General features: G+C 73.1%; 45 protein-coding genes, 2 pseudogenes and 1 riboswitch (1 of these 48 running past the window's edge). Of the genes and pseudogenes, 37 read left to right on the top strand and 10 right to left on the bottom strand.

Annotation, left to right across the window (positions count from 1 at the left end; genetic code table 11):
- On the bottom strand, positions 1–474 hold the 5' portion of the coding sequence (locus KSNIM_RS14260; RefSeq protein WP_263103593.1) for an ABC transporter ATP-binding protein. Its footprint begins 1,359 nt before the window's first position; 474 of the gene's 1,833 nt are visible here — the first part of the coding sequence; its start codon is at positions 472–474; the stop codon falls past the left edge of the window.
- Positions 471–2,267: an ABC transporter ATP-binding protein gene (locus tag KSNIM_RS14255; RefSeq protein WP_263103592.1), complete on the bottom strand. Its 1,797-nt coding sequence runs from the start codon at positions 2,265–2,267 to the stop codon at positions 471–473. Before KSNIM_RS14255 ends, KSNIM_RS14260 begins: the two co-directional genes overlap by 4 nt.
- A gap of 257 nt (positions 2,268–2,524) precedes the next feature.
- Between KSNIM_RS14255 and KSNIM_RS14250 the strand changes: the two genes are divergently transcribed.
- On the top strand, positions 2,525–3,946 hold the full coding sequence (locus tag KSNIM_RS14250; protein ID WP_263103591.1) for a family 2B encapsulin nanocompartment shell protein: 1,422 nt from the start codon (positions 2,525–2,527) through the stop codon (positions 3,944–3,946).
- A gap of 34 nt (positions 3,947–3,980) precedes the next feature.
- Here the strand turns inward: KSNIM_RS14250 and glgX are convergent, their stop codons facing one another.
- Positions 3,981–6,227 carry a glycogen debranching protein GlgX gene (gene glgX, locus KSNIM_RS14245; protein WP_263103590.1) on the bottom strand — a complete coding sequence of 749 codons (2,247 nt, stop codon included), beginning with the start codon at positions 6,225–6,227 and terminating at the stop codon, positions 3,981–3,983.
- Between the two features lie 247 nt (positions 6,228–6,474).
- On the opposite strand from glgX, the gene KSNIM_RS14240 reads away from it, so the two are divergent.
- From KSNIM_RS14240 to KSNIM_RS14225, 4 genes are all read left to right on the top strand, one after another.
- The gene (locus KSNIM_RS14240) at positions 6,475–7,683 is read left to right on the top strand and encodes an Ig-like domain-containing protein (RefSeq protein ID WP_263103589.1); all 1,209 of its coding nucleotides are present in this window, start codon (positions 6,475–6,477) and stop codon (positions 7,681–7,683) included.
- Positions 7,684–7,879: 196 nt separating this feature from the next.
- The gene (locus tag KSNIM_RS14235; RefSeq protein WP_263103588.1) at positions 7,880–9,169 is read left to right on the top strand and encodes an Ig-like domain-containing protein; all 1,290 of its coding nucleotides are present in this window, start codon (positions 7,880–7,882) and stop codon (positions 9,167–9,169) included.
- A gap of 189 nt (positions 9,170–9,358) precedes the next feature.
- The gene (locus tag KSNIM_RS14230; RefSeq protein ID WP_263103587.1) at positions 9,359–10,561 is read left to right on the top strand and encodes an Ig-like domain-containing protein; all 1,203 of its coding nucleotides are present in this window, start codon (positions 9,359–9,361) and stop codon (positions 10,559–10,561) included.
- Between the two features lie 80 nt (positions 10,562–10,641).
- Positions 10,642–11,202 carry an ATP-binding protein gene (locus tag KSNIM_RS14225; protein ID WP_411543865.1) on the top strand — a complete coding sequence of 187 codons (561 nt, stop codon included), beginning with the start codon at positions 10,642–10,644 and terminating at the stop codon, positions 11,200–11,202.
- Between the two features lie 329 nt (positions 11,203–11,531).
- Here the strand turns inward: KSNIM_RS14225 and KSNIM_RS14220 are convergent, their stop codons facing one another.
- The 4 genes from KSNIM_RS14220 to gcvT form a co-directional block, all read right to left on the bottom strand.
- Positions 11,532–12,914 (bottom strand): L-serine ammonia-lyase, encoded by a 1,383-nt coding sequence (locus KSNIM_RS14220; RefSeq protein WP_263103585.1) that lies wholly within the window; start codon positions 12,912–12,914, stop codon positions 11,532–11,534.
- Between the two features lie 179 nt (positions 12,915–13,093).
- Entirely contained in the window at positions 13,094–14,362 is a 1,269-nt protein-coding gene (glyA, locus tag KSNIM_RS14215) for a serine hydroxymethyltransferase (protein WP_263103584.1), read from the bottom strand.
- 77 nt (positions 14,363–14,439) lie between these two features.
- Complete coding sequence (gene gcvH, locus KSNIM_RS14210) at positions 14,440–14,814, bottom strand: glycine cleavage system protein GcvH (RefSeq protein ID WP_263103583.1); 375 nt, start codon at positions 14,812–14,814, stop codon at positions 14,440–14,442.
- 93 nt (positions 14,815–14,907) lie between these two features.
- On the bottom strand, positions 14,908–16,026 hold the full coding sequence (gene gcvT / locus KSNIM_RS14205) for a glycine cleavage system aminomethyltransferase GcvT (protein ID WP_263103582.1): 1,119 nt from the start codon (positions 16,024–16,026) through the stop codon (positions 14,908–14,910).
- Between the two features lie 186 nt (positions 16,027–16,212).
- Positions 16,213–16,315: riboswitch (glycine riboswitch) on the bottom strand.
- 116 nt (positions 16,316–16,431) lie between these two features.
- Here gcvT and KSNIM_RS14200 point away from each other — a divergent pair.
- The 7 genes from KSNIM_RS14200 to KSNIM_RS14170 all read left to right on the top strand — a co-directional run bounded on the left by KSNIM_RS14200 (position 16,432) and on the right by KSNIM_RS14170 (position 25,031).
- The gene (locus tag KSNIM_RS14200; RefSeq protein ID WP_263103581.1) at positions 16,432–17,226 is read left to right on the top strand and encodes an enhanced serine sensitivity protein SseB; all 795 of its coding nucleotides are present in this window, start codon (positions 16,432–16,434) and stop codon (positions 17,224–17,226) included.
- 177 nt (positions 17,227–17,403) lie between these two features.
- Positions 17,404–18,291: an enhanced serine sensitivity protein SseB C-terminal domain-containing protein gene (locus KSNIM_RS14195; protein WP_263103580.1), complete on the top strand. Its 888-nt coding sequence runs from the start codon at positions 17,404–17,406 to the stop codon at positions 18,289–18,291.
- Positions 18,292–18,876: 585 nt separating this feature from the next.
- A complete protein-coding gene (locus tag KSNIM_RS14190; RefSeq protein ID WP_263103579.1) occupies positions 18,877–19,863 on the top strand; it encodes an ABC transporter permease in 987 nt (328 codons plus the stop codon).
- A gap of 98 nt (positions 19,864–19,961) precedes the next feature.
- Complete coding sequence (locus KSNIM_RS14185; protein ID WP_263103578.1) at positions 19,962–21,731, top strand: ABC transporter substrate-binding protein; 1,770 nt, start codon at positions 19,962–19,964, stop codon at positions 21,729–21,731.
- A 117-nt stretch (positions 21,732–21,848) separates the two neighbouring features.
- Entirely contained in the window at positions 21,849–22,847 is a 999-nt protein-coding gene (locus KSNIM_RS14180; RefSeq protein WP_263103577.1) for an ABC transporter permease, read from the top strand.
- Positions 22,844–23,905, top strand: a complete 1,062-nt coding sequence (locus tag KSNIM_RS14175) for an ABC transporter ATP-binding protein (RefSeq protein ID WP_263103576.1) — start codon at positions 22,844–22,846, stop codon at positions 23,903–23,905. Before KSNIM_RS14180 ends, KSNIM_RS14175 begins: the two co-directional genes overlap by 4 nt.
- 34 nt (positions 23,906–23,939) lie before the next feature.
- The gene (locus tag KSNIM_RS14170) at positions 23,940–25,031 is read left to right on the top strand and encodes an ABC transporter ATP-binding protein (RefSeq protein WP_263103575.1); all 1,092 of its coding nucleotides are present in this window, start codon (positions 23,940–23,942) and stop codon (positions 25,029–25,031) included.
- 45 nt (positions 25,032–25,076) lie between these two features.
- Here KSNIM_RS14170 and KSNIM_RS14165 read toward each other — a convergent pair whose 3' ends face one another.
- Together KSNIM_RS14165 and KSNIM_RS14160 are read right to left on the bottom strand one after the other, a co-directional pair.
- Positions 25,077–25,484 (bottom strand): SRPBCC family protein, encoded by a 408-nt coding sequence (locus KSNIM_RS14165; RefSeq protein WP_263103574.1) that lies wholly within the window; start codon positions 25,482–25,484, stop codon positions 25,077–25,079.
- Positions 25,484–26,086 (bottom strand): CGNR zinc finger domain-containing protein, encoded by a 603-nt coding sequence (locus KSNIM_RS14160; protein WP_263103573.1) that lies wholly within the window; start codon positions 26,084–26,086, stop codon positions 25,484–25,486. The genes KSNIM_RS14165 and KSNIM_RS14160 overlap by 1 nt, the downstream gene beginning before the upstream one ends.
- Positions 26,087–26,107: 21 nt before the next feature.
- On the opposite strand from KSNIM_RS14160, the gene KSNIM_RS14155 reads away from it, so the two are divergent.
- The 4 genes from KSNIM_RS14155 (at position 26,108) to KSNIM_RS14140 (ending at position 29,222) form a co-directional block, all read left to right on the top strand.
- Positions 26,108–26,557, top strand: a complete 450-nt coding sequence (locus tag KSNIM_RS14155; RefSeq protein WP_263103572.1) for a VOC family protein — start codon at positions 26,108–26,110, stop codon at positions 26,555–26,557.
- Positions 26,554–27,366 carry a class I SAM-dependent methyltransferase gene (locus KSNIM_RS14150; RefSeq protein WP_263103571.1) on the top strand — a complete coding sequence of 271 codons (813 nt, stop codon included), beginning with the start codon at positions 26,554–26,556 and terminating at the stop codon, positions 27,364–27,366. Before KSNIM_RS14155 ends, KSNIM_RS14150 begins: the two co-directional genes overlap by 4 nt.
- A gap of 140 nt (positions 27,367–27,506) precedes the next feature.
- Positions 27,507–28,286: a ferritin-like domain-containing protein gene (locus KSNIM_RS14145; protein WP_263103570.1), complete on the top strand. Its 780-nt coding sequence runs from the start codon at positions 27,507–27,509 to the stop codon at positions 28,284–28,286.
- 276 nt (positions 28,287–28,562) lie between these two features.
- Positions 28,563–29,222 carry a trimeric intracellular cation channel family protein gene (locus KSNIM_RS14140; RefSeq protein ID WP_263103569.1) on the top strand — a complete coding sequence of 220 codons (660 nt, stop codon included), beginning with the start codon at positions 28,563–28,565 and terminating at the stop codon, positions 29,220–29,222.
- On the opposite strand, the gene KSNIM_RS14135 is transcribed toward KSNIM_RS14140, so the two are convergent.
- On the bottom strand, positions 29,158–29,973 hold the full coding sequence (locus KSNIM_RS14135) for an IclR family transcriptional regulator (RefSeq protein ID WP_263103568.1): 816 nt from the start codon (positions 29,971–29,973) through the stop codon (positions 29,158–29,160). The genes KSNIM_RS14140 and KSNIM_RS14135 overlap by 65 nt on opposite strands.
- A 134-nt stretch (positions 29,974–30,107) precedes the next feature.
- On the opposite strand from KSNIM_RS14135, the gene KSNIM_RS14130 reads away from it, so the two are divergent.
- The 21 genes and pseudogenes from KSNIM_RS14130 to KSNIM_RS14030 form a co-directional block, all read left to right on the top strand.
- On the top strand, positions 30,108–31,289 hold the full coding sequence (locus KSNIM_RS14130) for a cysteine desulfurase family protein (protein WP_263103567.1): 1,182 nt from the start codon (positions 30,108–30,110) through the stop codon (positions 31,287–31,289).
- A 212-nt stretch (positions 31,290–31,501) separates the two neighbouring features.
- Complete coding sequence (gene mnmA / locus KSNIM_RS14125; RefSeq protein WP_263103566.1) at positions 31,502–32,629, top strand: tRNA 2-thiouridine(34) synthase MnmA; 1,128 nt, start codon at positions 31,502–31,504, stop codon at positions 32,627–32,629.
- Between the two features lie 106 nt (positions 32,630–32,735).
- Positions 32,736–33,263 (top strand): TIGR00730 family Rossman fold protein, encoded by a 528-nt coding sequence (locus tag KSNIM_RS14120; protein ID WP_263103565.1) that lies wholly within the window; start codon positions 32,736–32,738, stop codon positions 33,261–33,263.
- A 15-nt stretch (positions 33,264–33,278) separates the two neighbouring features.
- Positions 33,279–33,968 carry an SDR family oxidoreductase gene (locus KSNIM_RS14115; protein ID WP_263103564.1) on the top strand — a complete coding sequence of 230 codons (690 nt, stop codon included), beginning with the start codon at positions 33,279–33,281 and terminating at the stop codon, positions 33,966–33,968.
- A 59-nt stretch (positions 33,969–34,027) separates the two neighbouring features.
- On the top strand, positions 34,028–35,038 hold the full coding sequence (locus KSNIM_RS14110) for a methionine synthase (protein ID WP_263103563.1): 1,011 nt from the start codon (positions 34,028–34,030) through the stop codon (positions 35,036–35,038).
- Between the two features lie 18 nt (positions 35,039–35,056).
- The gene (gene ligA, locus KSNIM_RS14105) at positions 35,057–37,345 is read left to right on the top strand and encodes an NAD-dependent DNA ligase LigA (RefSeq protein WP_263103562.1); all 2,289 of its coding nucleotides are present in this window, start codon (positions 35,057–35,059) and stop codon (positions 37,343–37,345) included.
- A 357-nt stretch (positions 37,346–37,702) separates the two neighbouring features.
- Positions 37,703–39,358, top strand: a pseudogene (locus KSNIM_RS14100) (putative bifunctional diguanylate cyclase/phosphodiesterase); the annotation flags it as partial.
- 183 nt (positions 39,359–39,541) lie between these two features.
- Entirely contained in the window at positions 39,542–40,381 is an 840-nt protein-coding gene (locus KSNIM_RS14095) for a hypothetical protein (protein WP_263103560.1), read from the top strand.
- 174 nt (positions 40,382–40,555) lie between these two features.
- On the top strand, positions 40,556–40,852 hold the full coding sequence (gene gatC / locus KSNIM_RS14090; protein WP_033820075.1) for an Asp-tRNA(Asn)/Glu-tRNA(Gln) amidotransferase subunit GatC: 297 nt from the start codon (positions 40,556–40,558) through the stop codon (positions 40,850–40,852).
- Positions 40,853–40,855: 3 nt separating this feature from the next.
- Positions 40,856–42,349, top strand: coding sequence for an Asp-tRNA(Asn)/Glu-tRNA(Gln) amidotransferase subunit GatA (gatA, locus tag KSNIM_RS14085; RefSeq protein ID WP_263103559.1), 1,494 nt, complete (start codon positions 40,856–40,858; stop codon positions 42,347–42,349).
- Positions 42,346–42,585 (top strand): hypothetical protein, encoded by a 240-nt coding sequence (locus KSNIM_RS14080; RefSeq protein ID WP_263103558.1) that lies wholly within the window; start codon positions 42,346–42,348, stop codon positions 42,583–42,585. Before gatA ends, KSNIM_RS14080 begins: the two co-directional genes overlap by 4 nt.
- A 31-nt stretch (positions 42,586–42,616) precedes the next feature.
- On the top strand, positions 42,617–44,119 hold the full coding sequence (gene gatB, locus KSNIM_RS14075) for an Asp-tRNA(Asn)/Glu-tRNA(Gln) amidotransferase subunit GatB (protein ID WP_263103557.1): 1,503 nt from the start codon (positions 42,617–42,619) through the stop codon (positions 44,117–44,119).
- Positions 44,120–44,346: 227 nt separating this feature from the next.
- Entirely contained in the window at positions 44,347–44,538 is a 192-nt protein-coding gene (locus KSNIM_RS14070; protein WP_263103556.1) for a hypothetical protein, read from the top strand.
- 119 nt (positions 44,539–44,657) lie between these two features.
- On the top strand, positions 44,658–47,696 hold the full coding sequence (locus tag KSNIM_RS14065) for a helix-turn-helix transcriptional regulator (protein ID WP_263103555.1): 3,039 nt from the start codon (positions 44,658–44,660) through the stop codon (positions 47,694–47,696).
- A 551-nt stretch (positions 47,697–48,247) separates the two neighbouring features.
- Positions 48,248–51,160, top strand: coding sequence for a putative bifunctional diguanylate cyclase/phosphodiesterase (locus KSNIM_RS14060; RefSeq protein WP_263107952.1), 2,913 nt, complete (start codon positions 48,248–48,250; stop codon positions 51,158–51,160).
- Between the two features lie 295 nt (positions 51,161–51,455).
- Positions 51,456–53,309: an acetolactate synthase large subunit gene (locus tag KSNIM_RS14055; RefSeq protein ID WP_263103554.1), complete on the top strand. Its 1,854-nt coding sequence runs from the start codon at positions 51,456–51,458 to the stop codon at positions 53,307–53,309.
- Between the two features lie 36 nt (positions 53,310–53,345).
- Positions 53,346–53,870, top strand: a complete 525-nt coding sequence (gene ilvN / locus KSNIM_RS14050) for an acetolactate synthase small subunit (RefSeq protein ID WP_263107951.1) — start codon at positions 53,346–53,348, stop codon at positions 53,868–53,870.
- Between the two features lie 128 nt (positions 53,871–53,998).
- On the top strand, positions 53,999–54,997 hold the full coding sequence (ilvC, locus tag KSNIM_RS14045) for a ketol-acid reductoisomerase (RefSeq protein ID WP_263103553.1): 999 nt from the start codon (positions 53,999–54,001) through the stop codon (positions 54,995–54,997).
- A gap of 216 nt (positions 54,998–55,213) precedes the next feature.
- Positions 55,214–56,794 carry a phosphoglycerate dehydrogenase gene (gene serA, locus KSNIM_RS14040; protein ID WP_263103552.1) on the top strand — a complete coding sequence of 527 codons (1,581 nt, stop codon included), beginning with the start codon at positions 55,214–55,216 and terminating at the stop codon, positions 56,792–56,794.
- A gap of 303 nt (positions 56,795–57,097) precedes the next feature.
- Entirely contained in the window at positions 57,098–57,259 is a 162-nt protein-coding gene (locus KSNIM_RS14035; protein WP_263103551.1) for a hypothetical protein, read from the top strand.
- Positions 57,260–57,444: 185 nt separating this feature from the next.
- Positions 57,445–57,671: pseudogene (locus KSNIM_RS14030) on the top strand (export associated protein); the annotation flags it as partial.

Genomic DNA, 57,671 nt, shown 5'->3' with positions numbered 1-57,671 from the left:
CAACGCGTCCACGTCGCTGGTGGCGCGGGAGATGATCCGGCCGGAGGTGTAGCGCTCGTGGAAGTCCAGGCTGAGCCGCTGGGCGTGCCGGAAGATCCGGCCGCGCAGGTCCAGCAGCACGTCCTGGTTGATCCGGGCGGAGAAGCGGATGAAGGCGCGCTGCAGCACGGTGCTGAGCGCGGCGCAGCCCAGGTAGGCCGCGATCACCGCGATCAGCGGTCCGCTGTCGTGGTCCCGCAGGGCCGGGATGCCGCGGTCCATCGCGAAGGCCACCAGCAGCGGCCCGGTCTGCAGGGCGGCCTGCTGGACGAGGATCACCAGCATGGCCAGGGCGATCCGGCCGCGGTGCGGGCCGAGCAGTTCGCCGAGCAGCCGGCGGGCGGCGCCCGCGGGGACGGGGATGTCCTCGTCCTCGGCGGGCGCCGGGAGTTCCTCGGCCAGCTCCTCGGCGGCGTCGACCGCGGTGGTGCTCATCGGGTGCTGATCCCTTCCGGTACGGGGGCGGCCTCGCCCGTCATCAGCTCCCGGTAGACGGCGGAGCTCTGCAGCAGTTCGTGGTGGGTGCCCACGGCGGCGATCCTGCCCTCGTGCAGCACGGCCACCCGGTCGGCCAGCATGACCGTGCTCGGGCGGTGCGCGACGACCAGCGCGGTGGTGCCGTCGAGGACGCGCCGCAGCGCCTGCTCGACCAGCGCCTCGGTGTGCACGTCGAGGGCGGAGAGCGGGTCGTCCAGCACCAGGAAGCGCGGGTCGCCGACGACGGCGCGGGCGAGCGCGAGGCGCTGGCGCTGGCCGCCGGAGAGGCTGAGGCCCTGCTCGCCGACCTGGGTCGCGGTGCCGGCCGGCAGCCGGTCGACGAAGTCCGCCTGGGCGGTGTCGAGGGCGGCGGCCAGCCGGTCGGGACCTGCCGCCGGTGCGCCCATCAGGACGTTCTCGGCGACCGAGGCGGAGAACAGCGTCGGCTCCTCGAAGGCCACGGCGACCAGTTCGCGCAGCTCGGCCCGGGGGATCGTGCGGATGTCCCGGCCGTCCAGCGCGACGGTGCCGCCGGTGGCCTCGTACAGCCGCGGCAGCAGGGCGGTGAGGGTGGTCTTGCCGCTGCCGGTCGCACCGACCAGGGCCATCGTCTCGCCGGGCCGGACGTGCAGGTCGATGCCGCACAGCAGGTCGGGGCTGTCCGCGGGGGCGTCCGGGTAGCGGAAGCGCACCCCGGACAGCCGGATGCCCCGCTCGCCGTCGGCGGGGCCGGGCCCGTCCTGCCCGGTGTCGGCGGGCTCGGGCTCGTCCATCACCTCGTAGAAGCGGTCGGTGGCGGTGGCGGCCTCGTTGGCGTACGCGACCAGCCAGCCCAGCGACTCGACCGGCCAGCGCAGGGCCAGCGCGGTGGAGAGGAAGGCCACCAGGGTGCCCGCCGACATCTCGTCGTGGGCGACCAGGACGGCGCCGAGCGCCAGGGCCGCGCCGAGCGCGAGCTCCGGCAGGCCGACGATGACCGCCCAGAGGTTGGCCAGCATCCCCGCCTTGCCGAGCTCGGTCTCGCGCAGCGAGCGGGACTGCTCGGCGAAGCGCTCGGCCATGGTGCGGTGCCGGCCGAAGGCCTTGAGGATGCGGATGCCGAGCACCGACTCCTCGACCACCGTGGCGAGGTCGCCGTTCTGGTCCTGCGCCCGGCGGGCGGCACCGGAGTACCGCTGCTCGAAGTGGTGCGTCAGCCAGGTCAGCGGACCCATCGGGATCAGCGCGATCAGCGCGAGCCGCCAGTCCAGGGTGAACATCAGGCCGGTGCCGACGAGGAAGACCGTGCAGTTGACGATCAGGAAGACCAGCGGGAAGGCCAGGAACAGCCGCATGGTGAACATGTCGGAGGTGGCCCGGCTGAGCAACTGACCGGAGGGCCACCGGTCGTGGAAGGAGACCGGCAGCCGCTGCAGCTTGGCGTACAGGTCGCCGCGCATGGCGGCCTCGACCCGGGCCAGCGGGCGGGCCACGACCACCCGGCGCACCCCGAACAGGCCCGCCTCGGCGAGGCCGAGCAGCAGGAGCAGGCCGGCGAGCGGCCAGAGCGCGGCCATGTCGTGGTCGGCGATCGGGCCGTCGACGATCCGGCGGAGCACCACCGGCACGGCGAGCACGCTGACGGAGGCGGTGAGCGCGGCGGCGACCGAGCCGGCGATCCGCCATCGGGCGACCCGGGCGTACGGCCACAGGCGCAGCAGCGAGCGCACGGTGGACCGTCGGGGGCCGTCGGGGGCTTGGTTCGTGGACATCGCGGCCGAGGGTAGGCGTTGCCCGGTCATTTCTCATCCGGTTTTTCGCACCTGACGTCGGGTTCCGGCCGGACCGTCCGAGGTCGCGCGCAGCGCAGGAGGTGCCCGGGGGGCGTGCGGCCATTCGAGTGCATCCGTGGCACCCGGGCACCGCGCGCGCCTCGGCCGTCCGGGTGCGGCCGTGCGATGTGATCCGTGTGCGGAGAGTGGCCGCCGACCTGCCATGGCGGCCTCCCACGACGTTCGAGAGGTGTCCCATGACGGTCGAGACACAGCCCGCGCCGCAGCCGGCCGGCGCACAGGACCGGATCCAGCTCAGCCTCAGCACGGCGGCGGCGCGCAACCTCGCCACCACCACCAAGTCGCAACCGCAGATGCAGGAGATCAGCTCGCGGTGGCTGCTCAAGGCACTGCCGTGGGTCCGGGTGTCCGGCGGCACCTACCGGGTCAACCGGCGGCTGAGCTACGCCGTCGGCGACGGCCGGCTGACCTTCGTGAAGACCGGTTCCCGGGTCCAGGTCGTCCCCGCGGAGCTCGGCGAGCTGCCGCTGCTGCGCGGCTTCGACGAGCCGCTGGCGCTCGGCGCCCTCGCCGGCCGCTTCGTCCAGCAGGAGTTCGAGCCCGGCCAGGTGATCGTCGAGCGCGGCCGCCCGGCCGACCACGTCTACCTGATCGCGCACGGCAAGGTGGAGCAGATCGGCGCCGGCAAGTACGGCGAGGAGACCGTCCTCGGCGTGCTGGCCGACGGCGCGTCCTTCGGCGGCCACGTGCTCGGCGGGCTCGACGGAGACTGGGACTTCACCGCCAAGGCGGCGACCGCGGTCACCGTGCTGGCCCTGCCCCACCAGGCGTACCAGCTGGTCGCCGCGGAGTACCAGCAGCTGCGCGACCACGTCCAGGGCCTCTCCGGCAACGGGCACCGGCCGCAGAACAGCCACGGCGAGGCCGCGATCGAGATGTCCGCCGGCCACACCGGCGAGCACGAGCTGCCGGCCACCTTCGTCGACTACGAACTCGCCCCGCGCGAGTACGAGCTGAGCGTCGCGCAGACGGTGCTGCGGGTGCACTCCCGGGTCGCCGACCTCTACAACAAGCCGATGAACCAGACCGAGCAGCAGCTGCGGCTGACCATCGAGGCCCTGCGCGAGCGCCAGGAGCACGAGCTGGTCAACAACCCGGAGTTCGGGCTGCTCAGCAACGCCGACTACGACCAGCGGATCCAGACCCACTCCGGGCCGCCCACCCCGGACGACCTGGACGAGCTGCTCAGCATGCGGCGGCAGACCACCCACCTGTTCGCCCACCCGCGGGCGATCGCCGCGTTCGGCCGCGAGTGCAACCGGCGCGGCCTGTACTTCGGCACCGTCGAGGTCGGCGGCCACCACCTGCCGGCCTGGCGCGGCGTGCCGATCCTGCCCTGCGGCAAGATCCCCGTCACCGGCGGCCACACCACCTCGATCGTCGCGATGCGCGTCGGCGAGGCGGAGCAGGGCGTGATCGGCCTCAACCAGACCGGCCTGCCCGACGAGTACGAGCCCGGCCTCAACGTCCGCTTCATGGGCATCGACGACAAGGCCGTCATCTCCTACCTGGTCAGCACCTACTACTCGGCCGCCGTGCTCGTCCCCGACGCGCTCGGGCTGCTGGAGAACGTCGAGGTCAACCGGCCGCTCGGCTGAGCCACGGGGCCCGACCGCCCGGGCCGGTCCGCGGTCAGGCCGGGGCGGGCGCCCGCAGCAGCTGCAGCGAGCGCCCGCCCAGCAGCACGCTGCCCGGCGCCGGGTGGTGCGGCCCCGGCCCGTCCGCCGGCGCTGCGGTGTCGACGACCGTCTCGTAGGAGTCCGCCCACGGCGCGCCGGGCAGCGCGAAGACGACCGGTTCGGCGCCGGCGTTCACCAGCAGCAGGAAGCTGTCGTCGGCGAGCGGCCGGCCCTGCTGGTCCCGCTCGGACATCGCGCTGCCGGAGAGCAGCATGCCGAGCACGGCGGTCGGCGCGAACCAGTCCGCCTCGGTCATCTGCTCGCCTCGCGGGGTGAACCAGGCGAGGTCGCGCTGGCCGCCGGGCACCGTCTCCCGTCCGGAGAAGAACGCCCGCTGGCGCAGCACCGGGTGGGCGCGGCGCAGCCGGACCAGTCGGGAGACGAGGTCGGTGAGCGAGGCCCACTCCGGGTCGTCCAGCAGCGACCAGTCCATCCAGCCGGTCTCGTTGTCCTGGCAGTAGGCGTTGTTGTTGCCCTGCTGGGTGCGGCCGAGCTCGTCGCCGGCGGTGAGCATCGGCACGCCGCCGGAGAGCAGCAGGGTGGCGAGCAGGTTGGCCAGCTGACGGCGGCGCAGGGTGCGCACGGCCGGGTCGTCGGTCTCGCCCTCCACGCCGTGGTTCCAGGACCGGTTGTCGTCGGTGCCGTCGCGGTTCTGCTCGCCGTTGGCCTCGTTGTGCTTGCGGTTGTAGGAGACCAGGTCGCGCAGGGTGAAGCCGTCGTGCGCGGTGATGAAGTTGACCGAGGCGTAGGGGCGGCGGCCGCCGCGCTGGTAGAGGTCGGAGGAGCCGGAGAGGCGGTAGCCGAGCTCCCGGACGTCGGGTCTGGCACCGCGCCAGAAGTCGCGGACGGTGTCCCGGTACTTGTCGTTCCACTCGGCCCACAGCGGCGGGAAGCCGCCGACCTGGTAGCCGCCCGGGCCGACGTCCCACGGTTCGGCGATCAGCTTGACCCGACTGAGCACCGGGTCCTGGGAGACCGCGGCGAGGAAGGGGTGGTGCATCTCCACCCCGTCGTGGCCGCGGGCGAGCGCGGCGGCCAGGTCGAAGCGGAAGCCGTCGACGCCCATCTCGCCGACCCAGTACCGCAGCGAGTCGGTGATCAGCCGGACGACGTGCGGCTGGCGGGTGTCGAGGGTGTTGCCGCAGCCGGTGTAGTCGGCGTAGCCGCGGCGGCTGCGGTCGAGCCGGTAGTAGCCGCCGTTGTCGATGCCGCGCAGCGACAGCGCCGGGCCCATCACGCCGGCCTCGGCGGTGTGGTTGTAGACGACGTCGAGGATCACCTCGATGCCGGCCGCGTGCAGCGCCCGCACCATCCGCTTGAACTCGCCGACCTGGCCGCCGCGGCTGCCGGAGGCGGAGTAGCCGGCGTGCGGGGCGAAGTAGCCGAGCGTGTTGTAGCCCCAGTAGTTGGTCAGGCCGCGGGCCTGCAGGTGGTCCTCGCTGACGTGGTGGTGGACGGGCAGCAGCTCCACCGCGGTGACGCCGAGCCGGGTCAGGTGGGCGATCGCCGCCGGGTGGGCGAGGCCCGCGTAGGTGCCGCGCAGCTGGGGCGGCACGTCCGGGTGGCGCATGGTGAAGCCGCGCACGTGCACCTCGTACAGCACCGTCCCGGCCCACGGGGTCTTCGGTCGCTGGTCGTCGTACCAGTCGTCGTCGTCGTGGACGACCACCGCCCTCGGCACGTAGGGCGCCGAGTCGCGGTTGTCGCGCACGGTGTCCGCGACGTCCGGCTCGGGCCAGCCGCGCACCGCGCTGCAGGTCGCGTCGTGACTGGTGAAGTGCCCGTCGATCGCCCGGGCGTACGGGTCGAGCAGCAGCTTGGCCGGGTTCCAGCGGGCGCCCGTCCACGGGTCCCAGCGGCCGTGCACCCGGTACCCGTAGCGGGTGCCGGGCAGTACGCCCGGCAGGTAGCCGTGCCAGGTCTGGAAGGTCTGCTCGGTGAGCCGGTGCCGGGTCTCGGTGCCGTCCTCGGCGAACAGGCACAGGTCGACGGCCTCCGCGCCGGCCGCCCAGAGCGCGAAGTTGGTGCCGCACGTGCCGTCCGGGGCGGTGCGGAAGCGGGCGCCGAGCGGCTGCCAGCTGCCCGGCCAGGGCTCGGCGGAGGGCGCCGGCTGCGCGGCGGCGGAACGTTCCGGCCCGGACGCGGGTGGGCGGCCGGTCTCCCGGCGCGTGCTCCGTGCCAGCTCCTGCCACGCCGTCATCGCCGCACCCTCCCTGCGCGGGGGTCCCGTACCCGCCCTCCAGTTGTTCCCTGATCCCGTGCAGGTGTCACGTGGCCGATCGTGTTGTGACGCTGGGTGAACGGGACGGCGTCCGCCGGGTGGCGCGCCGGCTCGTGTCCGGCGCCCTGCGGCCTCGTTTGACCGGGTGCCGGGCGCCCCGGGCGTGACGGCGCACGGCGGGACGGGCAGCGGCGGGACGGGCAGCGGTGTACGGGAAAGGGGCAGCATGCTCGCGGTGGCACGGCGTTGGGCGGTGGCGGCGGCCGCCGGGCTCCTCGCGCTGCCGGCGGGGTGCACCGGCGGACCGGCCGCGGGCGGGGACGGCGGACCGGCCGGCCGGCCGCGGATCTCCCGCGCGGCGATCGCCGTGCTGCCCGCGGACGGCGCCCAGGAGGTGCACTCCGACGCCGAGGTGTCCGTGACCGTCGCCGACGGGCGGCTGCTGTCGGTGCGGCTGCGGGACGACCGCGGGGTGGCCGTACCCGGCCGGACGGCTCCCGACGGCACCCGGTGGACCCCGGAGGAGCCGCTCACCCCGGCCACCCCGTACACCGTCGACGCGGTCGCCCAGGACGCGGACGGACTGCGCGCCGACCACCACTCCGCCTTCGTGACGGCCGGTCCGGCGCACACCGTGGCCGCCTTCGTCACCCCGGAGGACGGTGCCCTGGTCGGTGTGGGGATGCCGGTCTCGCTGCGGTTCACCCGGCCGGTCGCGGACCGTCCGGCGGCGGAGCGGGCCGTCGAGGTGGCCGCCGACCCGCCGGTGCCGCTCGCCGCGCACTGGTTCGGCAACCGGCGGCTGGACGTCCGGCCCGAGTCGTACTGGGCGCCGGGCACCCGGGTGACCGTCACCCTGCGGCTGAAGGACGTGGAGCTGGCGCCGGGCGAGTTCGGCACCCAGACCAAGGAGGTGGCGTTCACCGTCGGCCGGGCTCGGGTGTCCACCGTCGACCTGGCGAGCAGCACGCTGACGGTGCGCGAGGACGGGGCGCCGGTGCGCACCCTGAAGATCACCGCGGGTGGCCCCCAGCACCCCACCTACCGCGGCGTCATGGTCGTCTCGGAGAAGTTCGAGGAGACCCGGATGAACGCCCGGACGGTCGGCCTCGGCGACGAGTACGACATCAAGGACGTCCCGCACGCGATGCGGCTGACCGACTCCGGCACCTTCGTGCACGGCAACTACTGGGCCGACGACGAGGTGTTCGGCACCGCCAACACCAGCCACGGCTGCATCGGGATCGCCGATCGGCAGGGCGGCGACGCGGACTCGCCGGCCGGCTGGTTCTTCGAGCACACCCTGGTCGGCGACGTGCTGGAGGTGCGCGGTGACACCGGCGCGGTCGTCCAGCCGTCCAACGGCCTGAACGGCTGGAACCTGCCCTGGGCGGCCTGGCTGAAGGGCAGTGCGCTGGGCGCCGCACCGCGCTGACCTGCGCCGGGGATTCACCGAACCGGCACCCCCCACCCGCGGAAGATTCACTCATCTGCGGCGGTTATCCTGGCGTGCCGCGCGGACCGGGGACCGTTCCGCGCCGACGGCGTGCGGAAGACGTCCGGCTCCCGGTGAAACCGACCCGGGCGTGGATGCGTGTATCCAGCGTGGATACCGGGAGGGGAGCAACCGAGTGAAGCCGGTTCAGGCGGCCGAGGCCGCGATAGTCAGAGGTGCGGCCGGCGCCGGCCGCACCGGTCGTACCGCCCGCACCGCGGCCGTCGCGCTGGCCATGGGCGGCGTGCTGCTGTTCACCGCCGCCTGCAACGACGGCGGCTCGGGCGGCTCCGGGGGTTCGGGCGGGGCGAGCGCGAACGCGGCCGGCACGGGCGGCGGAGGTGGCGGCTCCACCACGCAGGCCGCCCCCAAGGCGTCCGCCGCGGTGCTCACCGTCAGCGCCAAGGACGGCGCCACCGACGTCCAGCCGAACGGCCTGACCGTGACGGTGGCGAGCGGCAAGCTCACCTCCGTCGAGGTGAAGGACAAGAACGACAAGGCGGTCGCCGGCACCATCGCCACCGACGGCCTCAGCTGGAAGCCGAGCGCGCCGCTCGCGGTCGGCATGGCCTACACCGTCAACGCGCAGGCCAAGGACGACGCCGGCCTGCCCGCCGCGATCTCCTCCGGCTTCACCACGCTGACCCCGGCGAAGAAGGTCGCGACCAACGACAACATCGCCGACAACGGCACCTACGGCGTCGGCATGATCGTCTCGGTGGCGTTCAGCAAGCCGGTCAAGAACAAGGACGCCGTCGTCAACGGCATCACCGTCGAGGCCAGCGACGGCACCACCGTGAAGGGCCACTGGTTCGGCGCGCAGCGACTGGACTTCCGCCCGGCGGAGTACTGGAAGCCCGGCACCAAGGTGACCGTCAAGTACCGGCTGAAGAGCGTCGAGGTCTCCCCGGGCGTCTACGGCGACGTGGACCGCGACGAGCCGTTCACCATCGGCCGCTACCAGGTCAGCACCGTCGACGCGGCCAAGCACATGATGACGGTGGCGAACGGCGGCGGCGCCACCAAGAGCATCCCGATCACCGCGGGCAACGACCAGAACCCGTCCTGGAACGGCACCATGGTCATCTCCAGCAAGGAGAAGGTGACCCGGATGAACTCGGCCACCGTGGCCAACGTCAAGGGCGACGAGTACGACGTCCCGGACGTGCCGCACGCGATGCGCCTCACCACCACGGGCACCTACGTGCACGGCAACTACTGGGGCAACGCCTTCGGCAAGTCGAACGCCAGCCACGGCTGCATCGGCCTGAAGGACGTCAGGGGCGGCAGCGAGTCCTCCTCGGCCGGCACCTTCTTCAACAGCTCGCTGGTCGGCGACGTGGTGAAGATCGTCAACGCCAAGGGCCGCACGGTCTCCCCGGACAACGGCCTCAGCGGCTGGACGCTCCCCTGGAGCAACTGGTAGGCCGCACCCCACTGCCCGGCGCCCGGCGGTTCCCGCGACGGCCCGGCCGCTCCCCGTGAGCGGCCGGGCCGTTGCAGGTTCGTGACCGGATCGTCGCGCTGCGGGCCGCAACCCCGGCCCCGCTCGGAGCGTGTATTCGGTGGGTACCGCGCCGGGGAGCGCGCGGCAGGTTCGGAGGGGGGGCCGGCAATGGGGTCGGTGCGCAGAGGTCTGACGGCGGGGCTGCTCGGGGGAGCACTGGTACTGACGGCCGCGGCCTGCGGTCCGTCCGGGTCGCCGGGAGGTGCGGCGTCCGCCGCGGGGACGACGGCCGCCCGGCCGCGGCCCACCGTCCCGGCCGCGGTCGTGGCCATCGAGCCGAAGAGCGGCGCCACCGACGTCAAGCCGTCCGGGGCGCTCAAGGTCACCGCGACCGGAGGGAAGCTGACCGCCGTCAAGGTCACCGGCAAGGACGGCCGGGAGGTGACCGGTGCGCTCGCCGCCGACGGCCTCAGCTGGACGCCCGCCGCCGCGCTCGCCGTCTCCGAGCAGTACACGGTGACGGCACGGGCCACCGATCCGAACGGCCTCGTGACGACCGCGGAGAGCGGCTTCACCACGCTCACCCCGGCCAAGAAGAACGGCTCCTACGTCAACGTCGACGACGGGCAGACCTACGGCGTCGGCATGATCGTGTCGCTGCGCTTCCGCAAGGCGGTGCAGAACCGCGCCGAGGCGGAGCGGGCGGTGGTCTTCGAGACCTCCGACGGCACCGCGGTGAAGCCGCACTGGTTCGGCGACGACCGGGTCGACTTCCGCCCGGCGGAGTACTGGAAGCCGGGCACCAAGGTGACGGTGAGGTACCGGTTGAAGAGCGCCGAGCTGGCCCCCGGCGTGTACGGCGACACCGACGGCGAGGACCACGTCACCATCGGCCGCTCCCGGGTGAGCACGGCGGACGTCGCCACCCACCGGATGACCGTGGTGGAGAACGGGCAGACCGTGGACACCGTGAAGTTCACCGCCGGCAAGGCCGGTTTCGACAGCTTCAACGGCGCGATGGTCATCGAGGAGATGGCCCGCAAGACGCGGATGTCCTCCAACGGCGTCAGCGGCATCCGGGCCGGCGACGAGTACGACCTGGACGACGTGCCGCACGCCATGCGGCTGACCGACACCGGCACCTACGTGCACGGCAACTCCTGGGCGATCGGCTCGATGGGCCGGGCCAACGCCAGCCACGGCTGCATCGGCATCGCCGACACCCGCTACGGCAGCGACGGCACCGACGCCGGCCGCTTCTACAACGCGTCAATGATCGGCGACGTCGTCACCGTGGTGAATTCCAAGGGCCCGCAGGTCTCCGGCGAGAACGGCCTGAGCGGGTGGAACGTGCCCTGGACTGCCTGGTAGGCCGTCAGGCGTGCCGCTGTCATATGTCCCCCGCCGTGATCGTTTGCTCATTGTCCGTACGCACCCGCATGCGTTCCGCAATGATGGGCGCCATGGCGGGATGGCGTGAGGCGGACCAGGCGTCGAATCGGGTGCTCGGCACGGCCGGTGACGATGCGTCGGCCAGCCGCGGCCTCGCGCTGGCGGCCCTGGAGCGGCTGACCGCGGACGAGCTGGAGCAGGCCGCCTTCGAGCGGCTGCGCGACCCGGCGGCCGAGGAGGAGGTGCGGCTGCCCTCCCGGCCCGAGTCGGCGGGGATCGCCCGCCGGCTGGTCGTCGCCGTGCTCCGCGCCTGGGAGCTGGTGCACCAGCGGGACGCCGGCGAGCTGCTGGCCGGCGAGCTGGTCGCCAACGCCGTCCGGCACGCCGGGGGGCGCACCGTCGGCCTGAAGATGGCCCGCCGCCCGGGCTGGGTGCGGATCGAGGTCCGGGACTCCTCGCGGGCGCTGCCCTGCATGATCGTGGCGGCCGAGCGCGGCGGAGCGGAGAACGGCCACGGGCTGGTGCTGGTCGACGCGGTGTCGGACCGCTGGGGCGCGGACCTGCTGCCGCGCGGCAAGTCCGTCTGGTGCGAGCTGCGGGTGCGCGAGCGCGCCGCCTGACGCGGTGGGCGCGGCCCCGGACACCGGCGGGGCCCCGACATGAGCAGGGCCCCCGTGCCGCTCGGTGTGCGGCGTCGGGGGCCCGTGCGCGTCACCACGCGGCCAAGGGGGTGCGCGCCTCGCGGTGGAAACGGCCGAACCGGGTCGGTGGAGGCCGTGGAATGCCTCTACTGTCGCATGCCGGGACCGGTCTGGACAAATCGATCCAAAGGTGCAGACCCTCTGTAACCTTCGAAGACGTACCAAACCCGGATGAACGGCCTATGAATGCTTGCCGTCCGGCGCTGTGGCCCGAAGTGGCCTCACGGTCGGGGCGGCGCCCGGCCCGGTCAGCACTCGATGACGTTCACGGCGAGGCCGCCGCGCGAGGTCTCCTTGTACTTGATCTTCATGTCGGCGCCGGTCTCCTTCATGGTCTTGATCGCCTTGTCGAGGGAGACGTGGTGCCGGCCGTCGCCGCGCAGCGCCATCCGCGCCGCGGTGACGGCCTTCACCGAGGCCATGCCGTTCCGCTCGATGCAGGGGATCTGCACCAGGCCGCCGACCGGGTCGCAGGTCAGGCCGAGGTTGTGCTCGATGCCGATCTCCGCGGCGTTCTCGACCTGCTCGGGGGTGCCGCCGAGCACCTCGGCGAGGCCGCCCGCCGCCATCGAGCAGGCCGAGCCGACCTCGCCCTGGCAGCCGACCTCGGCGCCGGAGATCGAGGCGTTCTCCTTGAAGAGCATGCCGATCGCGCCGGCCGCCAGCAGGAAGCGCACGATGCCGTCGTCGTCGGCGCCGGGCACGAAGTTCAGGTAGTAGTGCAGCACGGCCGGGACGATGCCCGCGGCTCCGTTGGTCGGTGCGGTGACCACCCGGCGGCCGGAGGCGTTCTCCTCGTTCACCGCCATCGCGTAGAGGGTCACCCACTCCATCGCGTTGGCCGGGCCGATGCCCTCGGCGCGCAGCGCCCGGGCGCCCGAGGCGGCCCGGCGGCGGACCTTGAGCCCGCCCGGCAGGATGCCCTCGCGGCCGAGGCCGGCCGCGACGCACTCCTGCATGACGTGCCAGATCTCCAGGAGCCCGGCCCGGATCTCGGCCTCGCTGCGCCAGGCCTTCTCGTTCTCCAGCATCAGGCCGGAGATGGACAGGCCGGTCTCGCGGGTGAGCCGCAGCAGCTCCTCGCCGGTGCGGAAGGGGTAGCGCAGCGCGGTGTCGTCCGGCTTGACCCGGTCGGCGCCTATCGCGTCCTCGTCGACGACGAAGCCGCCGCCGACCGAGTAGTAGGTCTTCTCCAGGACGGGCGCGCCGGCCTCGTCGTACGCGGCCAGGGTCATGCCGTTGGCGTGGTACGGCAGCGAGCGGCGGCGGTGTAGCACCAGCTGGGTCGCCGGGTCGAAGGCGATCTCGTGCTGGACGTCCTTGTCCTGGGCGAGCAGCCGCAGCCGCTTGTCGCGCTCGATGCGCTCGACGTCCAGGTCGGCCTGGTCGACGTCGACCGTGCGCGGGGAGTTGCCCTCCAGGCCCAGCAGGACGGCCTTGGGGGTGCCGTGGCCGTGGCCGGTGGCGCCGAGCGAGCCGAAGAGCTCGGCCCGGACGGAGGCGGTGCTCTCGAGCAGCCCCTCCGAGTGCAGGCGGCGGGCGAACATCCGGGCCGCGCGCATCGGGCCCACGGTGTGCGAGCTGGACGGCCCGATGCCGACGGAGAAGAGGTCGAAGACGCTGATGGCCACGGGGGGACGTCCTTGTCTGGTCTCGTGGAAGGACTTGCGGGTGGTACGGAACGGGGCACCGCGCGCACTGTCCAGTGTGCGCGGTGCCCCGGAATTCCTGGCGTCCGGCCGGGGTGAGGCCGGTCACCGGGGGACGAACTGCTGGGACCGACCCGGTCGGTCCTACCGCGGGGTGCGGGTCACAGCTCGGGGTAGAGCGGGTACTTCGCGGCGAGCGCGGTCACCCGGGCCTTGAGGGCGGCCGCCTTGGCCTCGTCGAAGCCGGGCAGCAGGGTCTCGGCGATGACGTCGGCGACCTCGCGGAAGTCCTCCGCCTGGAAGCCGCGGGTGGCCAGCGCCGGGGTGCCGACGCGCAGGCCCGAAGTGATCATGGGCGGGCGCGGGTCGTTCGGCACGGCGTTGCGGTTGACCGTGATGCCGACCTCGTGCAGGCGGTCCTCGGCGTCCTGGCCGTTGAGCTCGCTGTTGCGCAGGTCGACCAGGACGAGGTGCACGTCGGTGCCGCCGGAGAGCACCGAGACGCCGGCGTCCACGGTGTCCTGGCGCAGCAGGCGCTCGGCCAGGATCTTCGCGCCCTCCAGGGTGCGGCGCTGGCGGTCCTTGAACTCCTCCGAGGCGGCGACCTTGAAGGCCACGGCCTTGGCGGCGATCACGTGCTCCAGCGGGCCGCCCTGCTGGCCGGGGAAGACCGCGGAGTTGATCTTCTTGGCCCACTGCTCCTTGCAGAGGATGACGCCGCCGCGCGGGCCGCCCAGGGTCTTGTGGGTGGTGGTGGTGACCACGTCCGCGTACGGCACCGGCGAGGGGTGCAGGCCCGCGGCGACCAGGCCGGCGAAGTGCGCCATGTCGACCATGAGCAGCGCGCCGACCTCGTCCGCGATGCGGCGGAACTCGGCGAAGTCGAGCTGGCGCGGGTAGGCGGACCAGCCGGCGATGATCAGCTTCGGCTGGTGCTCCTTGGCGAGGCGCTCGACCTCGGCCATGTCGACCTGGCCGGTCTTCTCGTCGACGTGGTACGCGGCCACGTTGTAGAGCTTGCCGGAGAAGTTGATCTTCATGCCGTGGGTGAGGTGGCCGCCGTGCGCCAGGCTCAGGCCCAGGATGGTGTCGCCCGGCTGGATCAGCGCGAACATCGCCGCGGCGTTCGCCTGCGCACCGGAGTGCGGCTGGACGTTCGCGTGCTCGGCGCCGAACAGCGCCTTCACCCGGTCGATGGCGATCTGCTCGGCGACGTCGACGTGCTCGCAGCCGCCGTAGTAGCGCTTGCCGGGGTAGCCCTCGGCGTACTTGTTGGTCAGGACCGAACCCTGGGCCTCCATGACCGCCACCGGGGCGAAGTTCTCGGAGGCGATCATTTCGAGGGTGGTCTGCTGGCGGTGCAGCTCGGCGTCGACCGCAGCCGCGATCTCCGGGTCGAGCGCGTGCAGGGACTGGTTCAGAACCGTCATGAGGTGGGGTCTCCCCGTGGAGCGAAGGGCTGTGGCGGGGCGGCCGCCGCACTGCGACCGCCCCGGTGGCAGGGCGGTCAGCCGCCGATGAACGCGGTGTACGCCTCGGCGTCGAGCAGCTCGTCGGTCGCCTCGACGCGGACCTTGAACAGCCAGCCATCCTCGAACGGGGAGCTGTTCACCAGGGCGTTGTCGTCGAGGACGGCCTGGTTGACCTCCACGACCTCGCCGGTGACGGGCGAGAACAGGTCGCTGACCGACTTGGTGGACTCGAGCTCGCCACAGGTCTCACCGGCGGTGACGGCGTCACCGACCTCCGGGAGCTGGACGTAGACGATGTCGCCGAGGGCGTCGGCCGCGTGCGCGGTGATGCCGATCGTCGACACCCCGTCCACGGCGGCGGTCAGCCACTCGTGCTCCTTGGTGTACTGCAGGTGCGTGGGGTTGCTCATGGCGTCATTCTCCAGGATCGCAAGGGGGAGGGGCGTGGCCGTCCGCTGGACGGACCGCCACGGGGACGGCGGTGAAGCGGGGTGCGGAGGTGCTCAGCGGGCGCGCTTGTAGAACGGCAGCGCCACGACCTGGACCGGCTCGGCCTTGCCGCGCACGTCGACCGCGACGGCGGTGCCGGGCTCGGCGTGCACCGCGTCCACGTAGGCGATGGCGATCGGCTTGCCGAGCGTGGGGGAGGGGGCGCCCGAGGTGATCCGGCCGATCGGGTTACCGTCGGCGTCGACCACCGCGTACTCGGCGCGCGGCACCCGCTTGCCCTCGGAGACCAGGCCGACCAGCTTGCGCGGCGGCGCGGACTCGGCCTCGGCGGCCGCCTGCTCCAGGGCCTTGCGGCCGACGAAGGCGCCCTCGTTGGTCGTCTTGTCGAAGCGCACCACGCGGCCGAGACCGGCGTCGAACGGGGTCAGGTCGGTGGACAGCTCGTGGCCGTACAGCGGCATGCCGGCCTCCAGGCGCAGCGTGTCGCGGCAGGACAGACCGCACGGGACCAGGCCCCTGTCGGCGCCGGCCGCGGTCAGCGCCTGCCACAGGTGCTCGGCGTCGGCCGGGGCGCAGAAGACCTCGAAGCCGTCCTCGCCGGTGTAGCCCGTACGGGCGAGCCAGACCTGCTTGTCGGCGACGGTCGCGGGCAGCAGCGCGTAGTACTTCAGGCCGGGCAGGTCGGCGTCGGTCAGCGAGGCGAGGATGCCGTTCGCCTCCGGGCCCTGGACGGCGATCAGCGCGTAGGCGTCGCGGTCGTCGCGGACGACCGCGTCGAAGCCCTCGGCGCGCTCGGTCAGCGCGTCCAGCACCACCTGGGCGTTGGAGGCGTTCGCGACCACCATGTACTCGTCCTCCGCGGTGCGGTAGACGATCAGGTCGTCGAGGATGCCGCCGTCCTCGCGGCAGATCATGGTGTAGCGGGCGCGCAGCACGCCCAGCGCCGAGATGAAGCCGACCAGCGCGTGGTCCAGCATCTCGCCGGCCTGCGGGCCGGAGACGGTGATCTCGCCCATGTGCGAGAGGTCGAACAGACCGGCCTTCGTGCGGACGGCGAGGTGCTCCTCGCGCTCGCTGCCGTAGCGCAGCGGCATGTCCCAGCCGGCGAAGTCGGTCATGGTGGCACCGAGCGAGCGGTGCAGCGCGTCGAGCGCGGTGAGGCGGAGGGACATGACGGCAGGACTCCTTGGCTGCTCTGCGGGCACACGGGCGACCCTCCTGTCCGGAAACGGGCAGGACGGCGGGTGGAGTCTCCCCGTCTGTCGTCAACAACCTGAGAGCTTCACCGCCACCTCAAGGATGGCGGCTTGCACCGTGGGTGGGCGCACGGCGCGGCCGTGTCCACTTTCCAGATGTGCCTCGCCCGTGCGGTATGGGTGCCTGAGAGATTCCGGGGAGGACTTGCTCCTTCGGCGCCGGCCTCGCCCCAGGGGGCGTTCCGGACTCTCCCGCGCGGGTTCGAGCGGCCAGTATGAACTTGGAGGGTCGAGCGCGCTCATCATGGCATGCCGCCGGGCCTGATGGGAGAGGGGGCGGCCCGCTAGGCTCTGTACAGGGGACGAGCGAAGGGGCCGTACATGGGGTATCCGGCGGGCGAGGCACAGGCGTGGGCCGCACCCGGCACGGCGCCGGAGGGCGGCGGATGGCCGTCCAACGAACTGGAGCAGGTGCTCACCGCCGCGCTCGGCGACCCCGGCGCCACGCCGCGGGTGATCGAGGTGCTCGCCCGCAGCCAGGTGTGGATCCCGCTGCCGGCCGGCGCCGACCCACAGGGCACCTCGCTGGACCTGCCGACCATCGAACTCGCCGGCACGCCCTACGTTCCGGTGTTCTCCTCGCAGGAGCAGTTCCTGCAGCACGCCCCCGGCATGCCGTTCGCGATCGCACCGGTGTGGGAGTTCGCCCGCGGGCTGCCGCTCGGCATCGGCATCGCCGTCAACCCGGAGGCGCCGGTGGGCATCCCGGTGCCGCCGGAGGGCGTCGGCGAGCTGCGCCGCGGTCCGCAGGGCGACCGGATGCCGGGCGAACCGGCCTCCGAGGGCGCCGCGGTGGCGCTGCGCGAGCCCGAGCCGCACCAGGAGCCGTACGCCTTCCTCGCCGCGGCCACCGCAGAACTCTCCCGCCTGCCGGGCGTCCTGACGGCCCGTCGGGCGCTCGCCCGGGTGGAGGCCGACGCCCCGCAGCTGTACGTCGGCGTGCAGCTGGACCCGGCCTGGCCGGCCGAACCGGTGCAGGTCAACGAGGCGCTCGGCCGGGCGCTCGGAACCGCCCCGCCGCCGTGGGGCGTCCACCTGGTGCTGCTGGACCTGGCCGACGACCCCGTCGTCGAGTGGCTGGTGACCCGCGTCGCACCGTTCTACGTCCGGGCGTGACCGCCGGCCCGGCCGGCAGCGGCGGACGGCGGCAGCGCCCGGGGCGCCACGACGGGGTATGCGGCATGACGTCTGTCGGCCGCGCGCAATAGGGTGCTGCCCGGCAGTGGGCACGAGCGGCGGAAGACAGAACAAGACGGGGCACGGCGACGTGAGCGAGCGGAGCGAGGCGGGCGCATGAGCGCGGCAGCGGCAGGCGGCGGGCCGGGCCCGTGGGGCCAGGCACCCGTGGCACGGCCCAGCGGTGACCCGGGCGCCATCGAGCGCGCCCTCGGCGCCGTCGGCCCGGAGCGCTACGACGCGTACGAGAACCTGCTGCGGGCCCTCGCCCAGGGGCAGGTCTGGATGCTGCTCTGGCACGGCACGCCCGGCAGCCCGGACGCCCAGTACGGGAACATGGACATCGGCGGGCACGGCTACGCCCCCGCCGTCACCTCCGCCGAACAGCTCGCCGCGAGCGGCTGGGCCCGCGCGCACGAGGTCGTCTCCGGCCAGGAGATCGCCGCCGCGCTCTTCCGCACCCGCTGGGGCCTGTGGCTGAACCCGCACGCCCCGGGCGGCGGCGTCGGCATCCCGTGGGCCGACCTGAGACGCATCGCGGTCGGCCTGGACCGGCTGCCGGCCGGTCCGCTGCAGATCTCCGAACCGCGGCTGAACGCGCCGCAGTTCTACGGCCTGCTGGAGCAGCAGGCCGCGCAGATCCGCCCGCTGCGCTCGCTGCGCCAGGCGTGGGTGCAGCCCGTGCTGGGCGAGCCGTACCTGGCGGTCGGCCTGGACCTGTACGACAACTCCCCGCCGTCGGTGGAGGCCGCCCGCGCCCTGGTGCAGCGGGCCGCCCAGCTGGCCCCGGAGGGGCTGGCGGTCTCGACGGTCGCGATGGCCGACGAGTTCGACCCGGTGGCGATGTGGATGCGGGCGAACGCCCGCCCGTTCTTCGACCGCGACACCCAGTACGGACGTCCGCAGGGCGCGGCCCCCTACCCGCCCTATGGTTACTCTCCGCAGTCGGCGCCGGCGCCGCAGCCGTGGCCCCAGCAGCCCTGGCCGGGCTACCCCGGCCGCTGATCCTCTCCCTTTCCCTCCCCTTTACCCGTCCTTGTGGCGGTGTTCCGCCAGTGGCGGGTTCTGCCCAGGTGGTGGCGGCTTCCCGCCGTTGGCGGGCTTCCGTCAGTACCCGTCTTGACAGTCTTGTTTCAGCCGTGTGAAGAGGCGTATTCGGGGACGAACGGACCTGCATGCCGGCAGATCACAGTTAGGCATCCTTCGGTTGCCCCCTCTGGCGGAACCCTTCTCCGATGACAGAGAGTGCTGCCCACAGCAGTGCGCGAGCCGATCCCCACAAAGGTGATCGCGCCCTGATGACGCCGAACCGCGCGATGTGCATGCCGCGCACTCCGGCACCACGCAGGACCCGCAGTACCCCCGCAATGCCGTGATCCGCCCTCCGGCCCCGTGCCCGACGGCCGGATCCGGCACCCCGAAAACGAACTCTGCACCGCCGCACCGGCGTACGGAACCACCGCACCGCTCTGCACCGCACCTGTCGCGAACTCCGGACCGCACCGGGGTCCGGGCCCTGATCGGGCCCGGGTCGCCCCGCCGGACCGGGCCGTGGGCCGGCCACCGTCGGCGAGGGGAACGAACTGACTCATGACCACACCCACCGAGACCACCGGCTCTGCCCGGCCCGAGGCCGCCACGGCCGCCCCGGCCAAGCGCATCCAGGGCCGCTCTCCGGGCCGGATCGCCTGGGACCGGCTGAAGCGTGACAAGGTCGCCCTCGCGGGCGGCACCGTGGTGCTCCTGCTGATCCTCGCCGCGATCTTCGCGCCGGTGCTGACGGCGCTGTTCGGCCACCCGGTCGACGAGCCCCACCCGGACCAGATCAACCCGGACCTCGGCCTTCCCAAGGGCGCGTTCGGCGGAATGAGCGGCGACTTCCTGCTCGGCGTCGACCCGACCTTCGGCCGCGACGTCTTCAGCCGGATCCTCTACGGCGCCCAGATCTCGCTCACCGTGGCCTTCCTGGCGGCCGGCGTCTCCGTCCTGATCGGCGTCGTGCTCGGTGCCGCGGCCGGCTACTTCGGCGGCTGGGTCGACGCGGCGATCAGCCGGGTGATGGACGTGCTGCTGGCCTTCCCGCAGCTGCTCTTCTCCATCGCGCTCGTCTCGGTCATGCCGAACTCGCTGCTCGGCCTCGGCGGCACCGCCCTGCGCATGGGCATCCTGGTGCTGGTCATCGGCTTCTTCGGCTGGCCGTACATCGGCCGCATCGTCCGCGGCCAGGCACTGTCGCTGCGCGAGCGGGAGTTCGTGGACGCCGCCCGCAGCCTCGGCGCCGGCAGCATCCACATCCTCTTCCGCGAGCTGCTGCCGAACCTGGTCGCCCCGATCCTCGTCTACACGACGCTGATCATCCCCACCAACATCCTCAGCGAGGCGGCGCTCAGCTTCCTGGGCGCCGGTGTGAAGCCGCCGACGCCGTCCTGGGGACAGATGCTCTCCGAGGCGACCCGGATCTACCAGGCCGACCCGACCTACATGGTCGTCCCCGGTCTCGCGATCTTCGTCACGGTGCTCGCGTTCAACCTCTTCGGCGACGGCCTCCGGGACGCGCTCGACCCCAAGGGCAACTAGCCCTTCCTCTCCCCCCACATACCAGGCAGGTCCCTCTCAGCCTGCCCACCCCCGGCGGACCGTTCGTGCCCGCACATCACCAGGAGGACTCCGTACCCATGAAGCGCAACAGGACACTTGCCGCAGCCTCCCTCGTGGCTGCGCTCGCCCTGACCACCGCGGCCTGCGGCGGCACCAAGGGCGGTGGCACGAGCGACAGCGCGGGCAAGGGCTCGGCCAGTGGCTTCAACGCCGCGGTGGACAAGGTGCTGAACCCCTCCGACAAGAAGGGCGGCACGCTCAACCTCTGGACGAGCACCGACGTCGACTCGCTCGACCCGGGCCGCGCCTACTACGCCTCGGTGTGGAACTTCGAGCGCTACTACGCCCGCACCCTCCTGGCCTTCGACGCGAAGCCGGGCAAGGACGGCCTCAAGCTCGTCCCGGACCTGGCGGCGAACCAGCCGGCCGTGTCCTCCGACGGCAAGACCTACACCTTCCACCTGAAGCAGGGTCTGAAGTTCGAGGACGGCTCGCCGATCACCTCGAAGGACATCAAGTACGGCATCGAGCGCATCTTCGCGCAGGACGTCGTCTCCGGCGGCCCGACCTACCTGATCCAGTCCCTGGACCAGGGCCAGAACTACCCCGGCCCGTACAAGGACACCGACCCCAACAAGCTGGGTCTGAAGTCGGTCGAGACCCCCACCGACACCACCATCGTCTTCAAGCTGGCGAAGGCCGACTCGTCCTTCCCGTTCCTGCTCGCGATGGGCTCCGCCTCGCCCGTCCCGCAGAAGCTGGACACCGGCGCGAAGTACGGTGACAAGCCGGTCTCCTCCGGCCCCTACAAGTTCGCCAAGGTCGAGCCGGGCAAGGGCTACGAGCTCGTCCGCAACGAGAACTGGGACCCGGCCACCGACCCGTTCCGCAAGGCGCTGCCGGACACCGTCAAGCTGACCGTCACCTCGAACGCCGACGACATGGACGCCCGCCTGCTGGCCGGCTCCGTCGACATCGACTTCGGCCAGACCGGCCTCTCCCAGGCCGCCCAGGTCAAGGTCCTGCAGGACGAGAAGCTCAAGGCCAACACGGACGACCCGTACAACGGCTTCATCCGCTTCATCGCGCTGAACCAGAAGGTCGCCCCCTTCGACAACATCCACTGCCGCAAGGCCGTGCTGTACGCGGCCGACACCACCGCGCTGCAGACCGCCCGCGGCGGTTCGGTCGCCGGCTCCACCTACGGCAACATGCTGCCCCCGAACATCCTCGGCTCGGACGACTACGACCCGTTCGGCCTGACCAAGGGCAAGCCGGACCTGGAGAAGGCCAAGGCCGAGCTCAAGGAGTGCGGCAAGGCCGACGGCTTCACCACCACGATCGCCGTCCGCGGCAACAAGGCCAAGGAGGTCAACTCGGCCGTCGCGCTGCAGACCGCCCTCAAGGCCATCAACGTGACGGTGAACGTCGACCAGTACGACGGCAAGCTGCTCGCCTCCGTCGCCGGTGCGCCGGACGTCGTCCACCAGAAGGGCTACGGCCTGATCGTGGCCGGCTGGGGCGCCGACTACCCGAACGGCGCGGGCTACATGCAGCCCCTGATGGACAGCCGCTTCATCACCAAGAACGGCAACAGCAACTACCCGGAGACCTCGGACCCCGAGGTCGACAAGCTCTTCGACCAGGCCGCCGCCCAGACGGACCCGGCCAAGGCCGCCGAGCTCTACAAGCAGATCAACCACAAGGTCGTCGACACCGCGGTGTGGCTGCCGATCGTCGCCGACAAGGCGCTCAACTACCGCAACCCGCGCCTGACCAACGTCTTCATCAACGACGCGTTCGGTGAGGTCGACTTCCAGGCCCTGGGCGTCTCCGACGGCAAGTGACCTGCCCCGCCCGCACCCGTAGTTCGCACAGCTAGTCCGAAGGGCAGGTGAAGGCTCCGCCCGGGTCGGCCGGCGTCCCCACAGGGACGCGGCCGGCCCGGGGCGGGGCCGACCGCAGTGCTCGTATATCTCATCCGACGGCTCGTCAATGTCGTCGCCATGCTGCTGGTGGTCTCCGCGGTCACCTTCGGCATCTTCTTCATGGTGCCGAAACTGACCGGGACCGACCCCGCGCTGCTCTACGTCGGCAAGATCGCCGACAAGGTGGCCGTCGAGGGTATCCGACACAAGATGGGCCTCGACAAGTCCATCGTCGAGCAGTACTTCCTGTTCCTGAAGGGCCTGTTCGTCGGGCGCGACTACAGCACGGGCGTGGACATCACCCACTGCTCCGCCCCGTGCTTCGGTTACTCCTTCAAGACCGAGCAGGAGGTGTGGCCCGTCCTGCTGGACCGACTGGGCGTCACCGCCTCGCTCGCCGCCGGCGCGGCCACCCTGTGGCTGGTGTTCGGCACCGCGACCGGCGTCGTGTCCGCACTGCGCCGCCGCACCCTGCTGGACCGCTTCACCATGACGACCGCCCTGGCCGGCGTCTCGCTGCCGATCTACTTCACCGGCATGCTCGCCAGCGCGATCTTCGTGTACCAGCTCGGCTGGTTCCCGCACGACTACGTGAACCTGGGCGACGACCCGGTCGCGTGGTTCCAGAACCTGGTGCTGCCGTGGGTCACCCTGGCGTTCCTCTACGCCGCGACCTACGCCCGCCTCACCCGCGCCACCCTGCTCGAGGTGCTCGGCGAGGACTACATCCGCACCGCCCGGGCCAAGGGCCTCGGCGAGCGGACGGTCATCGGCAAGCACGCCATGCGCTCCACCCTCACCCCGATCCTCACCGTCTTCGGCATGGACCTGGGCGCCCTGATCGGCGGCGCGGTGCTCACCGAGTCGACCTTCAACTTCCGGGGTCTGGGCTACGAGGCGGTCTCCGCGGTCAGCTCCAGCGACCTTCCGGTGATCATGGGTGTCACGCTCTTCGCCGGCTTCTTCATCATCATCGCCAACCTGCTGGTTGACGTGCTGTACGCCGTTGTCGATCCTCGGGTGAGGCTGGCATGAGCAAGACCCTGAACAACACCAAGCCCTCCGCCTTCCTCTCGGTGCGCGACCTGCGGGTGCACTTCCCCACCGAGGACGGACTGGTCAAGTCGGTCGACGGCCTCACCTTCGACCTGGAGAAGGGCAAGACCCTCGGCATCGTCGGCGAGTCCGGCTCCGGGAAGTCCGTCACCTCGCTGTCGATCATGGGCCTGCACCGCACCGGTACCAAGCGCGGCGCCCCGCGGATCACCGGCGAGGTCTGGCTGGACGGCGAGGAGCTCGTCGCCGCCGACCCCGAGCGGGTCCGCAAGCTCCGCGGCCAGAAGATGGCGATGATCTTCCAGGACCCGCTGACCGCGATGCACCCGTACTACACGGTCGGCGCGCAGATCATCGAGGGCTACCGGGCCCACCACCCGGGCGCCAGCAAGAAGCAGGCGCGCACCCGCGCCATCGAGATGCTCGACCGGGTCGGCATCCCGCAGCCGGACAAGCGGGTGGACGCCTACCCGCACGAGTTCTCCGGCGGCATGCGCCAGCGCGCCATGATCGCCATGGCCCTGGTCAACGACCCGTCCCTGCTGATCGCGGACGAGCCCACCACCGCCCTGGACGTCACCGTCCAGGCGCAGATCCTGGACCTCATCCGGGACCTGCAGAAGGAGTTCGGCTCGGCCGTCATCATCATCACGCACGACCTCGGCGTGGTGGCCGAACTCGCCGACGACATCCTGGTGATGTACGGCGGCAAGTCCGTCGAGCGCGGCCCCGCCGCGTCCCTCTTCGAGGCGCCCGAGCACCCCTACACCTGGGGCCTGCTCGGCTCGATGCCCCGGCTCGACCGGGAGCTCCAGGACCGGCTGATCCCGGTCAAGGGCACCCCGCCGAGCCTGATCAACGTGCCGTCCGGCTGCGCCTTCCACCCGCGCTGCCCGTACGCCGAGCTGACCGGCGGGCGATCCACCTCCGAGGTGCCCGTGCTGGCCGAGGCCGCCCCCCGGCACCTCGCGGCCTGCCACCTGCCGATCGCCGAACGGCACCGGATCTTCGCCGAAGAGATCGCGCCCCGGCTGTGACCCGGCCGCCAGCAACACACTCAGGAGACAACCGATGACGGACTCGAAGACGGCGGCGATCCCCGCACCCGCGCCCGCCTCCGACCGTCAGCCCCTGCTCAAGGTGACCGGGCTGACCAAGCACTTCCCGATCACCAAGGGGCTGCTGCGCCGCCAGGCCGGCGCCGTGCGCGCCGTGGACGGCCTCGACTTCGAGGTCAGGGCCGGCGAGACCCTCGGCGTGGTCGGCGAGTCCGGCTGCGGCAAGTCCACCATGGGCCGCCTGGTGACCCGCCTGGACGAGCCGACCGGTGGAAAGATCGAGTTCGAGGGCCACGACATCACGCACCTCGGCGTCTCGGCGATGCGCCCGCTCCGCCGGGACATCCAGATGATCTTCCAGGACCCGTACTCGTCGCTGAACCCGCGGCACACCGTCGGCACCATCGTCGGCGCGCCGTTCCGGCTGCAGAAGGTGGCCACCGAGGGCGGCGTCAAGAAGGCCGTCCAGGAGCTGCTGGAGCTCTGCGGTCTGAGCCCGGAGCACTACAACCGCTACCCGCACGAGTTCTCCGGCGGCCAGCGCCAGCGCATCGGCATCGCCCGCGCGCTGGCCCTCAAGCCGAAGATGATCGTGGCGGACGAGCCGGTCTCCGCGCTCGACGTGTCGATCCAGGCACAGGTGGTCAACCTCCTCGACGACCTGCAGAACGAGCTGGGCCTGACCTACCTGATCATCGCCCACGACCTCTCGGTCGTCCGGCACGTGTCGGACCGGGTCGCGGTGATGTACCTCGGCAAGATCGTCGAGATCGCCGACCGCGACTCGCTGTACGGCTCGCCCATGCACCCGTACACCAACGCGCTGATGTCGGCGGTGCCGACGCCGGACCCGCGCCGCAAGGAGCGCCGCGAGCGCATCCTGCTGACCGGTGACGTCCCGTCGCCGCTCAACCCGCCGAGCGGGTGCCGCTTCCGCACCCGCTGCTGGAAGGCGCAGGACGTCTGCGCCACCCAGGAGCCGCCGCTCGTCGCCGCGCGGCCGGGCCACCAGGTGGCCTGCCACTTCCCGGAGAACGACGGCGACCAGGCGGTCGGCATGCGCAAGCCGGGCATCCACGCCCAGCGCGGCGCGGACCACCGCTGACCCGCAGCACGCCCGGCAGTACCCACCCCGGCCCGGGTGCCTGAATCAGGCACCCGGGCCGAGGCGTTCCAGGGCGTCGATCACCGCGGCCCAGTGCGCCCGCTGCCGCTCCCGCTCCGCCGCGTCGGCCAGCCGTTCCTGGTGGAAGCGGAGCACCGCCCCGTGCGGTGCGGGCGAGACGGTCACCTGCAGCACGGTGTCGCCGGCGCGGCCGGGCGGACGCCGGGTCAGCCGCAGCCGCGAGCCCGGACGGTGGCTGCGCACCTCGCCGGTCGTGCCGTCCGCCGTCCCGTACCGGGTGCCGGGGCCGCCCAGCGGGTGGACGCCCTCGCCCAGCCAGAGCGCGGTGCCCCGGGCCGAGGTGACGAGCCGCCAGAGCTCCTCGGGCGGGTGCGGCAGGGTGCGTGAGACGCCGATCTGCCAGCCGGCGTCCCCGGTGAGTCCGGTGGGCATCAGCCCTCTCCTCCTCCGGCCTGCCGGGCGCGCAGCGCCCGGACCTTGTGGCGGTTGCCGCAGCGCTCCATCGAGCACCAGCGCCGCCGGCCCGGCCGCGAGGTGTCGACGAAATGCAGTTGGCAGTCGTGGCCGCCGCAGACGCGGATCCGGTCCGCGTACGGCCCGGTGAAGAGGTCGACGGCGTCCCGGGCCACCGCGGAGAGCACCGCGCTCGCGGTGGTGGGTCCGGGTGCCGCGCGCCGCCCGTCGGGGCCGATCCGGGGGGCGGGCGGGGGAACGGCGGCGGCCCGGTTGACGGCCGCGTAGTCCTCGGCGGTGCCGGCGAGGCCGGCGGCCCTGGCCTCGGTGAGACGCCAGAGCGCGTCGCGCAGTTCGCGGGCGGCGGCCAGCTCGGAGTCGTCGACGGAGACCTCGCCGGTGTGCAGTCGACAGGCGGCGATCCAGTCGGCGAGGTCGGCGGGCCGGTGCAGCACCTCGTAGCGGGCATAGGCGCCGGGCCCGCCGGTGGGCAGCAGCTCCAGGCAGAGCGCGCCGGGGTCGAAGCGGAAGGCGGCGCCCTCGCGGGGGTGGAGCACGAGTCCGGTTGCCGCGTCGTCCATGTAACCACTATAACCGGTAGCATGACACTCGACTTTAAGATCGTCGTGGACTGCGCGGACCCGCACCGCCAGGCCGTGTTCTGGAGCGAGGCCCTCGGCTACCTCGTCGAGGACAACAGTCCGATCGTGGAGCAGCTGGTCTCCGGCGGCATGCTGCCCGCCGGGGCCTGGACGGTCGTCGACGGCCGCAAGGCCTTCCGCACGATGGCCGCCGTCCGGCACCCCGAGGACCCGTTCGACCCGGCCACCGGCATCGGCCACGGCCGGCGCCTGCTCTTCCAGGCCGTCCCCGAGGCGAAGACCGTCAAGAACCGGCTCCACCTCGACCTGCACGCCGGGCCCGAGCGCCGCGAGGAGGAGGTGGACCGGCTGGTCGGCCTGGGCGCCACCGTGCTCGCCCGGATCGATGAGCCCGGCGGACGGCATGTCACCCTCGCCGATCCCGAGGGCAACGAGTTCTGCGTCCAGTGAACGGCGGGCGGGCGGCGGACTTCGCCGCATTCGAACGGCGCGGCTGGGCCGCGCGCAGCGCCACCTACGGCGAGGGCTTCGGCGCGATGACCGCCGGAGTGCACCCGGCCCTGCTCGACGCCGTCGGCGCGGGCCCCGGCAGCCGACTGCTGGAGGTCGGCTGCGGTACCGGCCGCCTCGCCGCACTCGCCTTGCGGCGCGGCGCCGAGGTGACGGCCACCGACGCCGTCGCCGAGATGGTCGCGGCCGCCGCCGCGGCCCTGCCCGGCGCCCGGGTCGAACAGGCCGCCCTGCCCGGACTCCCTTACCCGGACGGCTGGTTCGACGCGGCGGTCGGCGCCTTCGTGATCAACCACGTGCCCGACCCGCCCGCGGCCGCGGCCGACCTGCACCGGGTGCTCGCCCCCGGCGGCCGGCTGGCCCTCTCCTGCTGGGACACCCTCGCCGCCAACCGGGCGCAGGGCCTGGTCTTCGACGCCGTCCGCGCGGTCGGCGGCCCGCCCCCCGCCGGACTCCCCGGCGCCGCCCCCTTCACCCGGTACGCCTCGGTGGACGGCCTCACCGCCCTGCTGACCGGCGGCGGCTTCACCGACGTGACGGTGACGCCCGTCCGCTGGACGCACCGGGTCGACCCGGCCGACTGGTGGCGGCACGTCCTCGGGGGCACCGTGATCACCGCCGCACTGGTCGAGGGCCGCCCGCCCGCCGAGACCGACGCGATCCGCACCGAGTACCTCCGGCTGGCCGCCCCGTACGCGGACGAGGGCCTGCCCGTGGCCGCCCTGGTCGCCACCGGCACCCGCGGCTGACCGGCCGGCGCCGCGGGTCCTTCGTCCGGCGCAGTGGGCGCGGCCTGCTGTTGCAGGTGCGCGGGAGGCTGCGTTCACTGACGGTGTTCGGAACCGATCGACGACGGCGCCTGCCCGGGCGGCCGGGGGAGGTGGGCCAGATGCTCTCCGCACGCAGCCTGTTCCAGGAGATCCACGACAACGACGACTCGTTCCGGCTCTTCTGCAGCATCGCCGCCAAGGGCGAGGACCAGGGCGGATGGGAGAACGGGCGGATCTCCAAGCTGGTCACCGACCAGATCCTCGCCCCGAAGATCGCCCGCCACGGCGCCGACGAGGACAAGCACGGCCGGATCTTCAACGCGCTGCTGCACAAGCGCGGCCTGGCGCCGGTCGACGTCCCCGACGACACCGACTACACGATGATGCTGGAGCGCCAGGGCATCGGCCTCGCGCACGCCCGGCTCAAGCGCGACGAGCCGCTCACCGAGCAGGACGTCATCACCTACCTCGCGCACAGCCGGGTCACCGAGCAGCGCGCCGCCGAGCAGATGCAGCTGCTGAAGAAGGTCTTCGGCGACCACCCGGTGGTCGGCCGCGCGGTCCGCATGATCTCCAACGACGAGGACAACCATCTCGCCTTCTGCCACGAGGAACTGCTGCGGCTCGCCGCCGAGGGCCACGGCCGGTCGATCCTGACCACCCTGCAGCAGACCGCCCACGCCGAGATCCGCACCTATCGCGACGTCAGCCTCGCCGTCATGGCCCACATGGGTGCGATCCTGCGCTGGCCGCGCGCCAAGTCGGCCGGGCTCGCGGCCGGCATCCACGCCGTCTACCTCTACGAGCGGGCCGTCGGCTGGCGGCGGATGACGACCCTGGCGATGCCCGAGCGGCGCAACGCCCTCGGCGGGCCCGCGCCGCAGGAGTCCTTCGCCTGACGACCTCCCGTGCGGCGGTGCCGACGGGTGGGGATGCACCAGAACAGGGGTGCGTGGGGGGCACCTCCCGGCCGAAGACCGGGGGAGAACTGCGCAATGCCGGTGGGGCCGCTGCCGGAGGCGGGGGCCACCGGAGTCAGGAGACGCCCCGACCACCGGAAGTACCCTCTGCGAACTGCGCAGTTCCCCGCGCCCCTGTTCGGGCCTGGCCGTATCGGACCTGCATGGCTGCAGGGTGGTGCAAGATCGGACAATCCGACCAGGGAGGATGGGGCGGTGAGTTCGCAAATCTTCCCCTCGGGGCTGCAGCAGGCCCTGGACCTGGTCGGCATCTTCGTCTTCGCCCTGTCCGGCGGCCTGCTGGCCGTCCGCAAGAACATGGACATCTTCGGCATCTGCGTCCTCGCCGAGGCGACCGCCCTCGGCGGGGGCATCATGCGCGACCTGGTCATCGGGGCCACACCGGTGGCGGCCTTCAGCAACCTCGGCTACTTCTCCACCCCGCTCGCCGCCGGGCTCGTCGTCTTCTTCCTGCACCCGCAGGTCGAACGGATCAACACCGCCGTGCAGACGCTGGACGCCGCAGGCCTCGGTCTGTTCTGCGTCACGGGCACCATCAAGGCCCACGACTACGGCCTCGGCTTCGTCGCCTCCGTCGCCCTCGGCATGCTCACCGCGGCCGGCGGCGGTGTCGTCCGCGACCTGCTCGCCCTCGAACCGCCCGCCCTGCTGCGCTGGGACCGCGAGATCTACGCCGTGCCCGCCCTGGTCGGCGCCACCGTCGTCGCGGTGCTCGTCGCCGGCAACCGGCTCACCCCGCTCAACGCGACCGCCGCCGCGCTCAGCGCCTTCGCGATCCGGATGCTCGCGCTCAGGTACGGCTGGCGCGCACCACGTGCTTGGCACCGCAACGATTCTCGCACCAGCGAGGAGTAGGCGAACCGCCGTACGCCAGCGAGATCGCCTCCGCCGTGCAGAGCAGCTCCGGCAGCAGCCGGCTCAGCTCGGCCTCCGGCGCGAGGCGGGCCGGCGCGGAGATGGTGCACACCGCGATCGACCGGCCCTCGGAGCCGACGATCGGTGCCGCCAGACAGTCCACGGAGTCCCGGTAGCCGCCCTGGCCCGCCGCCCAGCCCTGCCGGCGCACCGCCGCCAGCTCCGCCCGCAGCCCGTCCGCCGCGCGCGCGGCCGTCGAGGGGCCGCCGTCCAGGCCGTCCAGAAGGGCCGTCAGCTGTTCCTCCGGCAGGTCGGCCAGCAGCACCTTCCCGGCCGCGCTCGCCGCCGCCGGGACGCGGGTGCCGATCCGGCCGGCCGCCTCCGGGGCGCCGCTCGGCGCCGCCGGGTACCGGCCCTCGACCCGGTCCAGGTACAGCACCGAGCCGTCCTCCAGTACCGCCAGCTGCACCGTGTGCCCGTACCGCTCGCACAGCGAGGCCAGGTACGGCGCGGCGACCTGCCGGATGTCGATGCACTCCAGGGCCTGCTGCGCCAGCCCGAACAGCCGCCCGCCCAGCCGGTAGCGGTGGTCCGGCTGCCGGTGCACGAAGCCGTGCTCCTGCAGGGTGCGCAGCAGCCGCAGCGCCGTCGACTTGTGCACGCCGATCCGGGCCGCCGCCTGCTCCAGCGAGGCGGGGCCCTCACCGAGCGAGGCGAGGATCGTCAGGGCCCGGTCCACCGTCTGCGACATCCGTCCACCCCTCAACGCACGGCAGTGAGGCAGGAGGCTAACCGCGCGTTGCACGGGCTGCAATGGCCAAATCGTGACCCCGGCGGACCTCCCGCCCGGCGCACCCGGTGACGGCCCCTACACTGGGAGCCGCCATGCCATACCTCGACCACGCGGCCACCACACCGATGCTGCCCGAGGCGGTCGCCGCCATGACCGCCCACCTCGGCGTCGTCGGCAACGCCTCCTCGCTGCACGCGGCCGGCCGCCGCGCCCGCCGGGTGGTCGAGGAGTCCCGGGAGTCCCTCGCCGAGTCCCTCGGCGCACGCCCCAGCGAGATCGTCCTCACCGCCGGCGGCACCGAGTCGGACAACCTCGCCGTCAAGGGCCTCTACTGGGCCCGCCGCGACGCCGACCCGGCCCGCCGCCGCATCCTGTGCAGCCCCGTCGAGCACCACGCCGTCCTCGACGCCGTCCACTGGCTCTCCGAGCACGAGGGCGCCGAGGTCGACTACCTGCCCGTCGACGCCCACGGGCGGGTCCACGCCGACGCGCTGCGCGAGGCGGTCCTCCGCAACCCGGCCGACGTCGCCCTGATCACCGTCATGTGGGCCAACAACGAGGTCGGCACCCTCCAGCCCGTCCTCGAACTCTCCGCCGTCGCGCGCGAGTTCGACATCCCCATGCACGCGGACGCGGTCCAGGCGCTCGGCCAGGTCCCGGTCTCCTTCGCCGACTCCGGACTCACCGCACTCACCGTCACCGGCCACAAGATCGGCGGCCCGTACGGCATCGGCGCCCTGCTGCTCGCCCGCAACGCCACCCCCGTCCCGCTGCTGCACGGCGGCGGCCAGGAACGCGACGTCCGCTCCGGCACCCTCGACGTGCCCGCCGCCGCCGGCTTCGCGGCCGCGGCCGCGCTCGCCGTCGAACGGCGCACCGACTTCGCCGGCACCGTCGGCGCGCTCCGCGACGGACTCGTCGCCGCCGTCACCGCCGCCGTCCCCGACGCCGTCCTCAACGGCGACCCCGACCCGGGCGGACGGCTCCCCGCCAACGCCCACTTCTCCTTCCCCGGCTGCGAGGGCGACGCCCTGCTCATGCTGCTCGACGCCCGGGGCGTCGAATGCTCGACCGGCTCCGCCTGCTCGGCCGGGGTGCCGCAGCCCAGCCACGTGCTGCTCGCCATGGGGGCGGACCCGCTGCTCGCGCGCGCCAGCCTCCGCTTCTCGCTCGGCCACACCTCCACCCGCGGGGACGTCGACGCCCTCGCCGACGCCATCACCCCGGCCGTCGAACGCGCCCGCAACGCAGGCCTCGCCACCGCCCGCCGCTGACGCGCTCCGCCCGGGCAAGGAGGGGCCAAGCGACATCAGGGGCGCGTGGGGGTGCCTCCCGGCCGGAGGCTGGGGGAGAACTGCGCAATGGGGGACAGGCGCACTGTACGGATTCGGGGTCGGCCCTGATCAGCACGATTCGCCACATCCGGGTTGCGCAGTTCCCCGCGCCCCTGAGTGTGGTCGGGTGGAGCACGTAGGCTTGGGGCATCATGAGTGACTTCGCCGGTGCCCCGACCGCCCCCCGCCTCCGTGTGCTCGCCGCGATGTCCGGCGGTGTGGACTCCGCCGTCGCCGCGGCGCGTGCCGCCGAGGCCGGCCACGACGTGACCGGCGTGCACCTGGCGCTGTCGTCGAACCCGCAGTCGTTCCGGACGGGCGCCCGCGGCTGCTGCACCATCGAGGACTCCCGCGACGCCCGCCGCGCCGCCGACGTGATCGGCATCCCCTTCTACGTCTGGGACCTCGCCGAGCGGTTCCGCGAGGACGTCATCGACGACTTCGTCGCCGAGTACGCGGCGGGCCGCACCCCCAACCCCTGCCTGCGCTGCAACGAGAAGATCAAGTTCGCGGCGCTGCTCGACAAGGCGATCGCCCTCGGCTTCGACGCGGTGTGCACCGGCCACTACGCCCGGATCGTCGACCTCCCCGGCGGCGGCCGCGAGCTGCACCGCGCGGTGGACGGCGCGAAGGACCAGTCGTACGTCCTCGGCGTGCTGGACGCCGCGCAGCTGGCGCACTCGCTGTTCCCGCTCGGCGACACCACCAAGGACGAGATCCGGCTGGAGGCCGAGCGCCGCGGCCTGGCCGTGGCGAAGAAGCCGGACAGCCACGACATCTGCTTCATCGCCGACGGCGACACCCAGGGCTTCCTGGCCAAGCACCTGGGCACCGCCACCGGCGACATCGTGGACGCCGACGGCACCAAGCTGGGCGAGCACGAGGGCGCGTACGGCTTCACCATCGGCCAGCGCAAGGGCCTGCGGATCGGCCGCCCGGCCGCGGACGGCAAGCCCCGCTACGTGCTGGACATCTCGCCGGTGACCAACACCGTCACCGTCGGCCCGGCCGAGGGGCTGGACGTGCTGGCGCTCACCGCGGTCAAGCCGCGCTGGTGCGGCGAGCCCGCCGCGGGGGAGGGCCGGTACACGGCGCAGCTGCGCGCCCACGGCGAGGAGGTGCCCGTCACCGCCGAGCTGGACGGCGAGGTGCTGCGCGTCCGGCTGGACACCCCGGCCCGCGGCATCGCCCCCGGCCAGGCCGTGGTGCTGTACGACGGCACCCGGGTGGTCGGTTCGGCGACGATCGCCACCACCGAGCGCCGCACCGTCGCCGTCTGAGCACCGCACCGCCGCCGTCCTCGCACGGCCGCGGCCGGGCGCTGCGCGGCCGCGCACCGACATTGCCCGCAGGGCGGGATGCCGCCCGTGGTAGATCTGGGGTCCTGTGAACATCACCGTCTTCTGCTCCGCGTACTCGCTCGACGAGCGCTACACCGCACCCGCCGCCGAGTTCGCCCGGCTGCTCGGCGAGCGCGGCCACACCCTGGTCTGGGGCGGTTCGCACGCCGGCCTGATGGGCCTGCTGGCCGACGGTGTGAAGGAGGCCGGCGGCCGGCTCGTCGGCATCTCCGTCGAACTGCTCGCGCACAAGGCCTACGAGGGCGCCGACGAACTGGTCACCTCGCCCGACCTGGCCGCCCGGAAGGCCCAGTTGCTGGAGCGCGCGGACGCCGTGGTCGTCCTGGTCGGCGGACTCGGCACCCTGGACGAGGTCACCGAGGTGCTGGAGCTCAAGAAGCACGCCCTGCACGACAAGCCGGTGGTGCTGCTGGACACCGAGGGCTTCTACGCGGGCCTGCGCACCCAGCTGGAGCGGATGGAGACCGAGGGCTTCCTGCCGCGTCCGCTGGACGAGCTCGTCGTGTTCGCCACCACCCCGGCCGAGGCCTTCGCGGCCCTCGACCGCCTCTGACGACAGGACCACCCCATGGGAACCCACCTGATCACCGGCGCCGGCTCCGGCATCGGCGCGGTCGTCGCCGAGAGACTGCTCGCCCGCGGCGAGGACGTCCTGCTGCTGGCCCGGGACGCCCGGCGCGCCGCCGAGCTGCGCGAGCGCTTCGCCGGCGCCGCCACCCTGGTAGGCGACCTCGGCGACCCGGCGAAGCTGTCCTGGGCGTTCGGCCACCAGAGCCTGCCGGTCGAGCTGGACTCGCTGCTGCACATCGCCGGGGTGGTCGAGCTCGGCCACGTCGGCGACCTCCCGGTCAAGGCCTGGCAGGAGCAGCTGAACGTCAACGCGGTCGCGCCCGCGGAGATCACCCGCCTGCTGCTGCCCTCGCTGCGGCAGGCCCGCGGCCACGTGGTCTTCGTCAACTCCGGTGCCGGGCTGCGCGCGGACGCGAACTGGAGCGCGTACGCGGCCAGCAAGTTCGCCGTCCGGGCGCTCGCCGACGCGCTGCGCGCCGAGGAGCACGGCAACGGCGTCCGCGTCACCACCGTGTACCCCGGCCGCACCGCCACCCCGATGCAGGAGAAGGTCCACCGACAGGAGGGCCGCGCGTACGACCCGGCGCAGTGGATCGCGCCGGAGTCGGTCGCCACCGCGATCCTCACCGCGATCGACCTCCCGCGCGACGCCGAACTCACCGAGATCACCGTCCGCCCGGGCCGGTAGCCCCCGGCGCCGCCCGGGCCGGCGGGCGGGCCCGGGCGCTTGCCCTAGGCTCGGGCGGTGTGAGCACTGAATTCCCCTTCCCCGAGCTGTACGGCGCCGCCACGGGTGTCGGGTCGATGCCCGGCACCGACGCCCGTGAGGCGGCCCGGACGGCGGTCGGCGCGCTGGAGCAGCTGCCCCACCTGCCGGAGCTGCCGGCCCGCGGCCCCGGCGCCGACATGATCGGCCGCGGTGCCGGCCTGCTGGTCGAGCTGTTCGCCCAGGTGGAGCCGAGCGGCTGGCGGTTCGCCGACCGGCCCGGCCGCGACACCCGACGGGCCCACTCCTGGCTCGGCGAGGACCTCGACGCCCTGGAGGAGTTCACCCAGGGCCATGAGGGCCCGCTCAAGCTGCAGGCCGTCGGCCCGTGGACGCTGGCCGCCTCGGTGGAGCTCAAGCACGGCGAGAAGGCCCTCGCCGACCCCGGCGCCTGCCGGGACATCGCCGAGTCGCTCACCGAGGGCCTGCGCCGCCACCTCGCCGACGTCCGCCGACGGGTACCGGGCGCCCAGGTGGTCCTGCAGTTGGACGAGCCCTCGCTGCCCGCCGTGCTGGCCGGCGCCGTGAAGACCGCCAGCGGCTTCCAGCGGCTGCGCGCCGTCGACCGGCAGGTCGCCGAGGAGTCCCTGCGTTCGGTGGTCCGCGCCCTGGACGTCCCCGTGGTGGTGCACAGCTGCGCCCCCGGGGTGCCGGTCCCGTTGCTGCGCCGGGCCGGGGTGGCCGGAGTGTCGCTGGACTTCTCGCTGCTGACGGAGCGTGAGGACGAGGACCTCGGCGAGGCCGTCGAGGCGGGCACGGTGATCCTCGCCGGTGTCGTGCCCTCCACCGACGCGGCTGTGTCCGACCCGGCCGGTAGTGTCCAGGGTGTCAGGACGCTGTGGAAGAGGCTCGGGTTCGGCCCGGAGCTGCTGGCCCGCCGCGTGGTGGTGACACCGACCTGCGGGCTGGCGGGGGCGTCCCCCGCGTACGCGCGCCGGGCGCTGACGTACAGCGCCAGGGCGGCGCAGAGCCTGGCGGACAACCCGGAGTGAGACGGTAGGAGGCGCACGGTGGCGGCGGTCGAGGGCTGGGAGGACGTTCCCGCGGAGGTCCGCAGGCGGCACGCCGAGCTGGCGGCCGAGGTGGAGGACCACCGCGCCCGCTACTACGAGCAGGACGCGCCGGTCGTCAGCGACGCCGAGTTCGACGCCCTGATGCGTGAACTGCAGGCGATCGAGGCCGACCACCCGGTGCTCCGCACGCCCGAGTCGCCCACCCAGAAGGTGGGCGGCGCCGTGGCCGAGGGCTTCGCCTCGGTGGAGCACCGGGAGCGCCTGCTCAGCCTCGACAACGCGATGGACGACGAGGAGCTCGCCGCCTGGGCCGAGCGCGTCGCCCGCGAGCTCGACGGCCTCGACTACCACTACCTGTGCGAGCTCAAGGTGGACGGCCTGGCCGTCAACCTCACCTACGAGCGCGGCGAGCTGGTGCTGGCCGCGACCCGCGGCGACGGCCGGGTCGGCGAGGACATCACCGCCAACGTGCGCACCATCAAGGAGATCCCGCACCGGCTGCGGGGCGACAACGTCCCGGAGCTGGTGGAGATCCGCGGCGAGGTGTACTTCCCGACCGAGGCCTTCGAGGCGCTGAACGCGTCCTTCGCCGCCGAGAACGAGCGGCGCCGGCAGGAGAACGAGGAGCGGGCCAAGGAGGGCAGACGGCCGCGCGCGATGGTCCGGCTGTTCATGAACCCGCGCAACGCCGCCGCCGGCTCGCTGCGCATGAAGGACCCGCTGGTCACCGCCTCCCGCCCGCTGCACATGGTGGTGCACGGCATCGGCGCCCGGGTCGGCTTCGACATCGACTGCCAGTCGCACGCCTACGACCTGCTGCGCGAGTGGGGCCTGCCGACCGCCCGTCACAACCGGGTGGTCGGCACGCTGGACGAGGTCCGCGCCTTCATCAAGCAGTACGGCGAGCAGCGGCACTCCGTCGAGCACGAGATCGACGGCGTGGTGGTCAAGGTCGACGAGATCCCGCTGCAGGGCCGGCTCGGCGCCACCTCCTCGTCGCCCCGCTGGGCGATCGCCTGGAAGTACCCGCCGGAGGAGGTCACCGCCAAGCTCGCCAGCATCAAGATCGGCATCGGCCGCACCGGCCGGGCCACCCCGTACGCGGTGATGGCCGAGCCGGTGAAGGTGGCCGGCTCGATGGTCCAGTACGCGACCCTGCACAACCAGCAGGTCGTCAAGGCCAAGGGCGTCCTGCTGGGTGACACCGTGGTGCTGCGCAAGGCCGGCGACGTGATCCCAGAGATCCTCGGCCCGGTCGAGGACCTGCGGGACGGCACCGAGCGGGAGTTCGTGATGCCGACGCACTGCCACGAGTGCGGTACCGAGCTGCGTCCGATGTCCGAGGGCGACATCGACCTGCGCTGCCCCAACGCCCGGTACTGCCCGGCCCAGGTGCGCGAGCGCCTGGCGTACCTCGGCGGCCGCGAGTCGCTGGACGTCGAGGGCCTCGGCTACGTCGCGGCCACCGCACTGACCCAGCCGCTGGAGCCCGCAGAGCCGCCTGTCAAGAACGAGGGGGACATCTTCGGCCTCACCGAGGAGCAGCTGCTGCCGATCAAGGTGCTGGTGCGCGACCAGAAGACCGGCATGCCCAAGCTGGACGACGAGACCGGCGAGGAGAAGGAGGTCTTCTTCTTCGCCACCACCACCGGCGCCCCCAAGAAGGCGCTGAACGCGCTGATCGACAACCTCGCCGCGGCGAAGGACCGCCCGCTGTGGCGGTACCTGAACGGCCTGTCGATCCGCCACGTCGGCCCGGTCGCCGCCCAGGCGCTGGCCCGCGAGTTCCGAGACCTGGACCGGATCTTCGCCGCCACCGAGGAGGAGCTGGCGGCCGCCGAGGGCGTCGGCCCGAAGATCGCCCGGGCGGTCAAGGAGTGGTACGCCGAGGAGTGGCACCGGGAGATCGTGGAGAAGTGGCGGGCCGCCGGCGTGCAGTTCACCGAGGCCGGCGCCGAGGACGAGGGCGAGCGGCCGCTGGAGGGCCTGACGGTGGTCGTCACCGGCACCCTGGCCGGCCACACCCGGGACGGCGCGAAGGAGGCGCTGACCTCGCGCGGCGCCAAGGTGACCGGCTCGGTCTCCAAGAAGACGCACTTCGTGGTGGTCGGCGACAACCCCGGGTCCAAGTACGACAAGGCGGTGCAGCTGGGCGTGCCCGTCCTGGACGACGCCGGGTTCGCCGTCCTGCTGGAGCAGGGTGCCGACGCGGCCCGGGCCCACCTGGGCCTGGACACCGGCGAGGGGACCGCGGACGGGCCGGCCGAGAAGTCCGTCGAGGGCTGACGACCCGATCCTGTTATCGTCCTGACACCGCGTCACCGGGTGTACGCGCCGGAAACCGGGCATTGTGTCACTGTCCGGCATCGGTCTGCCGGTGGCGCGCCCGGGGTTGTCCGAAAGTCCGCCCTGCCGGCGGACTCCGGCTTACCCTTGGCGCAACAGAGTGTCAGCAGGGGTGATTGGCGGCGGCTTCGGCCGGCGCTCGTGGGGCATCCCTGTACCTGACGTCCACCGGCACCGAACGGTGCCTCACCGTAAGGCGGCCTGGCGGGGCGGGCCCGACGGAGGACAGGGCATATGGATCGTACGACCGGCGGCGCGCCCACACGCCCGCCGCAGGGGGTGGCAGGGGCGGTCCTGCTGCTCGGCGTGCTGTTGGCCGGGGCCGCACCGCTCATCCCGCTGGCCGTGCTGGTCTACCGGTACGAACCGGAGCTGCTGCCGCTGTTCGCCGTCCCGCTGGCGGTGCTGGTCGCCGCCTGGCGGATCGCCCGCGACCGCGCGCGGGACCAGCTCACCGACCCGCTCACCGATCTGCCGAACCGTCAGGCCCTGCTCCTCGCCGCCCAGGACGCGATCGCCCGGCATGACGGCGACGAGGACTACAGCGTCGGCGTCGTGCTGCTCGACCTGGACAGGTTCCGCTCGCTCAATGACGCCCTCGGCCACACCGCCGGCGACCGGCTGCTGGTGCACATCGCCCGCCGCCTGCACCGGGCGCTGCGGACCGGCCATTCCCGGCCGACCGCCCCCGCCCGCACCGGCCCGGACGAGGTGGCCGCCGCACTGCCCTCCCCGCTGCACCGCGGCGGCCGGCCGGTGGTCGCCCGGATGGGCGGCGACGAGTTCGCCGTCCTGCTGCCCGGCGTCGGCCGCCCGGAGACCCTGGAGCGGATCGCCAAGGCACTGATCGCCGAACTGGCCGCCCCGATCCGGCTGGACGGCCTGCTGCTCGTCCTGGAGGCCAGCGCCGGCGTCTGCGTCTACCCGGCGCACGCCCGGGACGCCGAATCGCTTCTGCGCCGCGCCGACGTCGCCATGGGCCACGCCCAGCGCGGCCGCAGCGGTGTCGAGGTCTACCACGAGGCCCAGGACACCGACACCCCGTACCGGATCGGCCTGCTCGGCGACCTGCGGCGGGCCCTGGAGACCGGGGAGGTGCAGCTGCACTACCAGCCGAAGGTCGCCTTCGACGGCCGGGTGGTCGGCCTGGAGGCGCTGCTGCGCTGGGAGCGGCCCGGTCAGGGCCGTGTCCCCCCGGACGAGTTCATCGGTCTCGCCGAGTCCAGCGGTCTGATGCCGCGGCTCACCGACTACGTGCTGGAGGCGGCGGTCGGCCAGCTCGCCGCCTGGCGCGACCAGGGCCTGCAGGTGCCCGTCGCGGTCAACGTCTCGCCCCGGGACGTCCTCAACCCCGGGTTCGCCACCCGGGTCGCCGGCCACCTCACCCGGCACCGGGTGCCCGCCCACGCCCTCCAGCTGGAGATCACCGAGCGCCTGCTGCTCGACGACTCCCGGCGTGCCGCCGACACCCTCGCCGAGCTGCGCCGCTACGGCGTCGGCATGTCCCTGGACGACTTCGGCACCGGGCACTCCTCGATGGCCCGGCTGCGCAGCCTGCCGGTCGGCGAACTGAAGATCGACCGCTCCTTCGTCTCCCGGATGGTCGCCGACGACCACGACGCCGCGGTGGTGCGCTGCTCCGTCGAGCTCGCGCACTCGCTGGGGCTGACCGTGGTCGCCGAGGGCGTCGAGGACGACGAGACCTGGGAGCGGCTGCACAGCATGGGTGTGGACGCCGTGCAGGGCTGGCTGGTGTCGGCCGCGCTGCCCGCCGACCAGGCGACCGCCTGGCTGATGGTCAGGCAGACCGGCACCGCCCGGGTCGAGCGGCTCGCCCCGCAGCAGCCGCTGTCCCCGCCCGTCCCGCAGCCGCGCTCGCTGCCGACCGTCCAGGCGCAGGCGGAACTGCCCGCGCCCACCACGCCGCTGCCCGCCCCGACGACCCAGCAGTAGCCGCCGCCCGCGCGTTCCGGCGGCCCGGTCGTGTGCCGGGGGCGTCCTGGGACGGCCGGCGGGGCTCGCGCCGCGGGGTGCCGCGGTTGCGGTCTCCTTCGCACGCCGCCCTTGTTGCGGATGCGGTGGTTCCGGTTGAGTGTGACCCTCTGAGCACACACCGGACCGTCGAAGGAGACAGCCGTGAGCGAGCAGCGGACGGCGCGGATGCCCGCCGTCCTGGCCGGCCTCGTCCTGCTGGCCTGCGCCACGGCCTGTGCCGGCGGCACCGCGGGCGGGGCACCGGGCACCGCCCCGGGCAGCTCCGCCGGCGGCACGGCGGCCCGGTCCTCCGCACCCGCCTCGGCCCAGCCGGAGAACGGCGTCGCGGCGCTGCCCGGACCGGAGATCGTGCAGCGCTCGGTGGCCGCGCTCAAGGAGGCCGGCTCGGTCCGGATCACCGGCCGCGGCAGCAGCCAGGGGCAGACCGTGACCTTCGACCTGTCCGCCGACACCGCCGGCAACTGTGCCGGCACCATGGGCCTCAGCGGGCAGGGCACCTTCCGCCTGGTCAAGCTCGGCACCCAGCTGTGGGTCAAGCCGGACGAGGTGTTCTGGCGCACCCACGGCGGCGCCGCCACCGAGGACCTGGTCGGTGACAAGTACCTGAAGACCACCACCGACAACACCGACTTCTCCGAGATCGGCACCGTCTGCGACCTCGACGCGCTCGGCAGCGCCCTGGTCGAGCAGACCCCGGGCGGTCTCGCCGTCGGCAGGCCCGTCACCGTCGACGGCACCCCCGCAGTCCCCGTCACCGGCACCGCCGACGGCGCGACCAGCACCCTCACGGTGGCCACCCGCGGCCGCCCGTACCCGCTGCGGATGGAGCGCACCGGCGGCGAGGAGACCGGCCGGGTCGAGCTCAAGGAGTTCGGCACGCCGGTGCCGACCCAGACGCCCGCCCCGTCCGACACCATCGACCTCGACCGGCTGAACGGCGGCGGCGACGAGCCCACCGACCCCTCCACCCTGTCGCTCTGACCGTCGGTCGCGGCTCGCGCGGCCGCCGTTCCCGACGGCGGTCGGCCGCTCCCCGCGGTGCGCCAGGGCCCGTGCGGCGCCGGGCGCGGTGGCGCGCGCCATAGGATGTGTCCCTAGACCAAGAGGACGGGCAAGCCCCCGGTCTCACCCGAACCCGAACCTGAGGATCGCTGCATGCCTGGCATCACGCGCGAGGAGGTCGCCCACCTCGCTCGGCTGTCGCGTCTCGAATTGCAGGCCGAAGAGCTGGACCACTTCGCCGAGCAGCTCGACGTGATCATCGGCGCGGTCGCCCGCGTTTCCGAGGTCGCCGGACAGGACGTCCCGCCGACCTCCCACCCGCTGCCGCTGACGAACGTCATGCGCGCGGACGAGGTGCGGCCGTCGCTCACCCCGGAGCAGGCGCTGTCCGGCGCCCCGGCCAGCGAGGAGCAGCGTTTCCGTGTGCCCCAGATCCTCGGGGAGGACTGACCGATGACCGAGCTGATCAAGTACACGGCCGCGCAGACCGCCGCCGCCGTCGCCGCCGGAGAGGTCTCGGCCGTCGAGGTCGCCCAGGCGCACCTGGACCGGATCGAGGCCGTCGACAAGAAGGTCAACGCCTTCCTGCACGTCGACACCGAGGGCGCGCTGAAGGCCGCCCGCGCGGTGGACGACAGGCGTGCCCGCGGCGAGGAGCTCGGCCCGCTGGCCGGCGTCCCGCTCGCGCTCAAGGACGTCTTCACCACCGAGGGCGTCCCGACCACCTGCGGCTCGAAGATCCTCGAAGGCTGGATCCCGCCGTACGACGCCACGCTGACGGCCCGTCTGAAGGACGCGGGCGTGGTCATCCTCGGCAAGACCAACATGGACGAGTTCGCGATGGGCTCCTCCACCGAGAACTCGGCCTACGGCCCGACCGGCAACCCGTGGGACCTCGCCCGGATCCCCGGCGGCTCCGGCGGCGGCTCCGCGGCCGCGCTGGCCGCCTACGAGGCCCCGCTGGCCATCGGCACCGACACCGGCGGCTCGATCCGCCAGCCGGGCGCCGTCACCGGCACCGTCGGCGTGAAGCCGACCTACGGCTCGGTGTCCCGCTTCGGCCTGGTCGCCTTCTCCTCCTCGCTCGACCAGGGCGGCCCCTGCGCCCGCACCGTGCTGGACGCGGCGCTGCTGCACGAGGCCATCGCCGGCCACGACCCGCTGGACTCCACCTCCATCGACGCGCCCGTCCCGGCCGTGGTCGAGGCGGCGAGGATGCGCGACATCCGCGGCATGCGGATCGGCGTCGTCAAGGAGTTCGCTGGCGAGGGCTACCAGGCCGGCGTCATGCAGCGCTTCAACGAGTCGGTCGAGCTGCTCCGCGAGCTCGGTGCCGAGGTCGTCGAGGTGTCCTGCCCGTCGTTCACCCTGGCGCTGCCCGCGTACTACCTGATCGCGCCGAGCGAGGCCTCCTCCAACCTGGCCCGCTTCGACGCCATGCGCTACGGCCTGCGGGTCGGCGACGACGGCAGCCGCAGCGCCGAGGAGGTCACCGCCCTCACCCGCGAGGCCGGCTTCGGCCCCGAGGTCAAGCGCCGCATCATGCTCGGCACCTACGCCCTCTCCTCGGGCTACTACGACGCCTACTACGGCTCGGCGCAGAAGGTCCGCACGCTGATCTCGCGGGACTTCGACGCCGCCTTCGCCGGGGTCGACGTGCTGGTCTCCCCGACCACCCCGACCACCGCCTTCCCGATCGGCGAGCGCGCCGACGACCCGATGGCGATGTACCTGGCGGACCTGTGCACCATCCCGTCGAACCTGGCGGGCAACGCGGCCATGTCGCTGCCCTGCGGCCTGGCCCCGGAGGACAATCTCCCGGTCGGCCTGCAGATCATCGCCCCCGCGATGGCGGACGACCGCCTGTACCGCGTGGGCGGCGCCGTCGAGGCCGCTCTCAACGAGAAGTGGGGACACCCCCTGCTGGAGGAGGCACCGGCACTGTGAGCAGGATCGAGAAGGCCAAGGGCTTCAAGCACAGCAAGCCCGGCCTGTGGCTGTCCATCGGCACCAGCGCGTTCGGGGCGGTCACCATCGCCAAGGACGTCAAGAAGGCCCGGACCGAGAACGACACGCTCAAGCTGATCAACGCCCTGATCGGCGCCGCCGCCCTGATCACCGGCACCGCGCTCCTCGTCCGCGAGCTCCGCCAGCTCGGCGACGACGACGTGCTGCTCGGCTGACGGACCTCGAAGAAGAAGTGAAGGAAACGCTGTGAGCGTCATCAGTCTGGTCTCGTACGAGGACGCGCTGGCCTCGTACGACCCGGTGATGGGCCTTGAGGTCCACGTCGAGCTGGGTACCAGGACCAAGATGTTCTGCGGGTGCTCGACCGAGCTCGGCGCCGAGCCGAACACCCAGACCTGCCCCACCTGCCTCGGCCTGCCCGGCTCGCTGCCGGTCGTCAACCGGATCGGCGTGGAGTCGGCGATCCGCATCGGCCTCGCCCTCAACTGCGAGATCGCCGAGTGGTGCCGGTTCGCCCGGAAGAACTACTTCTACCCGGACATGCCGAAGAACTTCCAGACCTCCCAGTACGACGAGCCGATCGCCTTCAACGGCTACCTCGACGTGCAGCTGGAGGACGGCGAGGTCTTCCGCGTGGAGATCGAGCGCGCCCACATGGAGGAGGACACCGGCAAGTCGACCCACGTCGGCGGTGCCACCGGCCGCATCCACGGCGCCGAGTACTCGCTGCTCGACTACAACCGGGCCGGCATCCCGCTGATCGAGATCGTCACCAAGCCGATCGTCGGCGCCGGCGCCCGCGCGCCCGAGGTCGCCAAGGCGTACGTCACCGAGCTGCGCGAGCTCATCCGCACCCTCGGCGTCTCCGAGGCCCGGATGGACAAGGGCCAGATGCGCTGCGACGTGAACCTGTCGCTGCGCCCGATCGGCCGCGAGAAGTTCGGCACCCGCAGCGAGACCAAGAACGTCAACTCGCTGCGCAGCGTCGAGCGGGCCGCCCGGTTCGAGATCCAGCGGCACGCCACCGTCCTGGCCGACGGCGGCACCATCGTCCAGGAGACCCGCCACTTCCACGAGGACAACGGCACCACCACCTCGGGCCGGATCAAGGAGGAGGCGGAGGACTACCGCTACTTCCCCGAGCCCGACCTGGTGCCGATCGCGCCCTCCCGCGAGTGGGTCGAGGAGCTGCGGGCCGCGCTGCCCGAGCTGCCGCGGGTCCGCCGGGCCCGGCTGCAGGCCGAGTGGGGCCTGTCCGACAAGGACATGCAGGCGGTGCTGAACGCCGGCGCCGTCGAGCCGATCCTGGAGACCGTGGCCGCCGGCGCCCCCGCCGACCAGGCCCGCAAGTGGTGGCTGGGCGAGCTCGCCCGGCGCGCCAACGAGACCGGCACCGAGCTCGCCGACCAGCCGATCACCCCGGCCCAGGTGGCCCGGGTCTGCGCGCTGGTCGCCGAGGGCAAGCTCAACGACAAGCTGGCCCGCCAGGTCATCGAGGGCGTGCTGGCCGGCGAGGGCGAGCCGGACGAGGTCGTCGAGAAGCGCGGCCTCGCCGTGGTCTCGGACGACTCCGCGCTCGGCGCCGCCGTCGACCAGGCGATCGCCGACAACCCGGACGTCGCCGCGAAGATCCGCGACGGCAAGGTGCAGGCCGTCGGCGCCCTGGTCGGCGCCGTCATGAAGGCCACCCGGGGCCAGGCCGACGCCGCCCGCGTGAAGGACCTGATCCTGGAGCGCCTCGGCGCCTGAGGACCCGCCCGGCCCGCTCTGAGGTGGCCCTGAGGTACCTCAGGCCGGCCGACGGCCCGTGCCAGCCCCGACTAAGGGGCCGGCACGGGCCTTCTCCGTTCCCGGGGCCCGGCTTCTGAGCCCGGGCACCCCGGAAGATCGGGCAGCCTCCCGATGTGCCCGACCCCCCGCGGAGAGGAATCTCGGTACCAGGACGACAGAACCGGTACAGAACGAGGTGAACCGCCGTGATGGAGTACGAGCTCTTCCTGCAGCGCCAGCGGGAACTCGAGCACCGGGCCGGAACGGAACGGCTGGCCCGAGAGGCCGCACGGGCCGGCGCACCGCGAGCCGGCAGAGTGCGCCGGTTCGCCCGGAGCCTGCGGCACGCCGCCCCGGCGGCAGCGCCGCTGCGCACCGCCGGACCGGCCGGATGCTGATGTCGGGCGGTCAGGGGGACCGCGCGGGGGAGGACGCCCACGGCGCCCTCCCCGTCGGCCGTCCACTCCCTGGGACCGCGTCTCAGTTCGTGTCCGAATCCTGTGCCATGCTCGCCAGCATGGAGCAGATTTCGGTCAGCCCTGTCTTCGTCGGCCGCGGCCGTGAGACCGAGCTCCTCGCCACCGCACTGGCCCGGGCCGCAGCGGGCGAGCCCCAGGCCGTCCTCGTCGGCGGCGAGGCCGGCATAGGCAAGACCCGCCTGGTGGAGGAGTTCCTGTACGGCGTCGGCGCACCCGCCGCCGTCGCCGCCGTCGGCGGCTGCCTGGAGGTCGGCGCCGAGGGCCTGCCCTATGGCCCGCTGGCCACCGCGCTGCGCCGGCTGCACAGCGAACTCGGCCCGGCCTTCGAACAGGCCGCCGCCGGCATGGAGGGGCACCTCGCCCGGCTGATGCCGGAGTTCGGCGAGGCCGACGCCGGCTCCAACGACGAGTTCGGCCGCGCCCGGCTCTTCGACCACACCGCCCGCCTGATCGAGCGGCTGGCCGAGGACCGCACGCTGGTGCTGGTCGTCGAGGATCTGCACTGGTCCGACCGCTCCACCCGCGACCTGCTCGCCTACCTGATCCGCACCCTGCACCGGGCCCGGGTACTGGTCCTCGCCACCTACCGGAGCGACGATCTGCACCGCCGCCACCCGCTCCGCCCCTACCTGGCCGAACTGGAGCGGCTGCGCACCGTCCAGCGGCTGGAACTGGAGCGCTTCGGGCCCGCCGAGACCGCCGCCCAGCTCGCCGGCATCCTCGGCGTCGCCTCACCCGACCGCGTGCTGGTGGACCGCATCCACCGCCGCGCCGAGGGCAACCCGTTCTTCGTCGAACAGCTGGCCTCCGCCGCCCGCGAGGGCTGCACCGCCGGCATCCCCGACAGCCTCCGCGACATCCTGCTCGTCCGGGTGGAGACCCTGCCCGACCACACCCAGCAGATCCTGCGGATCGCCGCCGAGGGCGGCACCCGGGTGGAGCACGACCTGCTCGCCGCCGTCCTCGACGACCCCGAGGAGGTGCTGATCGAGGCGCTGCGCACCGCCGTCGGCGCCGGCGTGCTGCAACCCGACACCGACGGCGACGGCTACTGCTTCCGGCACGCCCTCGTCCGCGAGGCCGTCTCCGACGACCTGCTGCCCGGCGAGCGGCACCGCATCAACCGCCGCTTCGCCGCCGTCCTGGACGCCGACCCGGGACTCGTCCGCGGCGAGGCCTGCGCGCCCCGCCTGGCCAACTACTGGTACCACGCGCACGAGTCCGACCGGGCGCTGCCCACCGCCCTGGAAGCCGCCCTGCAGGCCCGCCGCCGCAACGCCTTCGCCGAGCAGCTGCGCATGCTGGAGCGCGTCCTGGAGCTGTGGGACGAGGTGCCGGACGACGTCCGCAGCACCCCCGTGCGCCCGTACGACCGCGCCGAGACCTACCCCTCCTGCGGCTGCACCGGTGAGGCGCACGAACCGGCCTGCGCCGGACTGCAGCTCGTCGACGTGCTGGCCGAGGCCGTCGTCGCGGCCCGCCGCAGCGGCGACTGGGACCGTGCGATCGCCCTCGTCCGACGCGCCCTGGACCTGCTCGACGAGGACACCGAGCCGGCCCGCGCGGCCTGGTTCCGGGTGCAGCTCGCCAAGACCTGCGGCCACCTGGAGCGGCCCGACGGCGGCGAGATCCAGTACGCCTACCGGCTGGTGTCCGGACTCGGCCCGTCCGCCGTCCAGGCCGAGGTGCTCGCGATGGAGGCCGCCCAGGGCATGCTCGGCCACCCCAGCCGCTCGCACATGGCCGTCGCCGAACAGGCCGCCGGGATCGCCCGGGAGGTCGGCGCCGGCGCGGTCGAGCAGCACGCCCGGATCACCCTGGCCGGCCTCTACAGCGAGTTCGGCGAACCGGAACGCGCCATCGCCCTGCTCGGCGACGCCATCGGCCGCGCCCGCGAACTGGGCGCCGCCGACGTGCTCTGCCGCGGCCTCAACAACCTGTCCTGCCTGATGCAGAGCCTCGGCCGGTCCGCGGAGGCCGTGGACCACTCCCGCGAGGGCATCCAGGTCGCCGGACGCACCGGGCTGCTCGGCACCGCCGGCGGCTGCCTGACCGGCAACCTGGTGGAGGCGCTCACCGCCCTCGGCCGCTGCGCCGAGGCCGCCGCGACCCTGGACGCCTGGGAGTACGGGCCGCCGCTGGACCCGTACCACGAGTTCCTCGACCGGCTCCGCGGCGAGCTGCGCTTCCTGGCCGGCGACCTGGACTCCGCGGCCGAGCTGAACCGGCGCGCCCGGGCGGCGGACCTCGCCCGCCAGCCGCAGAACGTCCTGCCGTCCGCGATGCTGGCGGTGCGGATCCACGCCCGGCAGGGCAGGCCGCTCGCCGCCCGGTCCGAACTGCTCGCCGTGCTCGACGTCGAACTCACCGCCGGCCACGAGGCGCTGATGCTGCCGCTGCTGGTGCACGGCGCCGGTGCGGAGGCCGACTCGCACGGCCTGCCCGCCGCCGACCTCGGCCGGCCGGTGGTGCTGCGGCGGATCGCCGAGGCCGCCGCCCGGCTCGAACCGCAGGTCCCGCTGCACCGGGCCTGGGCCCGGCTGCTGGACGGTGAACTCGCCCGCGCCGAGGGCCGCGACGCCCGCAGCCACTGGGCCGCGGCGATCGGGCTGCTGCGCCCGGTCGGCCTGCCCGGCCCGCTGGCGCTCGCGCTGCTGAGGGCCGCCGAGAGCGCCGCCGCGGCGGGTCACCGGGACGAGGCCCGCAGCCTGCTCGAGGAGGCCACGGACACCGCCCGGGCGAGCGGTGACCGCTACCTGGAGTCCGAGGTCGCCCACCTGGCGGAGCGTGCCCGCCTCACCGGCGAGCGGGCCGGGGCCCAGGCCGGCGGGTCGGACGGCACGGAGAGCGCCGGCGACGGGCCCGCGCTCGGCCTCACCCGGCGCGAGCGTGACGTGCTGCGGCTGCTCACCCTCGGCCGCACCAACCGGCAGATCGCCGAGGAGCTGTACATCTCGCCGAAGACCGCCAGCGTGCACGTCTCCAACATCCTCGCCAAGCTCGGCGTGAGCGGCCGCGGGGAGGCGGCGGCGGTCGCCCACCGGCTGCGGCTCTTCGAGACGGAGAACGCCGTCTAACCGCGACCCGACGGCGACCTGACGACGGGCCGCCGGCAGACTGCCGAGCAGTCCGACGGCAGGCGGCGGCCGATCGGCCGAACGGGGGGGCGCGAGGGGCGCGTACAAGCGCGCGCCCCTCAACCGTGCGCCGCCGACACCCTCCGGAAGGACTGGACCAGCGCCGTCGCCGCCCGTCCGGTCATTACTCTAAGTTGAATGCACGTGCCGTTGAGTGACGGCAGTGGTGTAGTGTCCCGAGTGGGAACACCGGTACGGCGTGGCGGAACGGGCCCCCCGCGACATGATGTTGACATGGCGTCAGATCGTGCGGTCGCGCCGCCGCACAGCCGTGGTCCGGGCACGGACGAGCCCCGGGCCGGAGGGGGAGATGTCGAGTGAACTCCACCGATGCGGTGCTGCCCGCCGAGGTCCCGGCCCCCGCGCCGGCCACTGCCGAACCGGCCGCGACCGCGGCGCCGCGCCCCCGCACCGGCCTCTGCCGCACCGTCGGCCGCAGGCGCAGCCGCCGCTCCGCGAGACCCGGCGGGTCCGGGCGGCCCGCCCGCCGCATCGGCGTCCCGGCCGCCCTGCTCCTCCTGCTCGGCGCCGGCTACACCACCGGTGCCGCCCTCGGCTGGGGCTCCCGCGAAGTCTCCCTGATCATGGGTGACTTCGGCCTCGCCGCGGCCGCCGCCGCGGCCGCCCTCTCCTGTCTGGTGCACGGCTGCCGGGCCGGCCGCCCGGCCCGGTCCGCCTGGCTGCTCTTCGGCCTCGCCTCCGCCGTGGTGGCCTTCGGCAACGGCGCCTGGGGGTGGTACGAGGTCGTCCTCGGCACCCCGCTGCCGCAGGACTCGCCCGCCGACTACGCCTTCCTGCTGTTCGCCCCGCTCGCCATCACCGGCCTGCTGGTGCTCGCCCAGCGCCCGCGCACCCCGGCCGGCTGGTTCTGCCTGCTGCTGGACGGCTGGCTGGTCGCGGGCTCGCTGTTCACCCTCAGCTGGAGCCTCGCCCTCGGCCGGACCGCCCAGGGCCAGTCCGGCGACCCGATGGAGGTCGCGCTCGCCCTCGCCTACCCGGTGATGGACATCCTGCTGGTCAGCCTGGTCGTCGGGCTGCGCTTCCGGCGCCGGGACGGCAACCGGGCCGCCGTCCACACCGCGATGCTCGCGCTCGCCGTCACCGTGGTCTGCGACGCCCTGTTCACCGCGCCCGAGCTGCGCAACAGCTACCACTCCGGCGAGCTGCTCGACGCCGGCTGGTTCGCCGGCAGCCTGCTGCTCGCCTGGGCCCCCTGGTCCCCGGACGCCCGCCGCTCCTCCCGGGAGCACCCCTCGGCCGGCGGCCTGCCCCGCCGCCGGGTCGCCTCCACCTTCAGCGCGCTCACCCCGTACGCCGCGGCCGCCGTCTGCACCGCCGGCATCCTGTACAACGCCCTCGGCGACGGCCACCCCGTCGACCGGGTGGTGCTGGCCGCCGCGTGCACCGTCGGCCTCGCCCTGATCGTCCGGCAGGGCGTGATGCTGCTCGACAACCTCTCCCTCGCCCAGGAGCTCGCCCACAAGGAGGCTCACTTCCGCTCCCTGGTCCAGGGCTCCAGCGACGTCATCATGATCGCCGCCGCCGACGGGGTGCTCTCCTACGTCAGCCCCGCCGCCCTCGGCGTCTACTCCCGCGACCCGGAGGACCTGGTCGGCGGCAACATGCTCGACCTGGTGCATCCCGAGGACGTCGAGCAGGTGCTCCGCGAGGTCCGCCGCTTCCTGGCCCGCGGCCAGCTGCCCGGCCTCGCCGAGAGCACCGAGCCCTCCGCCCGGGTCGAGTGCCGCATCCGCTCCGGCACCGGCGAGTGGCTGCACGTGGAGTCCACCCTCAACCGGCACCGCGACGGGTTGATCCTCAACAGCCGCGACGTCACCGAGCGGGTCGCCCTCCAGGCCCAGCTGCAGCACAACGCCTTCCACGACCCGCTCACCGACCTGCCCAACCGGGCCCTGTTCGTCCAGCGGCTCGGTGCGGCCCTGGGTGCGGCCGCTCCCGAGGGCGGCCGCGGCGGCTCCCGGGCCGGCGACCGGGACGGCGTCGCCGTCCTCTTCCTCGACCTGGACGGCTTCAAGGCCGTCAACGACACCGTCGGCCACCAGGCCGGCGACGAACTGCTCGTCCAGGCGGCCGGCCGGCTGCGCCGCGCCGTGCGCTCCGGCGACACCGTCGCCCGCTTCGGCGGCGACGAGTTCGCGGTGCTGGTCTGCGGCCGGCTCGGCCCGGAGCGCGTCCGCGACCTCGCCGAACGGGTCCGCGCCGCGCTCTCCGAGCCGTACTGGATCGGCGGCACCGAGCTCGGCGTCGCCGCCAGCATCGGCATCGCCTTCGCCTCGCCCGGCCGCGGCCCCGACGCCGACCCCAAGGCCGCCACCGACGAGCTCATGCGCAACGCCGACCTCGCGATGTACCGCGCCAAGTCCCAGGGCAAGGGCCGGGTGGTGCTCTACCGGCCCGGCATGCGGGCCGAGGTCGAGCGCCGCAGCGAGCTGGAGGCCCGGTTGCGCACCGCCGTCCGCGAGGGCGGCTTCACCCTGCTCCACCAGCCGGTGGTGGACCTCGCCACCGGCGTGGTCGTCGGCGTCGACGCCCAGCCCCGCTGGCGCTCCGCCCAGGGCCTGCTGCTCACCCCGACCGAGTTCCTGCGCACCGCCGAGCACGGCGACGCGGCCGCCCGGTTCGCCCGCTGGCTGCTCCAGGAGGCCGTCGCCGCGGCCGCCGCCCGCCGCCGCGACCGGGCCGGCTCGGTGCCCGTCCGGGTCCGGCTCACCGCCGAACGGATCTGCACCCCCGGCCTGTACGAGGCGGTCGCCGGCGCGCTGCGCGAGAGCGGCCTGCCCGCCGACCTCCTCGTGGTCGAACTGGCGAGGACGGGTCCGGACCGCACCGCCGACGAGGTGGCCCGCAGACTCGCCGCACTGCGCCGCCTCGGGGTGTCCACCGCGGTCGGCGGCTTCGGCGCGGGCGGCGGCTCGCTCGGGGCGCTCGCACGGTTGCCGCTGGACACCCTCGGGCTCGACCGCAGCCTCGTCCAGGAGGTCGCCGACTCGGCACTCGCCCGGGCCCTGGTCGGGCACGCGCTGCGGCTCGGCCGGGACCTCGGCCTGGTGACCTCCGCCGAGGGCGTGGACCACCCGCGGCAGGCCGCCGTGCTGCAGGAGCTGGGCTGCCGGCAGGCGCAGGGCCCGGCCTTCGCGCCGCCGCTGGACGAACCGCGGCTGCGGCGGGCGCTGGCCCGCCGCTCGTACCCGGTGCCGCGGCCGGCCGCGGCGGCGTCGGGGCGCCGTCCGCACCTCGCCGCGGACGCCCGGGCGGGTGGCCGCCCGGAGGCCGCGCAGGGGCGGTCCGGACACCACCACACCCCCTCCGACCTGCCGGAACGCCATGCCGTGGGGGGTCCGTCCGGGGGTCCGCATGGTGAGACCTCCGTCCCACCAGCTTGACACCCCCTGCCGCGGGGGAGGAAGGTCGGTGCCATGCGCACCCGAATTCTCGTACTTGGCGGGCGCGTCGGCTGAGTGGGCCCGTGTGCTCCACATCAGAGAGACCGACGCGCCACCCCTCGCATGCCCTGGGCACGAGGGGTTTTTTGTTGCACGCGAACCGTTCCATCCCTGCAAGACCACTGGCCCCAAGCGCCGCAAATCGGGACGATTGGGGCAGAGCCGGCTTACCGGTCCGACGCACGGCAGGACCCTCAACTGCCCGGGCCGGCAGAACCCGAGAAGAGACAGGCAGATGACTGAGCACGCCGCATCCCCCCGCCGCGGGGACACCCCGGCAGCCCACGCTCCGGGTCAGCAGACCACCGTCGAGACGATGACCGGAGCGCAGTCGCTCATCCGCTCCCTCGAGGCCGTAGGGGCCGACACGGTCTTCGGCATCCCCGGCGGCGCGATCCTCCCCGCGTACGACCCGCTGATGGACTCCACCAAGGTCCGCCACATCCTGGTCCGCCACGAGCAGGGCGCCGGCCACGCCGCCACCGGCTACGCGCAGGCCACCGGCCGCGTCGGCGTCTGCATGGCCACCTCCGGCCCGGGCGCCACCAACCTGGTCACCCCGCTCGCCGACGCCTACATGGACTCCGTCCCGGTCGTCGCGATCACCGGCCAGGTCGCCTCCAAGGCGATCGGCACGGACGCCTTCCAGGAGGCGGACATCTGCGGCATCACCATGCCGATCACCAAGCACAACTTCCTGGTGACCGACCCGGCCGAGATCCCCCGCGTGATCGCCGAGGCCTTCCACATCGCCGCCACCGGCCGCCCCGGCCCCGTCCTGGTCGACGTCGCCAAGGACGCCCTGCAGGCCACCACGGTCTTCCGCTGGCCGGTCGAGACCTCGCTGCCCGGCTACCGCCCGGTCACCAAGCCGCACGCCAAGCAGATCCGCGAGGCCGCGAAGATGCTGGTGAACGCCAAGCGCCCGGTCCTCTACGTCGGCGGTGGCGTGCTCAAGGCGCAGGCCAGCGCCGAGCTGCGGATCCTCGCCGAGCTGACCGGCGCCCCGGTCGTCACCACGCTGATGGCGATCGGCGTCTTCCCGGACAGCCACCCGCAGCACCTCGGCATGCCCGGCATGCACGGCTCCGTCCCGGCCGTCACCGCCCTGCAGAAGGCCGACCTGCTCTTCACCCTCGGCGCCCGCTTCGACGACCGCGTCACCGGCAAGCTGGACAGCTTCGCCCCCTACGCCAAGGTCGTCCACGCCGACATCGACCCGGCCGAGATCGGCAAGAACCGCCCCGCCGACGTCCCGATCGTCGGCGACGCCCGCGAGGTCATCGCCGACCTCATCGTCGCCGTCCAGGCCGAGTACGACGCCGGCCACAAGGGCGACTACGCGGACTGGTGGGCCAAGCTCGACGAGTGGAAGCGCACCTACCCGCTGGGCTACGAGCCCGCCCCGGCCGGCGAGCTGTCGCCCCAGCAGGTCATCGAGCGGATCGGCCAGTTGGTCGGCCCGGACGCCATCTACGCGGCCGGCGTCGGCCAGCACCAGATGTGGGCCAGCCAGTTCATCCGGTTCGAGAAGCCGGCCACCTGGCTCAACTCCGGCGGCGCGGGCACCATGGGCTACGCCGTCCCGGCGGCCATGGGCGCCAAGGCCGGCAAGCCCGACACCGCGGTCTGGGCGATCGACGGCGACGGCTGCTTCCAGATGACCAATCAGGAGCTCGTCACCTGCGCCCTGAACAACATCCCGATCAAGGTCGCGGTCATCAACAACGGCTCGCTCGGCATGGTCCGCCAGTGGCAGACGCTGTTCTACAACCAGCGCTACTCCAACACCGTGCTGCACTCCGGCCCGGAGCACGACGGCAAGGAGCCGCCGGCCCAGGGCACCCGGATCCCCGACTTCGTGCTGCTCTCCGAGGCGATGGGCTGCGTCGGCCTGCGCTGCGAGCGCCCGGAGGACCTCGACGCCGTGATCAAGCAGGCGATGGAGATCAACGACCGTCCGGTCGTCATCGACTTCATCGTCCACCAGGACGCCATGGTGTGGCCGATGGTGGCCGCCGGCACCAGCAACGATGAGATCCAGTTCGCCAAGGGCGTCCGGCCCGACTTCGGCGACGACCTCGACTGACGGCCCCGACCAACCGATAGAGAGCCCATGACCGCCATGTCCAAGCACACCCTCTCCGTCCTGGTCGAGAACAAGCCGGGCGTGCTCGCCCGGATCGCCTCGCTGTTCTCCCGCCGGGGCTTCAACATCGACTCCCTCGCCGTCGGCCCGACCGAGCACCCGGACATCTCCCGGATGACGATCGTCGTCAACGTCGAGGACCTGCCGCTGGAGCAGGTGACCAAGCAGCTCAACAAGCTGGTCAACGTGATAAAGATCGTCGAGCTCGACCAGAGCCAGGCCGTCCAGCGCGAGCTGGTCCTGGTCAAGGTCCGCGCGGACGCCGAGTCCCGCTCGCAGATCGTCGAGATCGTCCAGCTCTTCCGCGCCAAGACGGTCGACGTCTCGCCGGACGCCGTGACCATCGAGGCCACCGGCAGCTCCGACAAGCTGGAGGCCATGCTGCGCATGCTGGAGCCGTACGGCATCAAGGAGCTCGTGCAGTCCGGCCTGGTGGCGATCGGGCGGGGCGCCCGTTCGATCACCGACCGCTCGCTGCGCGCCCTCGACCGCAGCGCGTAGCGGCACCGGCGCGCCGCGCGGGCGCGCCGTCTCACCCCCTGAAGCACCGCCCCCGAACCCCCGCCGGGTCACCTACGGTGGAGACCGCACCACCCGGCATCACCATCACTGCAAGGAGATGTGCCCCCGTGGCCGAGCTGTTCTACGAAGACGACGCCGACCTGTCCATCATCCAGGGCCGCAAGGTCGCGGTCATCGGCTACGGCAGCCAGGGCCACGCCCACGCGCTGTCCCTCCGCGACTCGGGCGTGGACGTCCGCGTCGGCCTGAAGGAGGGCTCGAAGTCCAAGGCCGTCGCCGAGGAGGCCGGCCTGCGCGTGGTGACCCCGGCCGAGGCCGCCGCCGAGGCCGACGTCATCATGATCCTGGTGCCGGACCCGATCCAGGCCGACGTCTACGAGGAGTCCATCGCGCCGAACCTGAAGGCGGGCGACGCCCTGTTCTTCGGCCACGGCCTGAACATCCGCTTCGGCTTCATCAAGCCCCCGGCGGACGTCGACGTCTGCATGGTCGCCCCGAAGGGCCCGGGCCACCTGGTCCGCCGCCAGTACGAGGAGGGCCGCGGCGTCCCGTGCATCGTGGCCGTCGAGCAGGACGCCACCGGCAACGCCTTCGCGCTGGCCCTGTCGTACGCCAAGGGCATCGGCGGCACCAAGGCCGGCGTCATCAAGACCACCTTCACCGAGGAGACCGAGACCGACCTGTTCGGCGAGCAGGCCGTCCTCTGCGGTGGCACCGCCGCCCTGGTCAAGGCCGGTTTCGAGACCCTGGTCGAGGCCGGCTACCAGCCGGAGATCGCCTACTTCGAGTGCCTGCACGAGCTGAAGCTCATCGTCGACCTGATGTACGAGGGCGGCCTGGAGAAGATGCGCTGGTCGGTCTCCGAGACCGCCGAGTGGGGCGACTACGTCACCGGCCCCCGCATCATCACCGCCGACACCAAGGCCGAGATGAAGAAGGTCCTCGAGGAGATCCAGGACGGCACCTTCGCCAACACCTGGATCGCCGAGTACAAGGCCGGTCTGCCGAAGTACAACGAGTACAAGAACGCCGACGCCGACCACCTGCTGGAGACCACCGGCAAGAAGCTGCGCAAGCTCATGAGCTGGGTCGACGAGGAGGCGTAAGCACCTCCCGGGGGTCCTCCCCCTTGTACAAGTCGGCTGTTCCCGTCCGGGTGATTTCTCCGGACGGGAGCAGCCCGCCCCAAAGCCCGCCGATACACTTCCGAGTGCGCGTCAGGCCCACAGCGTCGTGCGTCTAGCTACGCGGCATGCCACCTTCCCCCGCTGGTCACGCCACCTTCGTGCCGGGGCGAACCGGACAGTTAAGGACACACTGTCGTGAGCAAATCCGTAGTACTCATCGCCGAAGAGCTGTCTCCCGCCACCGTCGACGCCCTCGGCCCGGACTTCGAGATCCGCCAGTGCAACGGCGCGGACCGCACCGAGCTGCTGACGGCGATCGCCGACGTCGACGCGATCCTGATCCGCTCCGCCACCAAGGTGGACGCCGAGGCGCTGGCCGCCGCCAAGAAGCTCAAGGTCGTCGCCCGCGCCGGCGTCGGCCTGGACAACGTGGACGTCTCCGCCGCCACCAAGGCCGGCGTGATGGTCGTCAACGCGCCGACCTCCAACATCGTCACCGCCGCCGAGCTCGCCTGCGGCCTGCTGATCTCCGTCGCCCGCAACATCGCGCCGGCCAACGCCGCGCTCAAGCAGGGCGAGTGGAAGCGCAACAAGTACACCGGCGTCGAGCTCTCCGAGAAGGTGCTCGGCGTGGTCGGCCTCGGCCGGATCGGCGTGCTGGTCGCCCAGCGGATGTCCGCCTTCGGTATGAAGATCGTGGCCTACGACCCCTACATCCAGGCCGCCCGCGCGGCCCAGATGGGCGTCAAGCTGGTCTCCCTGGAGGAGCTGCTGGAGGTCTCGGATTTCATCACCGTCCACCTCCCGAAGACCCCGGAGACCATCGGCCTGATCGGCGACGAGGCGCTGCACAAGGTCAAGCCGACCGTGCGCATCGTCAACGCCGCCCGCGGCGGCATCGTCGACGAGGCCGCGCTGGCCAGCGCCCTGCGCGACGGCCGGGTCGCCGGCGCCGGCCTGGACGTGTACGCCAAGGAGCCGTGCACCGACTCGCCGCTGTTCGCCTTCGACAACGTGGTGGCCACCCCGCACCTGGGCGCCTCCACCGACGAGGCCCAGGAGAAGGCCGGCATCGCCGTCGCCAGGTCGGTGCGCCTCGCGCTCGCCGGCGAGCTGGTGCCGGACGCGGTCAACGTCCAGGGCGGTGTCATCGCCGAGGACGTCCGCCCGGGCCTGCCGCTCGCCGAGAAGCTCGGCCGGATCTTCACCGCGCTGGCCGGCGAGGTGGCCGTCCGCCTCGACGTCGAGGTCCGCGGCGAGATCACCCAGCACGACGTCAAGGTGCTCGAACTCTCCGCGCTGAAGGGCGTGTTCGAGGACGTGGTGGCCGAGACGGTGTCGTACGTCAACGCCCCGCTGTTCGCCCAGGAGCGCGGTGTCGAGGTGCGGCTGACGACCTCCAGCGAGTCGCCCGAGCACCGCAACGTCATCACCGTCCGCGGCACCCTCGCCAACGGCGAGGAGGTGGCGATCTCCGGCACGCTCTCCGGCCCGAAGCAGATCCAGAAGATCGTCGGCGTCGACGGCTTCGACGTGGACGTGGCGCTCACCGACCACATGGCCTTCTTCACCTACGAGGACCGCCCCGGCGTGGTCGGCACCCTCGGCCGCATCCTCGGCGACGCCGGCATCAACATCGCCGGCATGCAGGTCGCCCGGGACGGCTCCGGCGCGCTCGCCTCGATCACCGTCGACAGCGAGATCTCGCAGGACGTGCTGAACGCCATCGCCGCCGAGATCGGCGCCAAGTTCGCCCGCGCGGTGAACCTCGGCTGAGCCGCCATCAGGCCGCTGACCTGGGCCCGGACCGCCACGGCGGTCCGGGCCCAGGCGTTTTGCGGGCCCCGGTCACCCCGTCGGCCGGCGCTCGCGTCTCAGATACTAGGAAATCCAACTATTCGTGCAGACATCCACGGTCCGTCGTCGTACCGTGGAAGAGCCATACGGTGAGCCACCCCTGCAAGCCCAGGGTGACGGCCCGTGTTGCCCGTACGCGCATCGGCAGGCGATCCCTGCCCGGCGTACCCACCCTCCCCGTTCTTCGCGCCCTGCAGCTGGCGCACGCACCAAGGAGCCGGTATGCCCCACACCGCAGACCGCCACGCCACCACCGCCACCGCCACCCCCACGCCGCGCCGCCGCCGGCGCACCGAGCCGACGCCGCGCTCCGCCGCCGACGCCCTGCAGCGGGCCCTGGACCGCCGTGACAACGGCGGGGTGACGGGCCACCACCTGGGCTGACGCCCCACTGGGCCGAACGACTGACACCTCGTCACACGGACGAGTGCACAGTGGCCCCCGACGAGCGAAACGGCTCGCCCTGCCCGGCGCGATGATCCTAATTTGGGCCGTCCGGGAGGGGGATCGACGTCCGCGCGGTGCGGGCGGCGCACGATCAGGCCACCCCTGCCGGGGAGACCGCTCCCGTGCGTACGCCCGCAGCCCTCGCGCTCGCCCTCGTCACCTTCGCCGCCCCCGCAGCCTGGGCCGCCCCCGCGGCCGGACGGGCCCCCGCCCCGCCCGGCACACCGGTCACCGTGCTGCTGGAACTCGGCACCGAATCCGCAGCCCCCGCCTGGCAGCGGGCCGCCGCCGACGCCCGCCGGCAGCGGCGTTCCCCGGACGCCGTCCGGGCCGCCGCGGCCGCGGCCGG

It is taken from the genome of Kitasatospora sp. DSM 101779 (assembly GCF_025655475.1).
Classification (GTDB): Bacteria; Actinomycetota; Actinomycetes; order Streptomycetales; family Streptomycetaceae; genus Kitasatospora.
Note: the sequence above shows the minus strand (reverse complement) of the source record. Positions and strands in the feature narration are given on the sequence as shown.

Bases quoted from the DNA above. Each gene is read 5' to 3' on its own strand.
- KSNIM_RS14145 (WP_263103570.1), top strand. From the start codon at position 27,507: ATGCTCTCCGCACGCAGCCTGTTCCAGGAGATCCACGACAACGACGAC.
- gatA (WP_263103559.1), top strand. From the start codon at position 40,856: ATGACCGAGCTGATCAAGTACACGGCCGCGCAGACCGCCGCCGCCGTC.
- KSNIM_RS14115 (WP_263103564.1), top strand. From the start codon at position 33,279: ATGGGAACCCACCTGATCACCGGCGCCGGCTCCGGCATCGGCGCGGTC.
- gcvT (WP_263103582.1), bottom strand. From the start codon at position 16,026: ATGTCCCTCCGCCTCACCGCGCTCGACGCGCTGCACCGCTCGCTCGGT.
- KSNIM_RS14230 (WP_263103587.1), top strand. From the start codon at position 9,359: ATGGGGTCGGTGCGCAGAGGTCTGACGGCGGGGCTGCTCGGGGGAGCA.
- KSNIM_RS14255 (WP_263103592.1), bottom strand. From the start codon at position 2,267: ATGTCCACGAACCAAGCCCCCGACGGCCCCCGACGGTCCACCGTGCGC.
- KSNIM_RS14185 (WP_263103578.1), top strand. From the start codon at position 19,962: ATGAAGCGCAACAGGACACTTGCCGCAGCCTCCCTCGTGGCTGCGCTC.
- gatC (WP_033820075.1), top strand. From the start codon at position 40,556: ATGCCTGGCATCACGCGCGAGGAGGTCGCCCACCTCGCTCGGCTGTCG.
- KSNIM_RS14170 (WP_263103575.1), top strand. From the start codon at position 23,940: ATGACGGACTCGAAGACGGCGGCGATCCCCGCACCCGCGCCCGCCTCC.
- mnmA (WP_263103566.1), top strand. From the start codon at position 31,502: ATGAGTGACTTCGCCGGTGCCCCGACCGCCCCCCGCCTCCGTGTGCTC.
- KSNIM_RS14035 (WP_263103551.1), top strand. From the start codon at position 57,098: ATGCCCCACACCGCAGACCGCCACGCCACCACCGCCACCGCCACCCCC.
- KSNIM_RS14165 (WP_263103574.1), bottom strand. From the start codon at position 25,484: ATGCCCACCGGACTCACCGGGGACGCCGGCTGGCAGATCGGCGTCTCA.
- KSNIM_RS14065 (WP_263103555.1), top strand. From the start codon at position 44,658: ATGGAGCAGATTTCGGTCAGCCCTGTCTTCGTCGGCCGCGGCCGTGAG.
- KSNIM_RS14175 (WP_263103576.1), top strand. From the start codon at position 22,844: ATGAGCAAGACCCTGAACAACACCAAGCCCTCCGCCTTCCTCTCGGTG.
- KSNIM_RS14240 (WP_263103589.1), top strand. From the start codon at position 6,475: ATGCTCGCGGTGGCACGGCGTTGGGCGGTGGCGGCGGCCGCCGGGCTC.
- glgX (WP_263103590.1), bottom strand. From the start codon at position 6,227: ATGACGGCGTGGCAGGAGCTGGCACGGAGCACGCGCCGGGAGACCGGC.
- KSNIM_RS14130 (WP_263103567.1), top strand. From the start codon at position 30,108: ATGCCATACCTCGACCACGCGGCCACCACACCGATGCTGCCCGAGGCG.
- KSNIM_RS14225 (WP_411543865.1), top strand. From the start codon at position 10,642: ATGATGGGCGCCATGGCGGGATGGCGTGAGGCGGACCAGGCGTCGAAT.
- KSNIM_RS14200 (WP_263103581.1), top strand. From the start codon at position 16,432: ATGGGGTATCCGGCGGGCGAGGCACAGGCGTGGGCCGCACCCGGCACG.
- KSNIM_RS14160 (WP_263103573.1), bottom strand. From the start codon at position 26,086: ATGGACGACGCGGCAACCGGACTCGTGCTCCACCCCCGCGAGGGCGCC.
- glyA (WP_263103584.1), bottom strand. From the start codon at position 14,362: ATGACGGTTCTGAACCAGTCCCTGCACGCGCTCGACCCGGAGATCGCG.
- KSNIM_RS14190 (WP_263103579.1), top strand. From the start codon at position 18,877: ATGACCACACCCACCGAGACCACCGGCTCTGCCCGGCCCGAGGCCGCC.
- KSNIM_RS14250 (WP_263103591.1), top strand. From the start codon at position 2,525: ATGACGGTCGAGACACAGCCCGCGCCGCAGCCGGCCGGCGCACAGGAC.
- KSNIM_RS14195 (WP_263103580.1), top strand. From the start codon at position 17,404: ATGAGCGCGGCAGCGGCAGGCGGCGGGCCGGGCCCGTGGGGCCAGGCA.
- KSNIM_RS14135 (WP_263103568.1), bottom strand. From the start codon at position 29,973: ATGTCGCAGACGGTGGACCGGGCCCTGACGATCCTCGCCTCGCTCGGT.
- KSNIM_RS14055 (WP_263103554.1), top strand. From the start codon at position 51,456: ATGACTGAGCACGCCGCATCCCCCCGCCGCGGGGACACCCCGGCAGCC.
- ilvN (WP_263107951.1), top strand. From the start codon at position 53,346: ATGTCCAAGCACACCCTCTCCGTCCTGGTCGAGAACAAGCCGGGCGTG.
- gcvH (WP_263103583.1), bottom strand. From the start codon at position 14,814: ATGAGCAACCCCACGCACCTGCAGTACACCAAGGAGCACGAGTGGCTG.
- KSNIM_RS14155 (WP_263103572.1), top strand. From the start codon at position 26,108: ATGACACTCGACTTTAAGATCGTCGTGGACTGCGCGGACCCGCACCGC.